Below are 57671 nucleotides of genomic sequence, written 5' to 3'. Positions count from 1 at the left end.
TGGCCAGAAGGATGAAGGTGCGATAATGATCTCTTTGGGTTCTTCCAATGGCATCTCAAACCAGGCGCTGGCCTCCTTATTGAAGGTGGCTCAGTGAATAATGAATTTGGGAATGCTGTTTCCGGTGCGGGTGACATAAATGGGGATGGGTTTGAAGAATGCGGTTGTTGGCGCTGATCGCTTTGAAAATGCCTTTGCTACCGTTGACGAAGGAGCAGCTTACGTTTATTATGGTTCAAAAATTGGCATTCAAGCAAATCGAAATACTGTTTTAGAATTAAATCATGCTGGATCCCTATTTGGCTCCGCGGTCTCAAAAGCAGGAGATGTGAATGCCGACGGATTTGATGACATTATTGTTGGGGCCAACCATTTCTCAAATGGTCAGGCTAACGAGGGAGCCGCAGTAACTTTTTATGGATCAGCTGAGGGCATTAATGCAAGTGGTTTTACACTTTTGGAAGGTAATTATGATAATGCATTGTTTGGCAATTCAGTTTCTGGCGGTGATTTCAATGGTGATGGTTATAGCGACATCATCATCGGGTCTCCATTCTTTACATACAATATTGTAGCCTCTGGAGCTGCACTTGTATATTACGGGTCAGAGTCGGGTATCGTAACTCAGGATCCTGTCATATTACTGGGGGACCAGCAGAACTGTCAGATGGGTATCTCTGTTTCGTATGCAGGTGATGTTAACGGAGATGGATATAGTGACGTAATTATTGGAGAAACTAAGTTTGATTTTTCTGGACAAATAAATGGAGCAGCCTCAATTTATGAAGGGAATGGTAGTAACCAACTAGTAAAAGAGAAATCTCGAAACAGGATTCGTTTATATGAAAACAGCCTGACTACAAGTCTGCTACAAAGCAATATTAATGAAATAACTTTTGGCATTGGTCTGAACGGTCATTCATTCTTAGGGAGAAACCGGGCTAAGCTTGTTTGGGAAACGCGGAAAGCCGGGCAGAGCTTTTCTAAGTCAAGTCCAATCACAAACAGCACGCAATCCACTGGTGAGGGCGCATTTACGTCAACGCAATTATCCGAGACAGAGTTAAAGAGCAGCATTGACAAAATAGGGTTCAGCACAAAAGTTCGCGCGAGGATTAAATACGATCCTGCTTTGGCGATAACCGGACAAGTCTACAGGTCCTTGGAAATATGTTGATAGGAGAATGGTTGCAAGCGAGGCGGCATTGCCTGTAACATTGATCAGCTTCAACGCGAAAGCAAACGAAAATCATGCTGTTCTGGAATGGAAAACTTCGATGGAAGTGAATAGTGATTACTTTGAAATTCAGCGCAGCACGGATGGCAAGCGCTGGGTGGCGATTGGGAAAATAATGGCTTCAGAGAACAGCAAGGATCAGCAGAATTATGGTTTTACAGACTATAATCCGAACACCGGCTCAAATCTTTATCGGTTGAAGATGGTTGACCAGGACGCAACTTTCGCTTACAGCAGCGTGGAATCTGTGAATTTTGACGAAGGCGCAACTGCGGACTTTACTTTCTTCCCAAATCCAGTCCAAACCTCAATCAGTATCGATTCAAAGCTGATCGTTACCGAACTTCATATTTACAACACTTCCGGTGCAAAAGTCTTATCCGTCACAGATGCGCTCGGGATTAAAAGCGTTGATATGAGCAGTCTGCCTTCGGCTTCATATTTGATAAAAGCCAATGGCAAGTCCTATCATGTGATTAAGAAATAAAATTTCAACACCCACATTCCAAGGATAAAGAATCAGGCTGGCGAAAACCAGCCTGATTCTTTATATGAATTTCCTTACCTTTGCGGCCTGTTTTATAGAGCATAAGGACCAAAATTTATACAATGACCTCGCATCAAATACGTAAGGCTTTTCTTGATTTTTTTCGCAGTAAAGAGCATTTAATCGTCCCTTCCGCACCTTTGGTTGCGAAGAATGACCCTACCCTGATGTTCAATAATTCAGGGATGGCACAGTTTAAGGACTTCTTTTTGGGCAATGGCAACCCGCCTTCCCGCAGGATTGCGGACACACAAAAATGCCTGCGTGTTTCAGGAAAACACAATGACTTAGAGGACGTTGGCTTTGATACTTATCACCATACCATGTTCGAAATGCTGGGAAACTGGTCTTTCGGGGATTACTTCAAAAAAGAGGCGATTACGTGGGCATGGGAGTTACTCACAGAGGTTTATAAGCTGCCAAAAGACAGGCTTTATGTCTCTGTTTTTGAGGGGGATTCCAAGGATGGCGTTCCTTTTGACCAGGAAGCATGGGACCTTTGGAAACCGATCGTTGGTGAAGACCGCATCATTCTCGGGAACAAAAAAGATAACTTTTGGGAAATGGGCGACACGGGTCCTTGCGGCCCTTGCTCGGAAATTCATATTGATCTACGTCCGGCTTCGGAAGTTGCTGAAATTTCCGGAAAATCGCTGGTTAACAATGATCATCCGCAAGTTGTTGAGATCTGGAACCTCGTTTTCATGCAGTTTGAGCGGAAGGCTGATAGTTCATTGATTCCGCTTCCTTCCACGCATGTGGACACGGGGATGGGCTTTGAGCGCTTGTGTATGGCTGTGCAAAACAAGACTTCCAACTACGACACAGACGTTTTCCAAAATACAATACAAGTTCTTGAAAAGCTATCCGGCAAAACGTACGGTGCTGGCATTGAACCCTTTGCAGATATTGCAATGCGCGTGATTGCTGACCATATCAGGGCTGTTGCCTTTGCCATAACGGATGGCCAGTTGCCGTCTAACGTAAAAGCGGGTTATGTGATCCGTCGCATTTTGCGCCGCGCGGTGCGTTACGGTTATTCTTATCTGGGTTTCCAGGAGCCGTTTTTTTACAAATTGGTCGCTGTGCTGGCGGATCAGTTCCAGGATGTTTTTACAGAATTGAAAACGCAGGAAGAATTTGTTACCCGCGTTATATTAGAAGAAGAAAAGAGCTTTTTGAGAACGCTCGAATCGGGTTTGAAGAGGCTTGACGTGATCATTTCCGCACTGAAAGAAAGAGGCGTTAATGTCATCGCAGGTCAGGAAGTTTTTGAATTGAGCGACACATTTGGTTTCCCAGTCGACCTTACGGCGCTTATTGCGCGTGAAAAAGGTTTTCAGATCGATGAAACCGGTTTTCAGGATGCACTGGCGGAACAGAAAAAACGCTCACGCCAGGATGCTGCTAAGGAAGCGACGGATTGGATTGAAGTTCGCGAGGCGGATGGCGTTGAATTCCTGGGTTATGATTTTGAAGAAACACATAGCCAGATCGTAAAATACCGAAAAGTGAAAACCAAGGCCGGTGAAGAATATCACATTGTGCTCGACCGCACGCCTTTCTATGCTGAAATGGGTGGCCAGGTGGGAGACACGGGTGTTCTGATCATTGACAACGGATTGGAAAACGGCAAAAAGACCATCCGGATCGTTGATACCAAGAAGGAAAACGATCTTTTTGTTCACATTTCCCGGGATAAGGACCTCGATGAAGCATTGCAGCGGGCTGGAATTATCGTGGCTAAAATTGATGAAACGCGACGCAACCGGATCAAGGCCAACCACTCCGCGACGCATTTAATGTTGTCTGCAATGCGAGAGGTTTTGGGAACGCATATCGGGCAGAAAGGCTCATTTTTGAATGATGAAGTGCTTCGTTTTGACTTCTCACACTTTTCAAAAGTGACGGATGAGGAGCTGATAAAAATCGAAGATCGCGTCAACGAGAAAATCCGCGAGGACATTGCATTGGACGAAAGACGAAATGTGCCCATTAAGCAGGCGTTGGATCAAGGTGCGACGGCGACTTTTGGCGAAAAATATGGCGACTTTGTTCGTCTGATCATTTTTGATCCAAAATACTCATTTGAACTGTGCGGTGGAACGCACGTGCCTTCGACCGGAAAAATCGGAGTTTTCAAATTCATATCAGAAGGTTCCGTTTCCGCTGGTGTTCGTCGTGTGGAAGCAGTGACTGGTGAAAAGGCGCTGGAAATTATGCGTCAGCAGGAAGAGACTTTGAACAAAATAAAAGACCTTCTGAAAAACCCGACGGACTTGGTTAAGGCGGTTGAAAGTTTGCTGGATGAACGTACAAACCTGCAAAAGAGAATTGTATCCCTCGAAAATGAGAAAATTCAGACGCTGAAATCTGCATTGATTGACAATATGGAAAAACACAGCACATTCAACCTGATCGTTGAAAAAGTGGATGTGCCGAGCGCCGATTCGTTGAAGCAACTTTCTTATGAACTGCGTGACCAAATCGAAAATCTCATCGCTGTTTTCGGAACAGAAATCGCTGGGAAGCCTCAGCTTTCGGTGTTTATAGCAGAAAATATTGTGCAAGAAACAGGACTCAATGCGGGTAAGATCGTGAAAGATCTTGCAAAGGAAATTCGTGGCGGCGGCGGTGGACAGCCTTTCTTTGCCACAGCGGGCGGTTCAGATGCAAGCGGATTGGATTCAGCACTGGAAAAAGCGAAAGGCCTTTTCTAAGCATTACCAAAATATAGAAGTTGTAAATTTCAGGAGCGACGCAATGTGCGTCGCTCCTTTTCATTGTACGTTGAGTATTGCTAACGTTGAGTGTTGCGTGTCTTTGCAGCCTTGGCTTGTTTGCCTTCACAGTAAAAAATCCGCTCCTCCATTAGACAAGTCCTCCAAGCGATTGATTATGAAAAGATTACTATTTTTCCAGGTGAGCAATACATTGTAGACAATTTCGACCCTTTGCGGAATTATACAACGTTTTCGACCTCTGGAAGTGTTTTAGATGTGGAAAGTCCAAACTTCCACCTGTTATGTGACCAAAGCCAGAGCTCTGGTTGACTTCGAATGCTATTTTCCAACGCGGCATAATACAATTTCATCAACTCCATTTCGGATACATTTGCGGCTTCTTCTGCCAGCAATTCAAATCTGAACCGATATTTGTTCCTGTCGCTTTTTATCACGTTCAAATAAACCACAGCAGCATTTAGCCTGTTCGCAATGCGAGCTGCACCCGGCTGGATATACGTTTTATGACCAAAAAATTTCACTGCACATTTGCCTGCCCTGGCCGGCCTTTGATCGGCCACATTTATGAAAATTGCTGGCTTCCCTCCCGCCCTGCTCAATGCGAACTTGTACCAATCGGATTTCGGAACAAGTTTCACACCATATTTCCCCCTAAGCTTCTTCAATTGCGCATCTAAAATGCGATTCGATAATGGCGAATAGGCTGCCAGGACTTCGTAATCCGAGATTAATGGCAGTGAAAACAAATATTCCCAATTTCCATAATGCGAAACCATGAGCACAATGTCCTTCCCTTCTTTAAGCAGCTGCTGAATCAGCAATGTGTTTTCGTAAGCGACAAATTGTTCCAACTTGTCCGGCTTTAATGTGCTTACCAGAAACGGCTCCACGATAAGATCAGCCAGATGACGGTAATATGCGGTTGCTAACTTCTCAATTTCGGCAGCATTATGGGCAGGGAAACAGATTCGAAGGTTTTTCAAAACAATTCCCCTGCGATATGGCCATATATATCTGAATATCAAAAACATCAGATCCGACAGAGCACGAATTAGGCGCATCAAAGGATGAACTGAATGCCCGTATTGAAGCCGAGATGGACTCCCTGGAAATCTTTCGAGCTGTCATTTTTCCAGATGAATTTGTCCACGGAATCGTAACCATTATCCCGTTTGTAACTAACATAATTGATTGTCGGACCGGCGAAGATTTCAAGCTTGTTGCCAACTTTATAGGCGGGAATAATGCGAAGCGAGCTTTTGAAATAATTGCCTTTTTTGAAATTAGACAAAGATTGACTGACCACTTCGAGGTTGAGGCGTAGATGGTTAGCAAGTGGAATGTGGGCGCCTAAACCTGCCTCAATGGCATATAAATCACGTTTATCATCTTTGAAATTATAACCAACGCCTGCTATTCCATACAAAACACGTCCGCCGGAACGGAATGAGACGATTGTCGTCATGCTCTCGTCGAGCGTCAGGGCGAAGGATTTTTCACCGCTTTTGATAAAATTAAAAATGGCGATCGGGTAGTCACTTGTGTCCGCAATGTTGATAAAACCAGCCAGTTGAATGCCTTTGACTTTTTGAGCCACATTGGCAAATCCGCCGATCTGCGCATTGACTGTTTTGCCTTTGTTAAAAAAGCCTGCGACCTGTAACCCTTTGGCGTCTCCGCGGGAAATGTTGGTAAAACCGGCAATCTGGGCCGAGCCGGAACTTCCGGAAACATTCGCGAAGCCGGCGATCTGCGCGCCGGTTGCTTCATTTTTGATAATGTTGGAAAAACCTGCGATCTGAGCTCCACTGGCATTATTTCCAATCACGTTTGCCGCTCCGGCGATTTGAATCCCTTTTGCATTATTTCCGATCACATTTGCCGCGCCAGCGATTTGAAATCCGGAAGCGTCCTGTTTAATCACATTTGCTGCTCCGGCGATGGTTGCGCCTGTTTCTGCTTTCGACAAGCCTGCAACTGCATGCAGCGAAAAACGATTGGTGTAAGAAGCGGCGTGCTTCCCGTTGGTGCTGAGCGGATAAATTAATCCAAAATGAACGGCAGATGCGCTGTCGCGCTGGGCAAAAGATGCGAAAGAGATTGCGAAAACAAATATGCTGATGAAGGCTAATCTAGCCGTAGAAACTGTGAAATTTTTCATGGGAATGTATTTAAAAGAAATCATTTAAACACACACAGCGGCGGGAGCTCAAAATTGCAGGCCTTCAATCCGGTCCAATTGCTGTATGCAAAGTACCGACAACGTGACCCGGACTTACCCTAAAAAATTGGAGAAAAAAATAAGAGAAATTACAAACCCCTGCCATAGCGCCAGCTCACACCGAACTGCGCGCCGAGCCATGATGAAAGATTTTTACCACCGAAATCAAAGTTTGGATAACCTTTGGGCGGGAGCGATTTGTAGCCGGTCTCAGGTTTAAAACCGTCGCTGTCATAAACTGTGAATGCCGGACCTGCGAAAAGCAAAAAGCGCTTGTTCAGCTTGTAAGTCAGCGCAGTTTGGAGCCGGTAAAGGGATGGAATGCGGTCCCAGCTCGTGGTGTAGACGTTTTGATTTGTGATTTCGGTGAAGAAGCCGAATTTTTTGAAAGGGAAGAATTCAACCCCGAACCCGGCACCGAAAGTGTATGTCCTGTTTTTGCCGCCGGTTGTTGCTCCGCCCATCAGAATGCTGTAAAATTTGTGCGTGCCCATTTTCCAGGCAACATTAACGGGCACAATGTCACTTGTATAAACCGAAATATTTGAAGTGCTTTTTTTGACAATGTTAATCAGCCCAAGGCTCAGGCCTGCTGAGCTGTCAGCAATGTTAATGACACCAATTTGCGTTCCGTGGAGTCTTTTGGCAATGTTAATCATCGACAACTGGAATCCATGCACTTCATTTTTACCGACATTAATCGCACCGCTGATCTGCCCGCCGGAAAAATTCTTGGCAACAACATTTGCTGCACCGCCTATTTGCACACCATTAAAATTCCCCGAGACGTAGTTTACAGCTCCCGATATTTGCGCTCCATCAGAATCTGCACCGATCATATTGACTGCACCCGAAACCTGCGCGCCATGCAATGTCTTGGCCGATCTGCTCAAAAAGCCGCTAATTTGCACGCCCTCCACATTTTGCTTCACATTACCCGTAAACCCGGACACCTGAACGCCGCTTAGTGAATCCAGGATCTGGTTCAAAAAGCCCGCAACCTGCACGCCCTTGACTGTTCCTGAAACAATGTTGAATGCGCCGGCAATTTGTGCATAGCGAACATCCTGCTTTGAAATGTTGAATCCGCCGGCAATTTCGGCACCATTAACGCCGGCCGTGTATCCGCCCAAAAGATTGAGAGAGAATTTGTTAACAACCTGTGCGCTCATTTTCCCATGCGTTCCCAGCCCCGGCGTTAAAGATGCCTGATAAGGAAGCGCAACGAAAAATTTACCAATGTTCCGGCTCTGTGTGCGGAGTCTGGCTGAAAGAAAAAGCCGACCGAGCCACGTCGATTCGCCTTCGGAATAGCGGACAATAAGCGGGTCGAGATCAACGGCTTTTTGTGCGATGCGAATCTGAATGTCTCCGCTTTCCTCATTGATAACAACAGTTGTGTCCCCATAACCTACTTTGCTGATTGTTAAGCTAATAGGCAAAACCCGATCTTTAATACGCAACCTGAAATGCCCATCGTCGCCGGTTAATGTGGAAATCAACAATTGCCTTGAATAAACACTCGCATAGTCGACAGCAACATTCGTTTCTTGATCCAGAATGTGACCTTCAACATAGAAAACCCTTTCCTTCGCCGCTGCCAGAATGATAAGATAATCACCCTTTTCTTTAAACTGATATTTATTATTGAACAATTGTTCCAAAACCTGCTTGACCGATTTTTGAGCTGCATTAACAGTCACCAGACTGTCGCCCGAAATGATGTTGCTATTGTAGGAAAAGTAAAATTTACCTTGCTGGCTCATCATTTTCAAAACTTCTGAAACCGGCTGATTTTGCACGGTTACCGACACGGTTTTACTCAAAATACCCTGCGCGTAGGCTGCGCAGGGCATTAGTAAGCATATTATGACGAATTTGAAAGCGTTAAGCAAGGTAAAAGTCCGATTCATTCCGAAAGATAAGCGCTATTTCAAAATGATCTGCTGTCCGTTATGTTCAACTTTTATAGTTAATGTTTCACTGATAATGGCTAATGTGCTATCCAGGGACGTTTTTTCAAATGTTGTGTTCAAAGGAATTTTCCTGAGCCGATCATTGCCAATCACAATGTTCGCGTCGTAAGTTTCATTCAGAATCTCAACCACTTTCCACAAAGGCGTGTCGTTGCAAACCAGCTTATTGGTCCGGTAATATTTGTACAATTCGTCCTCCGCATTGTCTTTTACAAGCGCCGGTGTCGCTTTGAGCGCAGTTGCTTTTTGTTTCGGGCTAATGCGAACAAATTCATTGTTTTTCGCCACTTCTACCAAGCCCGTTTCGACGATCACCTCCGTTTTCTTTGCATTGTCTTTTACATTAAAGCTGGTGCCCAAGACCTTCACCGTCATATCATTAACTGAAATAACAAATGGCTTGGTGTTGTCTTTTGTAACTTCAAAAAACGCTTCGCCAGTTAATGCCACTTCCCTTTTACCGCCGCTGAATGTGGCCGGATAGGAAATGCTTGACCTTTTATTCAAAGTCACAACAGAACCGTCTGGCAATGTATCTGACACGGTTTGAGATCCTGAGCGAACGGTCAACATTTGCGTTTCGGCGTTCTGGCCTAAAAACATGTAGGCGAGCCAGCCCGCACACAATGTTGTTGCAATTAATGCGGCAACGCGGAGAAAACCGGATGACTTTGTTGACTCGTAAAGTGGAATTATTGGCGTTTCTTCGTCAACATTCCGCGTCCTTTTCAGGAAACGTTCCCACGCTGCATCTTCACTAATCCTGCTTTGCGCAGCCAATTGTTTGCTTTGATTCCAGATCAATTCAAAATGCTCAAAATAGCGCTGGTTATCGTCGCTATCAGACAGCCATTGGTTAATCTCGATCTGTTCTGCGACTGTGGCCTCGTCCAGTAAAGCCTTGACCAGCAGGTCGTCTATGTTGTAATTTAATTCTTTATGCATGACTGATAGCGGTTAGCTGAGGAAAAATATAAGAAAAGAAGCAGGCAGGAAGTCGACCAATTTCAGGCGCAACAAACGCAGCGCTTTTCCCATTTGGTTTTCGATGGTTTTCAATGGCAGTTGGAGGCGGTCGGCGATTTCCTGGTATTTCAATTCTTCGAAGCGGCTCATCTGAAAAATGGTCCTGCATTTTTCGGGTAATTCCTTCAATGCGCTGTCCAGGCGCTGTTCCAGCTCTGCCAGTTCGAGGGGATGAGCCGTGTTATTGCTGTGTTCCATTTGGTTGATTGCGTACGTTTGATAGGCGTCCCTGACTTTCAAATGTTTGATGTAATTGAGGCTTTCGTGGTAAACGGAGCGATACAGATAACCGCTGACAGATTCCCTGATCTCGATATGGTCCGTCTTTTCCCAGAGTCTGCAAAAAACGTTCTGCACCATTTCCTCCGCCATGATATCGTCCCTCAAAATGGTGCAGGCATAAGCGTGAAGGCCTTTAAAATGTGCTTTGAAAACCTTTTCAAATTCCGCTTCCCGATCCCTGCTCAAAAATGTTACGTGATCCGCTATGGCTACGTTCATTGCAATGATAGATTACTGATAAAAAATAAGCGCCCGACTTAGGCTGTTCATTGGAATGACAACCAGTCGGGCGCTTACCCTAAATGTTCAGGAAAATATTTCCTGTATTATTTTGATTTACGGCTTCTTAGCCGCTTTCAGTGAATCTGCTTTGCTGCTTTTATAACGTTTGTCGGGGGTGCCGTCTTTTTTCAGGTTTTTGTTATCAGAATAACGCTTGTCCGGAGTTCCGTCTGCTTTCAATTTTTTGTTCTCTGCATAACGCTTGTCCGGCGTTCCGTCCGCTTTCACCTTAATGGTCGTTTTGTCATTTCCGGTTTGCCTGGTCGAAACCGTCGTTTTGGTTGTCCCTGGTTTTGCAGGAGTTGCAGTTTGAGCAAATACAGGCGCAGTTACAGCCATGAAGGCAAACAGGATCAACGCTTTCAGATTTTTCATTGCTTTCAGATTAATGTGATTGATACGTGATGAACTAATGTACAAGGATTGACCAAATATCATGCCGGTTCTCTTTCGAAAACAAAGTTTAATAGCAATTTAATACAATTGGTAAAGACTAACTGGCTTTTAACAAATCAGTTTTGACAAGAATTTTGATCAGCCTAAATGATAATGTTTAAATTTGCATAAACAAAATCTATACTGATTTCAGATTGAATGAACATTCAACAATTAGAATATATCGTTGCCGTTGATAATCACCGGCATTTTGTACAAGCTGCGGAGCATTGTAATGTGACGCAGCCCACGCTTTCCATGATGATCCGGAAGTTGGAAGAAGAGTTATCTGTTAAAATTTTTGACCGCACCAAGCAGCCCATTGTTCCGACGGGCATAGGACGCGAAATTATTGATCAGGCCAAGACGATCTTGCGTGAAGCTTCGCGTATGAATGAGATTGCGAAGCATTTTAATGGGGATTTATCGGGCGAATTGCGGATCGGGATTATTCCAACCATTGCGCCTTATTTGCTTCCGCATTTTGTAAATCCGTTTATTACGAATTATCCGGATATCAAATTACACGTTTCCGAAATGATCACAGAACGCATCATTACGGAACTGAAACTGGGCAATCTGGATGTTGGGATCATTGCTTCTTTGTCGGAGGAAAGCAGTTTGCAGGAAATTCCTTTGTACAAAGAGCGCTTTTTCGCCTATGTTTCCGAACACACGGATTTATATTCCAAAAAATACATCTTACCCGCTGATATTGAGCCCAATGAACTTTGGCTTTTGGAAGAAGGGCATTGTTTCCGGACGCAGATCCAGCGCTTGTGCGAATTGAGCCGCAGCAGTCAGTTTGGCAGCAGTTTCAGTTACCGGTCGGGCAGCATTGAAACGTTGATCCGGATGGTTGAAAGAAACGGCGGCATCACCATTCTCCCTGAAATGGCGGTTATGGAGCTTTCCGAGGAACGTAAAAAACACATCCGCAGCTTCGAATTCCCCGAACCCGCCCGCGAAGTATGCCTGCTCGTCAACCGCGAACAAATGAAAACCAGACTCATCGACGCACTAAAAACTGGAATCACAGCCTATTTACCGCAGGAAATTTTCGCTGGAAAGAGTGAGATCAGGATTTTGTAATTATTGAGTCCTGACAACCCTACTCTTCAAATAATCCTCCATCCTCCCTAAATCAAACGCATTGAAAGTCATATCCTTTGTCAGGCCGCCCTTTCTGGCGACGGCGACTCCGTAATGCATGTCGAGATAGCCTTCTTTTGAGTGGGCGTCGGGGTTGATGCTTAGGAGGACGCCTTTTTCCATGCAGTAGGAAATCCAGCGCCAGTCGAGGTCGAGGCGCCAGGGCGATGCATTGATTTCTATCACAACCTGATGTTCGGCGCACGCGTCAATGACCACTTTATGATCGATCGGATAACCTTCGCGGGAAAGCAGCAACCGGCCGGTTGGGTGGCCCAAAATGGTTGTATAAGGATTTTCGATGGCTTTCATGAGTCTTGCTGTGGCTTTTTCCTGTGTCATGGTCAAATTGCTATGCACGGAAGCCACAATGTAATCGAAGGAAGCCAGGATTTCAGCCGGATAATCCAGTGAGCCGTCGCCTAATATATCAGACTCGGTTCCTTTGAGAATTTTGAATGGTTTTGCAGGATTCTCCGCAGCGAAACGCTCATTCAACTTCTCAATTTCCTGATGCTGGCGAATGACGTCTTCTATTTTCAAACCCTGTGCATAAGTCGCAGTTTGCGAATGATCGGCGATGCCCAGATATTCGAAACCCAGCTCGCGGCAGTATAGCGCCATTTGCTCCAATGTATGCTGACCATCGGAATAAGTGCTATGGTTGTGCAAAATCCCTTTCAGATCGTCCCAGGTGATGAGTTGATCAGACGAATGTGTTTCTGCCCAGGTAAATTCATTGGCGCCCTCACGCATTTCAGGAACAATGTAAGGCAAGCCAGCTTTTTGGTAAATATCTTCTTCACTCGTCACCTGCTCATAATATGCCTTGCGCCAGATGCTGGTGCCGGATTGTGACGGATATCCCAGGTGAACCGGATTGGAAGTTTCTATAAACAACTCATTAACAACACGCTCTGGCTTGGCAGCAACAATTTCAACCTCCACGGCCACATCCTGCACATTGCCCCGCCACACAAATGGCGACGAGATTTTTTCATCCTGAACCAGAAAATCAATCTCTGTAATGATCGTTTGCAAAAGCGCCGGTGAATCTGTGCCGACCAGAATTTTGATCCGGTCAACAATTTCAGCTTTGCGCCTGATATCGCCAGCAACTTCAACTTGCTCAAAGCTCTTTTTCAACTCACTTACAATCGCGTCGGCTACAACTTCGGCTTTATCCATGCGCAATCTCCCCGCCTGATCTTTGAGGAATGCGAGTGAATCCAGGATCTTTTGCTGAATGCTTCCGCCGAAACCTTTCAGCTTGGCAACGGCACCATTCAGACAAGCCAGTTCCAGTTCATGCAGGTTGTCAATGCCCAGTTCCTGCCACAACATAGCGATTTTCTTGGGCCCGATGCCTTTGATACTAAACATTTCCATTACCCCCAGCGGCGTGTTGCGCAGCAGATCTTCGAGTTCGGGGAATGTTCCTGTTTTGGCAATTTGAACAATTTTGCCCGCTGTGCTTTTGCCGATTCCCTGCAATTTGGTCAACTCCTGCTCGGTCATATGTTGCAGCTCACCATCCTTGTATTTGTCCAGATAAAAAGCCGCGATGGAATATCCCTTGATTTTGAAAGGGTCTGCGCCGTGCAGTTCCATCAGCTTAGCGGTTAATTCAAGGATCTCAACAATTTCAGGATTGCTCATATCAATGCAGGTTAAAGAATAATTTGCGAATTACGAAGTATGTATCACCATTTGCAAATATCGCGCAAGTAGTCCATTTTTTCCTTTAAGTAGTTATACTATCGCCCTGCCTTAAATAGGGAAAAACTAAACAAAAAAGATCCACCCAGACCTTATAATGTCACTAAAATGAACATTGATCAATTAAAAAATTACCGCAGCGAAATCTACAACCATTTGACAACGCAGCTGCTTCCATTTTGGGAAAACCGGTGTGTAGACAAAGAAAACGGCGGCTTCATTACGCACTTTGATAATGCCGGAAACGATTCAGGCGAAGACGAAAAATCACTCATTGCGCAAACCAGGACAGTTTTCACATTCTCATCTGCCCATCGCGCAGGTTATGGCGACGGTCGTTATGCAGCCATTGCGAGCCACGGTGCCGATTTTCTTATTAATAAGATGTGGGATGAGGAAAACGGTGGATTTTACTGGCTAATGGATCGTAAAGGCAATGTGAAGATTGATGAAAAGATCGTTTACGGACACAGTTTCGCCATTTACAGCCTTGCAGAATATACATTGGCAACGGGTGATCCGCGTGGTTTGGAGTATGCTGAAAAGGTTTTTGATCTATTACAAAAACACGGCGCAGACACTTACTATGGCGGTTATTTCGAAATGTTCCACCGCAACTGGGAGCTGAAAGGCCCAGGCCCGGCCGGAGGTGACCGGAAAACGCTCGATGCGCACATGCATTTAATGGAAGCGTTTACAACATTATATGAGGCAAGTCAAAAGCAGGTGCATAAGCGCAAATTGATGGAAATTATTGAGCTGCTCTTACATAAAATCATGCATCCGCAATACAAAACGGGCATTCCGCAGTTTTGGGCGGATTGGTCGGTTGCGCCGCAGATCAAGTTTGACATTATCTGGGGATGGGACAGATTCTCGGAAGATGGCATGAAAAGCTCGGCAGAGGACAACACCAGTTACGGCCATAATGTGGAATTTGCATGGCTCCTCATGCACGCGCTCGACATTGCGGGCGTTCCTTACGATGCTTATCACGACCAGCTTCTGGCTTCTTACGATCACGCTGTTGAGCATGGCATTGATTGGGAATTTGGCGGTGTGTATGTGGAAGGATCGCACGCGGGTGAGGTTTATGACCGGGAAAAAGAATTTTGGCAACAGGCTGAGGTGATTATCGGAATGCTCTGACGCTTACCGCGTTTACGGTGATGAAAAATACCTGAAAGCCTACGACGCAACGCATCGTTTTGTGTTTGATCACATGATCCATGCTGCTGTGGGTGAGTGGCTTCCGTTGCTGACACGCCAGGGCGAGCCTATCTGGAAACACATGAGCCATTCATGGAAAGTGAACTATCATTCGGTGCGTTCTATGGTGCAGGGCATTGTGCGGCTTGACAAGCTTATTGCACAAACTGCGTAAGATTTTCCAAGCAATAATGTCAACAATGTCTGTAAAAATCCTGCTCTGTGCCCTAAAAAGGCGGTTGGAATGATTGTTGCTCTGTTGTTTTTAGTCATGCTTCAAACGAGGCATCTTTAAATCTAAATAGACAAAGTCATGAGTGCTTTCACACAACAAGTAAAAGGAAACTGGAATGAGTTGAAGGGTAAATTCAAGCAGCAATATGCTGATCTAACCGACGACGACCTATTGTATGAAGATGGAAAAGAGGACGAGCTTCTTGGAAAACTTCAGAAAAAATTAGGTAAGACCCGTGAAGAAGTGGAAAGTGAAGTTGACAGCTGGTCAAAATAATTTTAAATAGATAAGACAGAGCCCTGGAATCATGTTCCAGGGCTTTTTTTGTAGTAGGAAGTGCCTTATCCTTACTTTTTAATGCGTATCTAAAATATTTTGCAAAGGATGGATCTGGATAAAATACCGGTTGGAATAGTTGGTTTGGGATTGATGGGATGCAGCATTGTGACCTGTCTGCTGATCGCAGGACATCCCGTGGTCGCCATTGCGCCGATCAGTGCTGACTTGCTGCACGCCGAAAAGCGGATCCGGGAACATCTGGAAAACGCGAAGGAAAAAGGTCTGATCGCCAACGATCCTGAATTTTATCTAAAAAATCTGATCATCTCCGAAGATTACAGCCAATTGAAGCCGTGCAGGATTGTGAATGAATGCACGATTGAGAACATTGACATTAAGGCGACTGTTTATCAAAAAGTGGAAGCGGTTATAGCGCCCGATGCATTGTTATCCAGCAACACTTCTGCTATTCCAATCAGCCAGCTGCAAAAATTAACGCTTCATCCAAAACGCTTTCTTGGCCTGCATTGGACTGAACCAGCGCATACAACACGGTTTTTGGAAGTGATTTGCGGTGACGATACGGACATTGCCAATGCTGAATATTTGTATGAGCTTTCGCATCATTGGGGCAAGGAGCCCATTTTGGTAAGGAAAGACATTGCAGGATTTATCACCAACCGGCTGATGTATGCCATGTATCGGGAAGCGATCAGTCTGGTGGAAAATGGTTATGCAACGATTGAAGATGTGGACCGCTCCTGCCGCAACAATGCAGGCTATTTCATGACATTGGTAGGCGTATTTCGCTGGATGGACCTCACGGGAGTTCCGGCTTATCACACCGTGATGAAAAACCTCCTCCCTACCCTCAACAACAGCACCGAAGTGCCCGAACTCATCGACAAAGTCGTTCGCGAAGGTGGACGCGGCATCGCAAATTCACACGGCTTTTACGACTACGAACCCGGCGAAGCCGAAGTATGGGAAGAAACATTCAAAGAATTCACCTACGAAATCAGGCAGCTCGCCCTGAAATATCCTGCGGATGTGGTTAAGAAGCGGCTGGCGGCGAGGCGGGAGCAGTAAAAGTTACTTAGGAGGAAATTTCTTGTAAATGTCCCGCGGGACTGGATCGTGATGATTGCGACAACCTTAATGATGCCCTCGTGATATTTCAGGCCGATCCGATAACCGCCAACCCGGATGCGATAATATTCTTTGTTTCCCTTTCCGTGAATTAATGAGCAGTCGGGGATTTCCATGATGTTTTGAACGGCCTGGATTGTGTTTAAAACAATCGAAACCTGCTTCTGGATGTAATCGGGACAGCGTTTCAGTTCTTTTACAAACGTCTTCTCGATAACTATTTCCATCCCATTTCTTTTTGGAACTGGTCAAAAGTGATTGTGTCACCTTTATCGCGATCCTTCATGATTTCCAAAAGAAAAAGATCTTCCAACTCTTGATTTTCAATCACCTGCAATACTTTTTCGATCTCTTCCACTGACCAGTTTCCACGTTTCTTTTTTTGGGAAAAATTAGGCGCAGGAATTCCTGTCTTTTCGGCGATATAAGCATTTTTATATCCCGACTTGTCGATCAGCGCACCGAGGTGACTTCGCAAATTTTTGTAATCTTCAATAATACCTAACATATCGAGAACATTGACCGTTGAAATATTAGTAATATTACTAATATTTATTTGTGTAATTGCTAATCTTGACGATAAATTTCAGTTGGCATGACCTGGGCTCCTGCATCGTCTTTCTTTGACATTTCCACATAACATTCTCCATCCTTTTCCTTAAAAAAACTGGTTCTTCAGGTCAGACTTGATTAGTTTTGGATGGTGCTTTTTTTGGGTGCCGGAGGTTTTGAAGACTTCCTATTTTTTCGCAAAAAATTCCACAATGGATGATTTTTTAGCTGCCAGATCTCAAATGGCCCTGTCTCTGGGCTTCCATATCGTATTTTCCTGTATTGGCATGGTGATGCCGTTTTTTATGGCCGTAGCGCATTATTATTGGCTGCGAACCGACAATGTTGTTTACAAAAACGTCACGAAAGCGTGGAGCAAAGGCGTGGCGATATTCTTTGCAACCGGCGCAGTCTCAGGCACGGTGCTATCCTTCGAGCTCGGCCTGTTATGGCCCGAATTCATGAAACATGCAGGCCCTATTTTCGGAATGCCGTTCTCGCTGGAAGGAACGGCATTTTTCATTGAAGCAATTGCGCTGGGATCTTTTTATATGGCTGGGACCGGTTCAATAAGTGGTTTCACTGGTTCACAGGCGTCATTGTTGGCGTCAGCGGACTGGCTTCGGGCATCCTTGTTGTAGCAGCCAATGCCTGGATGAACAGTCCAGCCGGTTTCGACTTTGTAGATGGAAAATATCTGAACATTGACCCGATCGAGGCCATGTTCAACGACGTGTGGTTTTCGCAGGCATTGCATATGACGATTGCCGCATTCGTTGCAACGGGATTTGCAGTTGCAGGCGTGCACGCATTAATGATCCTGAGAGGTCAGAATGTACTTTTTCACACCAAATCCTTTAAAATAGCGGCTATCTTCGGATGCGTCGCTGCGATTTTGCAACCGTTGAGCGGGGATATTTCTGCAAAGGATGTGGCCGTACGACAGCCTGCCAAGCTTGCAGCGATGGAAGCGCATTTTCAAACTGAATCGTCCGCTTCGCTGGTACTCGGCGGCATTCCGGATGAGGAAAATAAAAAGGTTGACTATGCTATCAAACTGCCCGGCTTTCTGAGTTTTCTGGCACACGGAGATTTCAAATCAGAGGTAACCGGACTGGACAAAATCCCGGAGGAAAACCATCCGCCGGTGACCGTCACGCATTTTGCATTTCAGATTATGGTCGGAATGGGCATGACCATGATGCTGATCGCATTGATTTATTTTCTTGCATTATGGAAGAAAAAGCAATGGCTTACGAGCTCCTGGCTTTTGAAATTGTTCGTCGCAGCGACACCGTTGGGTTTCATTGCCGTTGAAGCTGGCTGGACGGTAACCGAAGTGGGCAGGCAGCCATGGATTATTTATAATGTCATGCGTACAGCTGATGCGGTGACGCCCATGCCCGGCATCGCCTATTCATTCTATCTTTTCAGCACGGTTTACGTTTCGCTGGCCGCCATCGTGGCATTCATGCTTTACCGCCAGATAAAAATGGTTGGAACATTGTACGACAAACCTGAATAACAATGCTTTACATAGTCATCACATTTCTCTGGGCCTCGATTCTGCTTTATCTCCTGTTGGGCGGAGCGGATTTCGGTGCGGGCATCATTGAGCTTTTTACTTCGCGCAAAAACAAAGACGTAACCCGAAAGACGCTTTACGGCGCCATCGGGCCGATATGGGAAGCCAATCACATGTGGCTGATCATTGCCATTGTTATTCTGTTCGTCGGCTTTCCGGTTATTTATTCCACCATGTCGATACACCTCCATATCCCGCTCACGATCATGCTTTTGGGCATTATAGCACGCGGGACGGCCTTTACATTCAGGCATTACTGACGCCGTGGTGGATGACATGCAATATCTTTATAACACCATATTCGCCGTTTCAAGCTTCATTACGCCACTTTTTCTGGGCATCATTGCGGGAAGCGCGGTTTCCGGGCACATTGATCCGGCTGCGGACACATTTCTGTCTGCCTACATTTTCAGCTGGCTGCATTGGTTTGCAGTTTCCGTTGGCTTGTTTACCGTTGCGATCTGTGGGTTTCTGGCTTCCGTTTACCTCATCGGCGAGACCAAAAACGACCAGGACCGCCTGCGTTTCGCGCATAAGGCGCAGTTTTTCAACATTGCGGCTGTGCTTTGCGGAATCCTCGTTTTCATTGCCGCTTACGTTGAGCAAATCCCGTTGATCGATTGGGTGTTTGGGAACTGGGTCGGACGCATTGCCATTATCTCGGCCACGCTTTCGCTGGTTTGGATGTGGTCACTGTTGTATCAGGGAAAACTCACCCTACTCCGGCCGCTGGCAGGATTTCAGGTTACTATGATTTTGCTGACGACCACTTACAAGCATTTTCCCAACATTGTCATTCTCAAAGGAGGCGGTTACCTGTCGTTGATGGAGCATAGCGGACAGGAAAAAACCATGGAGGCCCTGGGACTCGCGTTGCTGATCGGAAGCGTTTTTATTCTGCCAGCGCTTTTTTATCTCATTTATAGTTTTCAAAAAAAGCCCTTAGCATATACTGCTAAGCATTGACCTAACAATCAACGACAGCCACCGGTTATACATCGGACAGGAGCATTTCTTCCAAGAACCAATATTTTGGTTTGGGATAAGCGCTGAGGTAAGCGTTAACTAAACGCCCGCCACCTGTTTATGATAAAGGTTTTGATAATTGACGATGAGATGGATGTGCTTGCTAAGCTGCATCACCTGATTATGGAATTGGTTCCTGAAATTTCCGAGATCCGGCTAACAAATTCGGGACTGGATGCACTGCAAATATTGCAATCGTACACGCCGGATATCGTGCTGCTCGACATTGAAATGCCTTTTCAAAACGGATTTGAATTTCTGTTTGCGCTCAGGGATTTCACGTTTGATGTCATTTTCATGACATCGGATAACCAATATGCCATTCAGGCACTTCGTTTTAATGCATTGGATTATTTGCTCAAGCCAATTGAAGCGACCGAGCTGATACAGGCTGTTGAGCGGCACATCAGCAATCGGAACGCAAACAATAGGAAGCGTCCGCTGGTGGAGCAAATTGTTACTCCCTACGAAAACAAAGAAATAAGAGAGTTTCGCTTGCCGGTGCCGTCGACTAATGGCATTTATTTCTTTTCCTTGCGCAAGATTGTCCGTTTGCAGGCCGACCGCAATTACACGGAGATTTATTTGGTCAATAAAAAATTATTCGTTGCCAGCAGGACACTCAAATACTTTCAGGATATACTCGAACCGTATAAATTCATCCGGACACATAAAAAGCATTTGGTTAACGCACTACACATCATTCAGTTGAATAATTCGAATGCATATATTATGATGAGTGATGGCACGCGGATCGGCGTTTCGAGGAGAAAAAGAGAGCGTGTGCTTGAATTGCTGAGCATCCGTAAATGCTCGGGGTCGTGACCGATAAATCGGGCCCCTATTAAGTAGATAAGCAGGAAAACGGTGTTAATATAACTTGTACTGAAAATTTAACTCCGGACCTCTATGACAGATCGTAAAACGCGGCTGGCTATCATTCTGATCACTTCTCTGTTTTTTCTCTGGGGCTTTGCCCTGAATCTGAACCCAATTTTAATTCCACATCTGAAAAAAGCCTGTCAGCTTAGCGACTTCCAATCCGCATTGATTGACTCGGCTTCATACATTGCCTATTTCCTGATTGCCTTGCCGGCAGGCCTGTTCATGAAAAGGTTTGGTTACAAAGCGGGCATCACGCTTGGATTGCTGCTTTTCGCCTTTGGAACATTTCTGTTTTATCCGGCTGCTGAATTGAGGCATTTCGGCTTCTTTTTATTCGCATTATTTGTGATCGCCAGCGGACTGACTTTACTCGAAACGGCCGCCAATCCATACATTACTGTGCTCGGAGACAGCGAGTCAGCAACCCAGCGCCTCAACTTTGCTCAATCATTCAATGGGCTGGCTGCATTTCTGGCGCCGTTAATGGGCGGAACATTCATTCTTTCAGGAAAAACGCTTTCCGAACAAGAGCTGCAAGCCATGTCACCCGAACAGCTCGATAGTTATCTGAATGCAGAAGCTTCTTCGGTTCAAATGCCTTTTATCGTGATTGGCATTGTCGTTTTGCTTGTCGCAGTGATGATCTGGCGCACTTCCCTTCCTGAAATCAAGGACGAGGTTGATTCACCAGATAAGGTTAGCGGCTCAATTTGGGAAGAAAAAAACCTAATTTTGGGCGTCTTAGCACAGTTTTTCTATGTTGGCGCACAGGTTTGTATCAGCAGCTTTTTCATCCGTTTCTCCGACAAAGTGGCTGGAATTGATGAAAAAACAGCCGCCTATGTCCTCTCCGGCGCATTTCTGAGCTTTATGATCGGTCGTTTCATCGGAACTTATCTCATGCGTTTTGTGGCTCCACCGCGGTTACTTGCATTATACAGCATTATTAATGTCGGCTTGCTCATTTTAGCTGTGTTAACCGAGGGCATGATCGCGGTTTATGCATTAGTAGGCGTCCAGTTCTTTATGTCGATCATGTTCCCGACGATTTTTGCGCTGAGCATCCGTGGATTAGGAGAAAAAACAAAGATCGGATCTTCATTGGTCATCATGTCTATTGTCGGCGGAGCAGTGTTTCCGGTGATTATGGGACAGGTTTCTGATATTTCATCCATTCAAACAGCTTATATCGTTCCGGCTGTTTGTTTCCTTGTCGTGCTTTATTTTGCAATAAAAAATAACTCAATCAAAAATGTGACGCTGGGTGCTTCGCATTAAATTGCGTCGCAATGTCAGCTATAATTTCTCTCATATGGATTTACAATTAAAAGATAAGGTCGTTATCGTAACGGGTGGCGCAAAAGGAATAGGCGAAGGAATTGTGCATGTTTTGGCAGCAGAAGGTGCTATCCCCGTGATCGTTGGCCGCAATGCTGAGGACAATCAAAAAGTAGTCGACGAACTTTCCGGCAAGGGCTTTTCGTCTTTCCAGGTTGTTGCTGAGCTTACAGAGCCGGCAGCTTGCGAACAAGCGGTGAACGGTGTTTTGGAAAAATACGGCCGCATAGACGGACTGGTGAACAATGCTGGCGTAAATGACGGTGTAGGCTTGGAAAGCGGTGATTATGAGCGCTTCATGGCTTCATTGCACAAGAATGTTGTCCATTATTATTTGATGGCACACCATGCATTGCCTGCTTTGAAAGCTTCAAAAGGCGCGATTGTAAACATTACCTCAAAAACTGCCGATACGGGCCAGGGAGGCACTTCTGCCTACGCCGCAGCCAATGGTGGCCGAAATGGGCTTACCCGTGAATGGGCTGTGGAACTGCTGAAATACGGCATTCGTGTAAATGCTGTCGTTGTAGCTGAATGCTGGACGCCACTTTATGAAAGATGGATTGAAACTTTGCCGAACCCAAAGGAAAAACTGGCATCGATCACTGCTAACATTCCGTTGGAAAACCGGATGACGACGGCGGAAGAAATCGCTAATATGACGGTGTTCCTGCTGTCGCAGCGTTCGAGCCACACAACGGGTCAGCTTGTTTATGTGGATGGCGGTTATGTTCATCTGGATCGCGCATTGGCCAATTCCTGATATTCTCAACAAAAATTAAGTTCAGTCCATTTATGGAAGTTTTAGTTTGCACAACACCTGGTGAATTTGCTTACGAGCAGGCCGAAAAACCGGCGCTTTCAACGGGCAACACCATTTTAAAAATAAAACGGATCGGAATTTGCGGAACAGATCTGCATGCATTCGAAGGAACGCAGCCCTTCTTTAACTACCCAAGAATTCTCGGCCATGAACTGGCGGGAGAAATCGTTGAAACGGACGGAGCAGAAGGTTTTGCAATCGCGGAAGCCGTAACATTTATTCCTTATTTTAATTGTGGAAAATGCATTGCCTGCCGCAATAACAAACCCAATTGCTGCACAAGCATTCGCGTTTCGGGCGTACACATTGACGGCGGCATGTCAGAATATTTGTCTGTTCCCTCCTACTCACTCGTGCATGGCAACGGTTTGAGCTTTGATGAACTGGCGCTGGTAGAAATGCTTTCGATAGGTGCACACGGGATTCGCCGGGCTAATGTTGAGGCAGGAGAAACCGTTTTGGTTGTCGGCGCAGGTCCGATTGGACTAGGGACGATGGAATTTGCCAAAATCGCTGGCGCCAATGTCATTGCGCTGGACGTTAATGATTCAAGACTGGCATTTTGCAGAGAAAAATTAGGCGTTTCGCATACAGTCAATGCGTTGACAGATAATGTCCTGGAAAAGCTTACCGAAATCACAAATGGCGACATGCCGACGGTTATTGTGGATGCAACGGGAAATCTGCGGGCTATCAACACGGCTTTCAGTTATCTCGCACATGGCGGGCGTTATGTGCTTGTAGGACTTCAAAAAGGCGAGATCAGTTTCAGCCATCCTGAATTTCACAAACGGGAAGCCACATTAATGAGCAGCCGCAATGCCACGCGCGCCGATTTTGAACATGTGATCAACAGCATGAAAAGCGGCCTCATTGATCCAACGACTTACATTACACACCGCGTGGCTTTCGGGCAGGTTAAGGATGAATTTGAAGGCTGGCTGGATCCGGCCAACGGTGTGATTAAGGCGATGGTTTCTATTGACTAGCCGGTGCAGGGAGCGCATTTCTGTTGGCGTTTTGCTTTAAGTTGCAACTTCGGTGAGAAAAGCTGTTGAAATATTAATTACCCTCGTAATTTTGCAGATGCTTTGCGTCAGACTTTTACGTGCAGGGCGTTGGAACAGTAACTACTTTCATGAAGAAAATCCGTAATTTTTGCATTATTGCCCATATTGACCACGGGAAAAGCACATTAGCAGACCGTTTGCTTGAATTTACAAACACTGTAAGCAAGCGCGAAATGCAGGCCCAGCTGCTGGATAACATGGATTTGGAAAGAGAGCGAGGCATCACGATCAAAAGCCACGCGATCCAGATGACCTATCCATATAAAGGTGAAGAATATACTTTTAACCTCATCGACACGCCGGGTCACGTCGATTTTTCTTACGAAGTTTCCCGCTCCATTGCAGCTTGCGAAGGCGCACTGCTGCTTGTGGACGCATCTCAGGGAACCGAAGCACAGACGATTTCCAACCTTTATCTGGCGATTAACCATGATCTGGTAATCATTCCGGTTCTTAATAAAATAGATTTGCCGGGTGCAATGCCTGAGGAGATCAAAGACGAAATGGTGGATCTGCTCGGCTGCGAGCGCGATGACATTATTCCGGCCAGCGGAAAAGAAGGAATCGGCATTGAGGCAATCCTGAATGCGATCGTCGAAAGGATCCCGCCTCCGGTTGGTGACCCGAAAGCACCTTTACAAGCATTGATTTTTGACTCTGTTTTCAATTCATACAGAGGAATTGAGGTTATTTTCCGTGTTAAGAACGGAAGCATCCGCAAAGGAGACCGCGTCAAATTCATGGCCACCGGAAAAGAATACATTGCGGATGAGATCGGAACGCTTGGTTTAGCACAAATTCCAAAGCAAGTCGTTGAATGTGGGGATGTTGGATATCTTATTTCAGGAATTAAGGTTGCAAAAGAAGTTAAAGTTGGTGACACATTCACCCATATAGACAGGCCTGCGACGGATGCGATCGTTGGTTTTTCAGAGGTTAAGCCCATGGTTTTTGCAGGAATTTACCCTGTTGACACCAGCGAATTTGAAGAGTTGCGCGAGGCAATGGAAAAGTTGCAGCTGAATGATGCGGCCCTCGTTTGGGAGCCGGAAACTTCTGCGGCACTTGGCTTCGGTTTCCGTTGCGGTTTCCTTGGAATGCTGCATATGGAGATCGTTCAGGAGCGTTTGGAGCGCGAATTTGACATGACCGTGATTACGACGGTGCCGTCGGTTCAGTTCCGGGTTATTAACACGAAAGATCAGCTTTTGAACATTAGCGCTCCTTCGGAAATGCCTGAGCCCAACCACATTAAGTGGATTGAAGAGCCTTATATCAATGCACAGATCATTACAAAATCAGATTATATTGGTCCTATTTTGAACCTTTGTATGGATAAAAGGGGAATCCTGAAAAACCAGGTTTACCTTACGTCTGAACGTGTTGAGCTTCAATTCCTTATCCCATTAGCGGAAGTTGTTTTCGACTTTTTTGATAAATTAAAAACCATTTCCCGCGGATATGCTTCCCTCGATTATGAGCTGGCAGGTTATCAGGAATCGGAAATGGTTAAGCTGGACGTCATGCTGAACGGCGAGCCGGTTGACGCACTTTCGGCTATTGTGCACAGGACAAAATCTTACGAATGGGGCAAAAAACTTTGCGAAAAGCTTAGAGAACTGATCCCGCGTCAGATGTTTGAAATTGCAATCCAGGCTGCCATTGGTCAGAAAATCATTGCGCGTGAAACCGTTAAGGCGATGCGTAAAGACGTTTTGGCAAAATGTTACGGTGGTGATATTTCCCGGAAAAGAAAGCTGCTCGAGAAACAGAAAAAGGGTAAAAAACGCATGCGCCAGGTTGGTAATGTGGAAATCCCGCAGGAGGCGTTTATGGCCGTGTTGAAAATCAATTGATTAATTCTCAAAGTTCCAGCCAAGCGCTGTTCTGGTCAATTTTATGAAGTGAAAGGCGACAGCTATTCGCGTTTTATTGTAATTTTGACTGAAATCTAATTTTTAGACCAAGAAACTAAAATACCTTAACAAGCGATATGGCAGAAGTAATTCGTATGCCCAAGATGAGCGACACCATGGAAGAAGGTGTTATCGCAGAATGGCACAAAAAAGTAGGCGATAAAATAAAATCAGGTGAAATAATCGCAGAAGTCGAAACAGATAAAGCGACGATGGATCTTGAATCTTATTATGACGGCACTCTTCTATACATTGGTGTTAACAAGGGCGATGCAGTTCCAATAGACGGCATTATGGCAGTTGTTGGCTCTGAAGGCGAAGACTATAAATCATTGCTTGAAGGTGGAAGCACCAACGGCGCTGCGAAAGCGGAAGAAAGTGCGGCTCCGGCGGCAGCTCCTGCTGTTGAAACCGCCACTCCTGAACCGGCTAAAAAACCTGCCCCTGCAACAGCTGAGAAAATCAATGCTGCTGTGGTAAGGATGCCGAAAATGAGTGACACAATGGAAGAAGGAACATTGGTGTCATGGCAAAAAAAAGTTGGTGATAAAGTAAAATCAGGCGATATATTGGCGGAGGTTGAGACCGACAAAGCCACTATGGAGCTCGAAGCGTACGAAGACGGAACGCTTTTATATGTTGGAATTAAAGAAGGCGAGGCAGTTCCCGTGGACGGAATTATCGCTGTAATCGGTGAAGAAGGCGCTAATGTAGAAGCTTTGCTTGCCCGTGAAAATGGCGAAGGCGGAGCGGAAGTAGAGAACATTGGTGCTGCTGACGAAGGCCAATCTGCTGCGCAGGCATCATCAAATGGAGCCGATAAAACCGTTTCCGTTGCTGATTCTGGCGATCGTATTAAAGCATCTCCTTTGGCAAAACGCCTCGCTGACGAAAAAGGTATTGATCTGAGCCAGGTTGGTGGCAGTGGTGACAACGGTCGCATCGTTAAGCGCGATGTCGACGAATTTAAACCTGCTGCGGCAGCCGCTCCAAAAACAGAAGCTCCTGCTCAGGCAGCATCTGCGCCTGCAAAAGCTGAACAATCGGCTCCTGCTGCAAATGTTCCCGCCACAGGCGACTTTACAGATTCGCCAATCTCGCAAATGCGTAAAACCATTGCCCGCAGATTGAGCGACAGTCTGTTTACAGCGCCGCATTTCTATGTAACAATGGAGATCAACATGGACAAAGCGATGGCATTGCGTCCGCAGTTGAATGAAGTTAGCCCTGCGAAGATCTCATTCAATGATATGGTGATTAAAGCTTGTGCAGTTGCATTGAAACAACATCCGGCTGTTAACTCGGCTTGGCTGGGTGATAAAATCAGAAGATACAATTATGTAAATATTGGTGTTGCCGTCGCAGTGGATGAAGGTCTGCTCGTTCCGGTGATCCGCGATGCTGACAAGAAAACGCTTTCGACGATTTCTGGCGAGGTGAAAGATCTTGCTGGCAAAGCGAAAGACAAGAAATTGCAGCCTAAGGATTGGGAAGGCAACACATTCTCTATCTCTAACTTAGGAATGTTTGGCGTAGACGAATTCACAGCCATCATTAACCCACCAGATTCTTGTATTCTGGCAATCGGCGCGATCAAAAAAGTGGCTGCTTTCAAAGAAGATGGAACGGTTTATCCGCAAAACATCATGAAAGTAACGCTTTCCGCAGATCACCGTGTAGTAGACGGAGCACTAGGCGCTCAATTCCTGCTCACAGTTAAGAAGTTGCTTGAAGAGCCGATGAGCATGTTGGTATAGAAAATCTATTTATCATTTAAACACAAACACACTATGAACGCAGACAAAAGGTTAGATCAGTTAGAGCCTGTGATTTCCGAATTGTTAATTAAGCAGGACAAGACGGATAAGAAGATTGATAATTTGACAGATCTCGTCATGAGAATCAGCGAGACTGTTAACAGGCAGAGCGACAACGTCGCATTTTTGCTTAACAATCAACTTGACATATCCGGACGAATGGACAACGTTGAAATTCGGTTGGATGTAATGGATGTTCGTTTTAAAGATGTGCTTTCAAACCAAGAATCCATGAAAGCGATTCAGAAACTGATCTCCGAAAAACAGGAAGCAATGTTTGACACGCAGGAAACAATGTTTGTCACGCAGGAATCAATGTCGGCTAAGCAGGATTTTTTGTCTAGAATGCAGGAGTCAATGTTGACCGAACAACAGATGATATCTGCTAAACAGGATTTCCTATCGAGAATGCAGGAGTCAGCGCTGACCGAACAAGAGAAAATGTCTGCTAAACAGGATTTTTTATCGAGAATGCAGGAAACTATACTTGCTAAGCAGGATTTGATTATTGACTTGATTAAAAAGTAGTAGATTTTAATTGTAATGATTTAATAAATGTACAAAGTGTCAGGTTTCGCGACCTGGCACTTTTGTTTTGTAAGGGGTTTAACGAATTAGTATAAAATCAATTTATGGAAAAAATACATGCGACCACCGTCCTTGGGGTGCTTCACAACGGAACCGTCTCACTTGGGGCAGATGGGCAGGCTACAATGGGCAATACAGTTGCTAAAAGCAATGTAAAAAAGATCCGGACGCTAATGGGCGGAAAAATCCTGGTTGGTTTTGCGGGCTCGACGGCCGATGCATTTACCCTGCTGGAAAAATTTGAGGAGAAACTGAATGCTTACGGCGGCAACATGAAGCGCGCTGCGATCGAGCTTGCAAAAGACTGGCGCACAGATCGCTATCTGCGCAAATTGGAAGCAATGATGATCACCGCGAATAAAGAAGAAATCCTCGTGATATCAGGAACAGGCGATGTTCTGGAACCGGAAAATGGCATTGCGGCCATTGGCTCAGGTGGAAATTATGCACTATCCGCAGCGCAGGCTTTGAAAAAACATGCAGGCCACCTTACCGCAGAAGAAATGGTGCGCGAAGGATTAACCGTCGCTGCTGACCTTTGTATTTACACGAATCATAATCTGGTGATCGAAAAGGTGCAGTAAGCATCAAAGCTCTGCCATCAGCGCCATAATTTTGACCAACGAGTCGGTGATGATGCGGGTGCTGCCCGGAAGATATTTGTGCGCAATGATCGAAAAGCTCAGCATTGAGCCGGACTTAGACGTTACGTATCCAGCATAAGCGCGGGTCCCTTCGATGGACCCGCTTTTTACATGCATATTTCCAGCCGCTTTCGTCCCTTTTCCGAGGTTACGAACGGTGCCGTTCAAGCCAAGAATGCCAATGCTTTTGTAAAAATCGTTGAAGCTGGCGTCCTTGTTGGCCACATTAAGAATGTCGGTGAGGCTATGCGTGGTGATGGAACCTGATGGTGAAAGTCCGCTGCCGTCTTTGATATAAAATCCCCTCAGATCCGCTCCTCTTCCCGACCAATAACCGGTTACAGCTTTTGCCGCGTCGTCAAATGCTGATTTTCCTGTCAGTCTTTTTCCGGCTTGTTTGAGAAAAGTGTCTGCAAAGAGGTTAATGCTCCAAAAATTAGTCTGCTGGCACAAGTCCCGCAATGGCGGTGACTCATATTTGTCCAAAATAATCTTGGGATTAGCAGTTGCAGCGGGCACGCCAGGCTGCGGAATGACATTATCGCCTACTCCGATTGCCGCGGTAACCAAGCTCTTTTTCAATGCAAAAGCTGCATATTCAGCAGGATTTGGAATAGAACCTTTCACTGAAAAAGTGGCCGAACCGGCTGGAATGGTTCCCGTTAGCACAACTGCATTGCCGAGCGGACTGCTGTAAACAATGGTCTGGTCACCCGAACCCTTTTCACCTGTCGTCACCTGATTGGTAAATGTGAGATAAGGAATCGCTGGTTCAATGCCCAGAAACGATGTAGGATCACCGAAATCCACGCCGGGTTTAAACTTGATTCTGTATAAATTCTCGTTGAAATTCAGCCCTTGCACGCCTGCTCCGTAGTAATTGCCAATGTCGCCCCAGATCCAGGTGCTGGCAATGGTTTCGGTGTCAAAAAAAGATGCGTCAGGAATTACTTTTCCTTTAATGAATAGAATCCCTGCCTTCTTAACCGCTGCTGTCCAGCGCGTAATGAGCTCACTTCCTGTTGGATATCCCTTGAACCGGTCGCTTCCTAATGACGGATCACCAGTGCCATGAATGTATAAATTGCCTACTAATGTGTCATTTCTGATTACGCCGTCGTGTTCGAGAAAAGTTTGAAATTTAAAATCGCCGCCAAAAACAGCAAGGACCGTTGCGGTGGAAACCAACTTCAATGTGGAAGCGGATGGCAGCGAGCGCTCGGCATTTAAAGCGAAAACATTACTTCCTTCTTTAACTTTTTTCACACTGACGGAAAGGGAACCGCTGCGCATCAATTCACTGTTTTCAAGTTCCAACACGGCATCCTGAAAATTATTTAAAGCAACACTGTCAATCGTTTGCGCATTGGCATGAACATAGAAAAAAAGAAAAATCAGGAGCGGACAGAATTTCATATTAATTTAGAAGGGTGACTTTCACCTGCATAAGGATAGATACCAAATCTAAACTAGTAAGTAATCTCCAATTCTCAGCCGCTTTTTTGGTACTTTTGTAAGATACACCCCATTTCCAACGTATGAAATTGACATTTTGGGGAGCTGCGCAGCAGGTTACAGGTAGCATGTTTCTTTTAGAAACAGACGATTACCGAATTTTAATTGACTGCGGCTCTGACTTTGACTTAGATGAGATCGGTAGAAAAACCAGGTATGAAGAGCAAAAAAGTGTATTTCCTTTTGATGCGAGTTTAATCAATACTGTACTTTTAACACACGCTCATATTGACCATTCAGGCAACATTCCTAACCTTTATAAATATGGTTTTGAAGGAAGGGTTGTATGTACCGAACCGACATTGGCGCTTACGTCGTTATTATTAAAAGATGCGGCTAATCTGCATCAAAAGCGCCTGAATGCGCGCGCAAATGCATCTTCCAAAAAAAGAGGCAAGAAGAAACGCGAAGTTCCGATGGACTACTTCGTTGAGAAAAACGTAACCGAAGCGCTGGATAACTTCGTTCCTGTCGCATTTGGGCAGCGTTACCGGATTGCCGATAATGTTACAATCGTTTTTTACGCGGCTGGCCACTTATTGGGTGCTGCGCACATTGTGCTTGAAGTGTATGAAGACGGGCAGAAGAAGAAAATCTGCTTTTCGGGCGACATTGGCCGCAGCAATTATCCGCTTCTGATCGATCCGCAGGAAATCCCGCAGGTCGATTATCTCATTTGCGAATCCACATACGGCAACAGGCTTCATGAAGATCAGGGAACGCCAGTCGACGCTTTGGCTGACGTGATCAAACGCACCTGCATTGACATTCCCGGCAGACTGATCATTCCTTCTTTCAGTGTCGGCAGGACGCAAGCTCTGCTTTATACGCTGAACAAGATTTATATGGATCATTCATTTCCATATCTTAAAGTGTTTTCCGACAGCCCGTTAGCACATAGCAGCACGAAGGTTTATCAGCGTCACGTCCGCTTGCTTAATAAGGAGGCGCGCACATTTCAGGAAGACAATGATATGCTTTTTGACTTCGACAATCTGATCTATCTGGAAAGTTCGGATGCGAGCAAGGCGGTTTCAAATTACAATGAGCCGTGCATTATTATTTCATCGTCCGGAATGGTGCAGGGCGGGCGCGTGGAGCAGCACGTCGAGGCAAATATCGGCAATCCTTACGCTACAATTCTGATGATTGGCTACGCTTCCGAAGGCACGCTTGGATGGCGGCTTCTGAATGGGCAAGATACGATTTCAATTCGCGGAAAGCAGCTGCCGGTCTTGGCTAATATTGAAAAAATTGACGTATTTAGCGGCCACGGAGATCAGAATGATCTGTTGAAATTTATCAAAATACAAGATCCGGAGAAGCTGAAAGGCATTTTTCTGGTGCACGGGGAACAGCAAAGCATGGCTGATTTCCAGAGTAAAATTGAAGAAAACGGCTATAAATCGGTAGAAATACCTTTGCGGGGACGCACTTACGAACTTTGATCTGTCCCAAGCCCAACAAACAAGAACCTAAATATGAGAACATACCTGGATTTTGAAAAGCCTATGGCCGAGCTCGAACGCAAGCTCGAAGAAATGAAAACATTGGCACAGGGGAATAATGTTAATTTTTCCGATGCCATTTCGTTGTTGGAAAACAATATAACAGATCTTCGAAAAGAAATATTTGAAAATCTCACCCGCTGGCAGCGCGTGCAGCTTTCAAGGCATCCGGATCGTCCGTATACGCTCGACTACATTGAGCTGATCTGCGACGAATTTATCGAACTGCACGGCGACCGTCAGGTTCGTGATGATCCGGCCGTTATAGGCGGTCTTGCGAATGTGGGCGGGCAGTCATTTATGCTTATAGGACAGCAGAAAGGCCGGAATACCAAGCAAAGACAGCACCGTAATTTTGGAATGCCTAATCCGGAAGGTTACCGGAAGGCTCTGCGTTTGATGAAGCTGGCTGAAAAATTCAACAAGCCTATTGTTACGCTGATCGACACACCGGGCGCATTTCCGGGGATGGAGGCAGAAGAACGCGGACAAGGCGAGGCGATTGCGCGGAATTTGAAGGAAATGTTTATGCTAAAAGTGCCAGTGATCTGCATTGTGATCGGTGAAGGTGCTTCCGGCGGTGCGCTGGGAATTGCGATCGGCGACCGTGTTTTAATGTTAGAAAACACCTGGTACTCAGTTATTTCCCCTGAAAACTGCTCTGCAATTCTTTGGAGAAGCTGGGATTTTAAGGAGCAGGCAGCAGAAGCGATGAAGATCACTGCCAAGGATATGAAAAAGAATGGACTCATTGATGGCATCATTCCAGAACCGCTTGGTGGCGCGCATTTAGATCATAACTGGATGGCCGAAACATTGAAAACGGTTATCTTGGAAAATATAAATGAGCTTGCTGCAATCGAAAATCAGGACAGAATCGACCAGCGCATTGAGAAATTCTGTGCAATGGGTGTTGTTGTTGAATAAATCCTCGCAATGAAGAATAGCAAAATTAAGAATATCATTTTCGATCTCGGCGACGTAATCCTGAACATTGATGTGCCTGTTGCATCAAAATCTTTTGCCGAGCTCAGCGGCAGGGAACAAGCCGAAATCCTGACAATTTTCAATGAGAATGCACTTTTCAGGCAATTTGAAACGGGTCAGTTAGACGAAATTGGCTTCCGCAATTATGTGCGGAAAATCCTTAATTTTTCTGACCTTTCTGACGAAGCCATTGACACAGCCTGGAACAGCCTGTTATTGGACCTCCCTCCTGAAAGAGTTGAATTGCTCAAAAAGCTTTCTGAAAATTACCGCCTGTTTTTGCTGAGCAACACGAGCTCCATCCACATTACGCAAGTCAACAAAATTTTAGAAGCTTCAACAGGTGTGGAAAAGCTCGACGACCTGTTCGAGACGGTTTTCCTTTCTTATGAAATGGGTTTGATGAAGCCAGATCCTAAAATTTATCAGCAAGTGTTGGAACAAGCAGGCCTTAAAGCAGAAGAAACGCTGTTTTTGGATGATAACCGTGATAACATTGAAGCTGCTGCCAAATTGGGAATTGACACAATCCATGTTCAAAAACCGATAACAATCCTGGAATATCTCAAAGACTATGCAGTCTAACACACGCACCTATTTCATTCAGGCCCTTCTTTTTGTTCTTACGATCATCACGACAACGATGGCTGGGGCGGAATGGATGTATGGCAACATATTTTCATTCGTTTACGACTTCGCATACATGATTGCCGGCGCTGGTGCCGAAAAGCCTGTTAATGATGAAAGTGTGAAACTGCTCGGGTGGCCACAGTTTTTGCAGGGATTTCAGTTTTCGATTCCCTTTCTGGTGATTTTGACCATTCACGAATTCGGGCATTATTTTGTTGCGCGGGCGCATCAGGTGAAAGTTACGCTGCCTTATTACATCCCATTATGGTTTGGCCTTTCCAACAGCATTGGGACTATGGGCGCATTCATTCGCATTAAGTCTGTCGTTCGCTCCCGTCTTAAATTTTTCGATATTGGCATTGCCGGTCCGCTCGCTGGCTTTATTGCTGCACTGGCTGTTCTCTGGTACGGATTCACGCATTTGCCGCCCGCAGAATACATTTTTTCGGTTCACCCGGAATATGCGCGCTTCGGTTTAAGTTATCCGCAATTTGCTTATGAGAATGCTTCCGGCAACATTGCATTAGGCGATAACATTCTTTTCTGGTTGTTCAAAACCTACATCGCCGACCCTGCCAGATTGCCGCATGAGTACGAAATGATTCATTATCCGTACATTTTCGCAGGTTATCTGGCTCTTTTCTTCACTTCTTTAAACCTGATCCCTATCGGCCAGCTGGACGGCGGGCACATTCTTTACGGTTTGATTGGCAAGAAAAAATTTGACGTTGTTGCTCCAATTCTATTCGGTCTGTTTGCCTTTTATGCGGGCTTAGGGCTTTTCACAGCCGAGTCATTTGCAACTGGCAATAATGCTGTGTTTTATGAGCGCTTCTTTTATCTAGCCATTTACATTTACTTTTTGTACATCTGTTTCAAAAGAGCAAGTGATAATCCGGCAACCGGGTTTATGCTGGCGCTTATCGTCGTTGTTGGCCAGTTTGCTGTCTCCTACATTCGCCCCGACTGGCAAGGATCAACAGGCTTTTTACCATTCATTTTCATTCTGGGCCGTTTCTTAGGCATCCGGCATCCGGATACAGACGAAAACGAACCACTCGACGCCCCTCGAATTATCCTTGGAGTCTGCGCATTAATTATCTTCATTATCTCATTCAGCCCTACTCCTTTCGTGATGGTTGAGTGAGAATAAAAACGCACCGCTTCATAAAGAAACATGAAGGCAGCAAACACGCAATCGACAGTTGACACTATATCGCGGAGAATGTTCTTTGCGGCTTTTGCGGGTTTGCCTTTATTGGGAAAACTTCCTTTTGAAGAACCGTTTACATTTTCTGTCAATGGTAAAATAAGCACCACTGACCTTGGCAAGACGCTTATTCATGAGCATATTCTTGTTGATTTTATCGGAGCTGACAAGATTTCAAATGACCGCTGGAATAATGATTCGGTCATTGCAAAAGTGCTTCCTTATCTTCTTGAAATAAAGCAAAGAGGCTTTCAAAGTATTTTCGAATGTACGCCTGCATTTTTAGGTCGTGATGTGGCTTTGCTAAAAAAACTTTCTGACAAGTCGGGCCTGAACATTATTACAAATACAGGCTATTATGGCGCCTCAGACAACAAATATCTGCCAGCATTCGCATTTACTGAAACGGCCGAGCAGCTTGCTAAGCGTTGGATTAGTGAGTTTCAAAACGGCATTGATGGAACCAATATAAAGCCAGGATTTATCAAAACCGGGGTTAATAACGGACCATTGTCGGACATTCACCAAAAGCTGATTAAAGCTGCCGCCATTACTCACTTGCAAACGGGACTAACAATTTGTTCTCACACAGGTCCCGCCCTACCCGCTGAACAGGAAATTGAAATCTTGAAAAAAGCAGGCGTCAGTCCAGCTGCATTTGTATGGGTGCATGCGAGCGGAACCAACGATGAATGTGAGCGCATTGCGAAAAGCGGTTGCTGGATCAGCCTAGACGGCGTCGACGAGGATAATGTTGACAAAATTGCAACGCTCATCCTTTTTCTAAAATCCAAAGGTTTCCTCAAACAAATCCTTCTTTCCCACGACGCAGGGTGGTATAAACCAGGCGAACCCGACGGCGGCGAATTCCGGGGTTACACAGCAATCCCCGATAAATTATTGCCATTGTTAAAATCAAAAGGCATAAGTGACGCCGAGATAACCCAAATGATTGTTGCGAATCCCGCGAATGCATTTGCGATTCAGGTTCGTAGAGTTTGATTCGAGGATTTAATGAGCTGCAATTATCAGTCTCGTTGAGCAAACTAGCGTCAAACCTACATCACAATCGCGAAAACAGTCCAGCAGTCGCCATAAGTTTGTAATGAAAATTCGAAGCCGTGATTGACCAGGATTTCTCTTGTTAGGGTCAGGCCAATGCCTTGGCCGTCGTGTTTCGTGCTGAAAAATGGGTTGAAAAGTTGGGTTGCTACGGAGGGGTCGATGGGTTTGCCGTTGTTTTTAACTGTTAATCCAGTGGTGGTAACTTCGATTTTTATTTGATTGCCGTTGTTGCAGGCTTCAATTGCGTTTTTTACAACATTGACTAACACATGCTCCATCTGGCCCAAATCCAGCATTTTGGTCACGGGGAAGTCGGGAACGGAGGTTTGAATTGAAACGCCGCGCTGAGCCGCTGCTGGCTCCATGAACAATGTGACGTCGTTCGCGAATTTACTGACGTCCGCCACCGCAAGAACCGGCATAGGCAGTCGCACGACATCCGCAAAGTTTCGCATAAATCTCGTTAGCCGCTGGTTTCTTTCGGATGCAATGGTAAGCGCTTCGCGCACATCTATAAAAGACTCATCTGTAAGCAAATGTGTTGTAGTTTGCAAAATAGAATCCGTCGCACCCAGCGTATTATTGACTTCATGCGCCATCATGCGTATCACTTTTCCATACGCGTTTTTCTCCGATTCCAGAATTTCCGTTGTCAGCTCTTCGATCATTAAAAACGAGCGTCTGAAACCCTGATCCATGAAATGTGAGCGCTGCACTTTGAACATTGTAACGCCATTGGTTTTGACAACCCTTGACTCGCCATCTTGCAGCGAAGCCAGTTCTGCAAGGAGGATATGACCGGTTTCAGCCAGCTTTTTTCCCTTCAAATGATCGGCTTCATCCTTAAAATATTCCTGCGCTTTCACATTCAAAGATTCGATTCTATCATCAAAATCGAGGATCACAATCGAGATCGGTGACGCGGCAATGAGCTTTTCGAGGAAGTAATGCTGTTCATGCAAACACGTCCGCTCTTCGCGCAACTGATCGATCATCAGGTTGTAAACTTCAATCAATGTATCAACCTCACCTTTTCCCGTCGGGACAAATTTTATAGAAAAATCTTTGTCCTTTATGGCTTCAATCCCGGATCTCACAAATTCGATAGGTTGCATAAAATTTCGGTAAATCTGAATGGAAACGATAGCAGAAAGCAGCAAAAAAGCCTCAGAACCGATAAAAAGGAGTTTGTCCTGATATAAAATCCGATAGACGAGAAAGATCAGGACAACATGAAGTGCCGTTATGTAGACAATGTATTTGGCCTTCGTCGATAACCTCATGCGTCTTCCGATTCAAACGCAATTCCGTATTTTTCAAGTCTCCGATATAATGCAAAACGTGTGATTCCAAGCGATCGGGCGACTTTACTGACCTTGTTTTGATGAAATTGCATGGCTTTGGTAATCATTTGATATTCCATTTCCTCCAATGTGATCGCTCCCACCTCAGGCAGATTTTTCTGGACGGAAGGCTGTGCGCCGCCAGTCAGATTCTTTTGCAAATCGGCAATGTCCAATGTATCCGAGCCGGAAAGCAAAACCGTCCGTTCTACCAAATTTTTCAACTGACGAATGTTGCCTTGCAATTGAAGCGTTTTCAGCCATTTCATCGCAGCCGCGCTCAGGCGTAAATTGGGCCGTTGATAAATGGTTTTCAGGTTGTTAACAAAAAATTCCGACAACAACGGAATGTCATCCGGTCGCTCGCGCAAGGCTGGCAATTTCACAGTAATGAGGTTGATCCGATAGTAAAGATCCTCTCGGAAAGTGGCCTGCGCCACCATTTCTTCCAGATTTCTGTTCGTTGCGCAAATAACACGAACATCCACCGTGCGGCTTTTGCTGCTTCCCAACGGCTCAAAAGTGCGTTCTTGAAGCACCCGCAGCAATTTCACTTGACTTGAAAGGTCCAGCTCACCGATTTCATCCAAAAAAATAGAACCTTTATGCGCCATTTCGAAGCGGCCTAACCGGTCTGCTTTGGCATCCGTAAAAGCACCGCGAACATGTCCGAACAGCTCACTTTCAAACAATGTCGAAGAAATGCCGCCCAGATTCACCTTCACAAACGGACGCGATTTGCGCTTGCTGTTCAAGTGGATCGCCTCCGCAATAAGCTCTTTTCCCGTCCCGCTTTCGCCGGTAATGAGCACAGCGGCATCGGTAGACGCAACGCGGCCCACGGTTTCGAGAATGTCCAGCAGTTTGGGGTCCTGACCGACGATATTTTCAAACTGATATTGCTTTTCTAACTTTTTACGCGTGCCGGAAAGCGGAACACTTTGGGCTAAATTAAGAATGGTTCGCACCGATTGAACCAGATAATCATTCTGCCAGGGTTTGGTAATAAAATCAATCGCGCCTTCCTTCATCCCCTTGACAGCCAGATCAATGGTGCCCCACCCGGTAATAAGGATCACGGGAATGGCGGGATATTTCCGCTTAATCTGCTGCAACAATTGCATGCCTTCTTTGCCCGAAGTTTCAATGGAAAAATTCAGATCAAGCAAAATCAGCTCCGGCGTCACCGTCCTTAAAGTTTCAAAAGTTTCTTCCGGCGACCCCACGCCTTTCACCTCAAAACCCTCCTTTTTAAGAAGCAGGATTAAAGAAGTCCGTATCGCCAAATCGTCGTCAACTATTAAGAGCATATTTTATCAAGGCAGTCATTCAACATTATTCCTCATGCAGCGCCACAGCCGGATGGATTTGTGAGGCTTGTTTGCTGGGGAGCCAGGCGCAGAGGGTGACAATTAGGTAAATTATGGCAATGGATGCAAATATCGATGTAATGTAAATTTCGCTATCGAGATCAAACACATTCATTAGCGGGAACTGGATGGCAAAAAGCAGACCGATAATAAGGCTGAATGTCGCCAAAACCCATATTTCCCCTAAAAACTGGATCGTTACCCGGCCTTCCGTTGCACCCATGGCGCGCCGCAACCCGATCTCGTTTTTCCTGCGCGAGATATTAAGGTTTAATATCCCAAAAAGTCCCAACGCAACATTAGTAAGCAAGAAAACACTGACGATCAGGAAGATAATCACCGGAACAAGCGTTAGGTTCTGCCGGTTAAGCCGTGATTCTTTTAAATAACTGACTTCGATTCCCCAGCCAGGCAACATCATGGCAATGTCTTTCACAAGCTTGGCTTCAAAATTCGCATCTGTGCCGCGCTTGGTCTTGATCAGCACATTGGAATTCCAGCCGTCGTCGTTCGCAAGCATTTCGAAAACTGCGGGACTGTCCGACATATATTCACCTTTGGCCTTGAAATTATCTACAATGCCTAAAACTTTGTAAGCGCTTTTGTCATCGTTTTTAATGACCTTATTCAATGCTGTCTCGTTCAGAAAAAGCTTGTCTTCCATCGCCTTATTGATGACAATAGGGATAAATTTTGCTACCCGGTCACCATTCTTATACCACCGCCCTTTGATAAGCGGCAAATTGAGTGCTTTGTTGAAATCCGGATCCGTATGGTAGAAATCCGCACCCACAGTAACTTTATTATAAGTGATCGAACTACTCATCTGACTGGCCGAAAATGGTGTATTACTGCTCATTCTCGTTGCCACTTCAACCTCTTTATAGGATCTGATGCGTTCCATCACACCAGCAAGTTTATGAGCCACTTCCACCGTATCCTGATTTTTAGCCAAGTCCAGATTCCAGACCTGTTCATACTCAAAACCAATTGGTTGCAAATAATTTCTCACATTAAAAACGATCAGCGACAGCACGCCGAAAAGCACTAAGAAAGAGGCCAGGATTTCGATAATAAGCAGGGAATGCGTGCCCTTTTTATTCCAGATAAGTTTGAAAAGATGTTGAAGCATGGTAATATTTTTGAATGATTAAACTTTCAGCGCATCTACGATTTTCAACCTTGACATCCTGAATGCGGGTAACACGCCCGAAAGGAGTCCAAAAAACAGGCAGACCGCCAAACTGATCACAAAAACCGGCACATTGATCGTCAGGTCCGCGTAGGCGATCCAGCCGCTGGAATTGATGAAGTAAATGATCAGGTAAGAAAGTGCGAGTGCAAATGCGCCGCCAATGAATGTGATGAAAATATTTTCAATGATGAACTGCCATAGCAATGCGGCCGAAGGAGCACCAAATGCTTTTCTCACACCAATTTCAGATGCCCTTTCCAAAATCCGGCTTACATTGACATTGACCAGATTAATGGCAGGCAAGCCCATAAACATCAGAATCACAAAACTCACCACCGTGTAAAACAGAAAACGCTGCGTGCTGCTCCGGGCAAAAGTATTGACAAAGTGATCGAAATATTTGTCTGCTTTTACTTCCAAAACAGTAAGGTTTTTATCGGTATGGATCTCGGAATACGGAATCCGGGAAATATTGCTGTCGAATTCCGACTGGATTGCCGGCATATCAGATGCATCCTTTGCCGTGACGATGGCAATGAAACTGCCTCTTAGTCCCTTGTTTTCATAATTGCTCTTGGGAGCCGTGTAAGGGAAATAAATGTCGGAATAGGTGTAAAAGCGCGTTGGCGGGCTGCCTTTAACCACACCGATCACACGGTAATTGATATTTTCAATTTCAATGTTCCGCCCTATCACAGACTTGCCGCCAGTTTCAAAATACTGATCCCGCAAAGCATCGGTAATGACTGCCACGTGATCTGAATTCTTAATGTTGTTTTCATTATAAGGCTTCCCTTCTAAAAATTGAAAACCCATCACGTTCCAAAACTCAGCGTCCGTGTATTTGGTGTTCAGCTTGATCCGCTTCCCATTCACATAAGTGTTGGAAAAATTGAAATTAGACATAATTGCCACCTGCTCAGCAGATTTGAGTGACTTAACATGCTTCGTCAAAAATTCAAACGACGCAGGACCGGAAGACATAGAAGTGCGGGCTGAATCGGTCTGGATAACCGTGGCGATATACAATGAGCGATCGCGGTTAACCTCCGGGTAATGTGTCCCGAACAAATGATCCAAAAACGAGGTCAGCACCATCAGCACCGTCAATGTAAGGCTAATGCCGAAAAGCGTGATGAATGTATAGAAAGGATGCCGCAGCAAGACTTTCCAGGCGATTTTAATGTAATTTGAAAGCATAATATTAATGAGCGAATGAGTGAATTAAAGCACCTGCGATCCGTCGAACAGCCGGATCAGACGATGTGTGCGCTTGGCCATGGCGTCATCATGCGTAACCATGACGATGGTCGCGCCTTCTTCATTCAGATTTTGGAGAATGCTCAGAATCTCATTTCCCATTGCGCTGTCCAGGTTTCCCGTTGGTTCATCGGCCAGAATAATTTCCGGTTTGCCAACAATGGCCCTCGCAATGGCTACGCGCTGCTTTTGACCACCTGAAAGTTGTTTTGGAAAATGTTTCATGCGGTTACTCAGCCCCACTTTTTCCAATGCCTGCTGCGCAAGTTCCCGGCGTTCTCTGGACGAACTATTGCGATACAGCAGCGGAATCTCAACATTATCGATCACGGAAAGGTCATTGATCAAATGGAAACTCTGGAAAATGAAGCCCAGCTTTTGATTGCGCAGATGTGCCAGCGACTTATCGGTGTACTTTTCAACTTTGCTGCCATCGATTTCGATATGGCCTTTGCTAGGCTCGTCCAAAAGGCCCATAATGTTCAGCAATGTGCTTTTTCCGCAACCAGAAGGGCCCATTATGGAAACAAATTCGCCTTTTTTTACATCAATGTTAATGTTGTTGAGTGCCAGCGTTTCAATGGCGCTCGTACGGTAAACTTTTTCAACGTTTTGTAATTTGATCATGGCCTAATAAGTGATTTTCGTGTTTTGTTCAAAGTCGTACAATGTCAGGATCCGGAGGCTGTAATAGGACTGCCAGTAATCCCTCAATGCTAAAATATAGTCCCTTCTGGCAATGTCTTTTTCCTGGGTTGCAATGCCGAGGTCCGTTACGCTAAGGTCGCTTAAAATGAATCTTTCCTTTGCAATCTGATAGCGTTCCGCGGCGATATTATCGGCCAGTGTGGTCAGTTTAACCTGTTTTTGCAACATTTGCAAAAGCGTAACCTGCGTAAAAATCTCCTGTTCAAAAGTGAGCTTATCCTGCGCCACGGATTGTTGTGCAAATTCCTGATTGGCCTTCGCCACCTCGGTCCGCGCCTTGTTCCTGCCCCACGTCATAATCGGTAATGTGAACTGCAATTCGACAAACTCGCGGTCCTGCGGATTGGTGTAAACGTCGGACGGCCGGGCGCCCTGATTTGACAATCCAAAAGTGGCATTAAGCGATGCATTTAAGCCATTTTCCCTTCGTGCCAGCTGCACATCCCGTTCTGCTTCCAACAACTTTCTGTTAAAACCCACCGCGGCGGACCGGTTTGCAAAAGCCTGGTCCAATGCGACTTGCGTGTCAATCGGAAATTGGGGTGTTTCGAGTGGAATTTCAAGATCCAATGCGTTGTCCTCGCGCGAACCTATGAAAAGCTTTAATTTTAAAGATGCCACGGCTGCTGCCTGTTGCGCGGAAGCCAGATCTTTCTGAGCGGTCAAAAGGCCCATTTGAAGCTGTAAAAGGTCATTTTGAGAGATCTTTCCCAGTTCCAGTTTGTGCTGAGCGATCTTGTAAAGCGTATCGTTGTTGCTCCGGTTCTTCTCCGCAATCTGTAAATTGACCTGCGCCACAAGCAACTCAAAATAATAACCCGTTGCATCCAAGGCAATCTGTTCCAATGACTGAATGAACTGCTGATTGCCTTCCTGATATTTCAACGGCTCAATTTTGCGGTCCCATTTCAGCGGATTGAAACGGAACAATGGCTGGCTCACACCAATCTCGAACGGAATGCCGTTATAGCGCGTGTTATTTCTTGCAAAATCATCAAAACGCTGCGTTTGCTGCTGCACATAAATCGTCCCGCCGGTGACCGCAATGCTTTGACTCAGAGACAGATTAAGTAGAGAATTGTTGTTTGAAACCTGCTCAAAAGAGATCGTCCCGTCCGGCTGCGTCACTTCAATGTATGACCGCGTGAAACCAGGAATTGTGCCTTTAAGGCTCAGCTGCGGCTTATAATCAGCCTGGAACGAGCGATATTGCCAATAATTCGTTTTCTTGGCAGTAATGGCCTGTTTGGACGCGATTGATTGCTCCTTAGCGACTGCTACAACTTCTCGCAGCGACAATTGCCGAAGTTGTGCAAAAACAGGAAATGCCAGGAATATGCTGATAATGAGCGTAAAAAGATTTTTCATAGCAGTTACTGAATAGAAATTTCTTCTAAATGCTCATAATCGTTCAAATCCGTCAGGATCACCTTTTCCCCAGGCTCAACGCCGCTTTTAATCTCGATGAAATCGAAGTTCGAAAGACCGGTTTCGATCTCCCGGCGATAAGCTTTGTTATCCTTTAAGACATACACAAACTGCTTTTTCTTACCCGTAAAAGCAGGCCCGTTGGCCACGCGAAGGGTGTTAATGCTGCTGCTCGTCACTACATAAACTTCCACTTTCATGTTCGGCCGCAATGATTCGCTTTTGGCATCGTCCAATTGAATGATAAATCCAATAACGCCATCCTTCACAGCTGGCTTCACTTGCGTAATCACCCCACGCAAAATCACCTCATTGAGCTTAATGATCACCGAAAGTCCGGCTTTCACCTGATCCGCATACACGTCCGAGCAACTGCCTTCAATTCTGAAACTGCCCAAATCAGCCACTTTGGCTAGCATTTCACCTTCATTGACCGATGAACCGATATTTTCATTTACCCATGTCAAAACCCCTTTTCGGTCCGCAACAATGTCTGCCATTTTCAACTTATGCTGCAATTCTTTGAGATTTTTACTTTCGATTTGCGCACCCAGTTCAGTTTCTTTCAAGCTGGCACCCATCGACTCGCGGTTGTATTTAAGATCATTTTCTAATTGCTTTTTCTCCAATTCCGAGATCTTCAAAGCATTTTCGGCCCGGGTAATGTCCTCCGCCGTTCCTCCTCCTACTTTTTGCAAGCGTTTGGCGTCTTCGAAATCCGCACGCAGTTTGTTAATGTTCAGCGATTTGATGCGGTCATTAATTTCCGCGTCATACAGATCTTTATTCAGCTTCATCCGCAGCTGCTCAATGCTGTTCTGCTTCAATTTCAGCTGATCTTCATAGCGCTCAAATTCGATTTCAGTGAGTGATTTGTCAAGTTCAACAATTGGCTGTCCCGGCTTTACCGGTGTCCCGGGCGTAAGCATAATGCGCTTGATGCTTGCGCGGATCGGACTGGTGAAAATCTGTTCATAAGCGGGAATCACTTCGCCGGAAGCAGTTAATGTGTTCTCAACATTTCCCTTTTCAACCGTTCCGGTGCGGATCCGCGAACTTTCAATCGTGCTGTTCAGTGACCTGCGAAATAAGAAAAGTGTTGTGGCAAGAAGGGTTATTCCCAATCCAACGAAAAGCCATCGGCGGTTTCTTGTCGTTTTAATGTAGTCCGGCGCAACTTCCCGATCCATTGTAATTTTGTTAGAAGGTTTAATGCTGTTTCATGGCTAATATGCTTATCATTATTACATTATTGTGCCAATTCATAACAAACTAACAATCAACTATTTATGCTATAAATACAACAAAAAAAACCGTGCGATTGCGCACGGTTTGTGTGATTTGGAACAGGTTGAAAGCTGACCTTTACTGTTAGGTTTTCAGCTTCTTCTTCTTGGCTGCGGGAAACAAAATGTTGTTTAATATCAAACGGTAACCTGCTGAATTGGGGTGCAGATTAAGATCCGTCGGCTCCTCTCCTACGCGGTGCTGATAATCTTCCGGATCGTGACCGCCGTAAAAGGTAAAAAATCCTTTTCCATGCGTGCTATGGATGTAGCGCGCCTCTTTTGCAGATTTATTTTCAGCCAGAATAATCACCTCCGGCTTGATAACACGGTTTTTGAAAGCAGTGGTTTGACCCAAAAATCCTTTGATGATCGTCTGATGATTTTGCGTCAGCATACTCGGCACAGGATCCCATTTAGCCGAAAATTGAAACAGAGAAAAGAAGTCATTCGACTCCGTCAGACTGCGTTCTTCTGGCTGGTTATCAATGTCTGAAAATTCGACCTCATAAGGATAAGTTATAGTCTTGAAATCCTTGAAAGCGAATGTGTTATCAAAGTTTAACTTACCATTCGCGGTCGGATCCGCAGGCGTTCCGTCATATATGGCCTCAACAATGTCAAGTCCTTCGGCAGCGAGCGTAATGTCAAATGTATCCGTTGCGTTACACATAGCAAACATATAACCGCCACCCGACACAAACTCCGCAATGCGCTTAGCAACAGCGAGTTTCATCTGCGGAACATTACCAAACTGATATTTATTGGCCGTCTCTTCGGCTTCACGCTTTTGCTCGCGATACCAGGGAAAATCTTTGTATTGATAAAATTTACCAAACTGACCCGTAAAATCTTCGTGGTGCAAATGCAGCCAGTCATATTCAGGAAGCTTGCTGTTTAAAACCTCGTCATCATAAATCACGTCGTAAGGAATCTCCGCATAAGTAAGGACCAGCGTTACTGCGTCATCCCACGGAAGTTTTGATTTTGGCGAATAAACCGCAATTTTAGGCGCTTTTTGAAGCTTAACCGCATCCATATTCACATCCGGCGCACTGATCTGATTTAAGATTTGCCCCGCCTGCCCTTCTGAGATTACTTCAAAACTTACGCCGCGAACCGTCATTTCACTGGCAAATTGCTGGTTATAAGCAATCATAAAACTGCCGCCACGGTAATTGAGCAGCCAGTCCATTTCCATTTCAAAGTTTTTCAGGATCCAATAAGAGATTCCGTAAGCCTTTAAATGGTTTTTCTGGCCCTCATCCATAGGGATTAGCAGCCGGTTTGAAAACCCTTGAATTGATATGGTTAAAAAAATGATAAGCGGGATAAACACGCGTATCACTGGTTTGATTCTTTCACGTTTCATGCGCAGCTTTACAAAAGTATGTATATTAAGTGTTCGGGTTTCCATATCTTAAATCTCAGAAACTCCGAATCAAGCCTTTCAATCGGGTAATTATTAAATATATAAAGAATTTAAAAGTATCCGAAATATAAGCAGCCACCGACCGGTTTAGTTTATCATCGGCAATTGTCTTAACGACAGAATTTGAATTATGGTGCACAATCTTTATACCAATGGATATCCGCGAAAACATTGACGAAGGCCTCCGCTCCATTCAGAGCAATTTGTTAAGAACGGTGCTCACAGCGCTCATTATCGCCATCGGCATCACTTCGCTCGTCGGCATTTTGACGGCAATTGAAGGCATTCAGAGTTCGGTTAACAGCAGTTTCGCGGATCTTGGCGCCAACACATTTACTGTCAAGAATAAGGACGACGACAATTTCAGGAACGGAGGGCGCCGCAGCAAACAATATCCTCCTGTTTCGTATCGGCAGGCACTTACCTTTGCCAACAAATTTAAAGCGTCTTACAATGCAACCGCCTCACTTTCAGCAGACATTGGCGGAGCCGTTCAGGTCAATTATCTTTCCACCAAAACCAATCCGAACAGCAGCGTTGTTGGTTCCGACGAACAATATCTGGGCATTAATGGCTATAAAATCGACTATGGCCGGAACCTGGATAAAAATGACATGGAAAATTCGCTCAACGTTGCCGTGTTGGGCCAGGAAATTGCCAAAAAGCTTTTTGAACGCGTAGATCCTATCAATAAGGAAATTACATTCATGGGCAGCAGATATAAAGTTGTGGGTGTTTTGCAAAAGAAAGGTTCGCTGGGCGGACAAAATGACGCCGACCGGATTATCCTGATTCCGCTCGAAAATGGCCGCGGACTTGCTGCAAATCGAACATTAACTTATAACATTACCGCGTCAGCACCCAACATTTCGGACGGCGATTTCATCGTCGAAGAAGCCCGCGGAATCATGCGCCGGATCAGAAATGATGCTTTAGGCGAAAGAAGATTCGTTCACGATCGACCGTGCCGACGCCATTGCAAAAGACTTTGAAAACGTCACAGGTTATCTGCGGATCGGCGGTTTCGGCATAGGCATTATCACATTACTAGGCGCTTCCATCGCGTTGATGAACATTATGCTCGTTTCGGTAACCGAGCGCACACGCGAAATCGGCATCCGCAAGTCACTGGGCGCAACGCCCAGCGTGATACGTTTCCAGTTTCTGATCGAAGCCATCGTGGTCTGCATTTTAGGCGGAATAGCAGGCCTCATTTTAGGAATAGTCATCGGCAATGTCATTTCCAGTCTCATCAGCTCCGACAGTTCATTTGTAATTCCGTGGATTTGGATGGCGATGGGAATCCTGGTTTGCGTGGTCGTGGGCGTACTTTCGGGAATATATCCCGCGATCAAAGCCTCCCGCCTGGACCCAATCGAAGCATTGCGCTATGAATAAGCGACTTACGCCGAAGACGCAGATTTGAACATTTTTTTCAAATGTTTTTTTCGACATTAAGCTTGCTTAATATATTTTTCTACATACTTTTGCACTCCCAACAAGAGAGATCAATGCCCAGATGGCGGAATTGGTAGACGCGTTGGTCTCAAACACCAATGAGGTTACACTCGTGCCGGTTCGACTCCGGCTCTGGGTACAAAAACACCTGATAATCGATTGATTATCAGGTGTTTGTCATTTTCGGGGGTGGCTAAAAGGGTGGTCAGAATAAGTTCATAATGTTTACTGTTCCATTTTTCCCTTGCTTGTGTGCCGTCTCCTTGCTGCGGCCTGGGGATCTGATTCATTATAAAATTATGCGTCCGAGCAATTTTCCAATCTTCGTCTCACATCAATCTCACCATTAGATCACATTCAACATAAGGCCTGTTATACAACAAAATATTATTTGGTGAACAAGCCAAGAAATAAGCTTGCGAGGTATATTGCATTTGTCAATTATTGGCAGCCGTGTGTGCTAAAGGGTTTGAAATATGGCGGGTGCATTGAGTTAATAGATCAGGCATGTGAGCATTATCGGCAAAGACTTCTGTCCACATACGTCTTATTCCCGTTACTATTTATATAATAACACCCACCACGTGGTCCGGTTATGTAGGATGTTCGAGGAGTGCGGTACGACCTCCTGACTACTGGTACAGCTTCTGACTCACGTTCAGGCAACACATAGTTATCAAGGGAATATTGAGGTGTAGCCATTTTTAAGTCAGCGACTTGATTGGCAAGTATCTCAACCAGTCTTTGTGATTTTTGCATTGCTAACTGTGCGCTTTCCTTTTCTTGGGTCCGTTCTTTTAATTGCATCTCCTTAGAACTCAATTCAATCCGAAGATTCTCTAAGGATTTGTCGAATTCAAGTCTATACTCTTCTCTTTTATTGTCAGCTGCAATCTTACTTTCTTCCAATGTGCTTTTTAATTTGCCGTTTTCAGCTTTCAGCTGTTGAATCTCAACCATCTGCCGACGTACTATCGTTTTCAAGTATTTCCTTGTGTAATCAAGTGTTTGAGAGTAACTAGTTAAGCTAACCAGTAGAAATAACGCGGCAAGAAACGCTTTCATAAAAGAGAAACAATTAAGTACAATTTAGTAAAACTACAAGGGTTAGTCGTAATAGGCATAACCGATTAATCATTTCTTTTCAATTTGGCGAATGCCTGAATTATCTGATAAATAAGTTTGTAGCTTAGGGTCATAGTAACTTTGTTTCGTATACGTGATCGGTTTGCCGAATTCATACATTTAACCATTGAGGACCTCCGTGAAGTGAAATTTGCAGGAGTAAAAACGTGTTTAATCAAACGGCAAATCATTGTGTTGTTGTGCACAACAATTTACTTAGAACGACAAATTCTGGCTGCAATTCGGAATTCGCGTTATTTATCATGGCACTGAAACCGTTACTATCAAAGAAGCAATTCAATGACACTAAAACAAACCGAACGGCAGCAAAAGTGTAAACCAAAACGGAACCACATCAAATAGCCCTATTATGGTCAAAGGTGACAGACAGTTAACTTTCGTTGTCTTACCCCAAAGAGTCAATGACGGGGGCTAAATACTGTTTAAGGTAGAGCCATGCGATATCCTTGGCTTGGACGTAAAACTAAGCCAGATAGCCAAAGTGAAGGGTTGAGAGGTTACAGGTTTTGCGGCTTTGATTAGCCGGTTGATACGGCCAACAGTCTTGCCAACGCGGCGATGGACGACTGTGACGCCAAACCGTTGATCGCTTTCATGGTAAGGGATAAAGGCTTCACGAGGCGTGTATTCAATCTCAACGAGCAATTACTGCCCCTTTCAGGTAAACTCAATCTTTGTACATAGATTTGCTTAAAACTAATGATATGACACCTGTATTATGGGTTATTGTATTTCTCTTTGTCGGCTCATTCATATTGAGCGGAATATCCAAATTAAACAGGAAATACGATAGGGAGCATTTTATCAATGAAAAGGGTATAATTGTAAATGCTGATGATAAATCACTGACATACAATCAACATAGGATAGAATTAAAAAAGGTAAAAAATCACTACGTAGTCAAAGAGGGATATAATGGCGTTCTGATAATTGAAACTGATGATAAGGTTATACCTGAAATAAGGATTGTAGTTTATAATGGAGATTTTGGTGTCAGAGGAGCAGGATATCTCGAGGATAGGTTTAAACAAGCCATTGAGTGGAGTAAAAGCAATACTCCAAAATACAAGATTGATGATTATTTGAAAAAGAGGTATGGTTAAGTAATATAATTCCTAAGTATCTCAAACACCTGACCCCACCCCATCAGCTGGCGACTTGGCTTTCACCACATATACATTAAGTAAAATGTTAAGAGAAGATACTCCAAATGGCTTTCCAGAAAGCCTTAAAAGGTATAATCCAAACGACCCTACAATTATATATCATGGTCAAATCGTCCTTGAAAAAGAGGATTATGAAGTTTTTATTGATGGGAAAATTTCATTTGACTGGTTACCAGAGATACGTCTCACGTTTGAGGGAGCCATCCCTGATACGGATATTTACCATGATTTTTTAGGGTTCAACTTTAAGCAAGCAGCCGTTGCGAGTCCGAGCTGATAATATAGACTTTGGTAAGGGTGAGATTACACAATTTGTAAACGGTAAATATTCCGGGCGTATTATTGGGGAAAAAGCAATTGGCGATCTGAACGCGCAAGTTGAAAAAATTACTTTTGTCATTCCAAACCTGAAAAGCATTTCCGGAGAAGCTGTCTCTTGGGACGGAAATTATTATTCAAACAAGAGACTCACACTCGACAATATGGATTATTCAATCATCTTAGAGGAAAATGTAGCTTATAAGGAATCAAAAGACCAGCTTCAAAATACCGGAGGGTATTGCATACAGTACTATTGTTAAGCGGTAAAGAAAGCAGGGCTCTTCACCTATTCTGAAGCGACATCCCTAGCCCAGTCCCTTAGTACGTTCTTAAGCTTTATAGTTGGACGGCGCACATCACTTTTATTTTTGACTGGAATGTCTCGGAAGAGCAACGTCTGGAATGACTTCTCTACAAACATCGTTGATAGGTATAAACCTGTCAGTTCTTGGTATCATCGAGATAAACAAATGGACTTAAAAGCGTTATGGAAAACTTTTAGTTTTATCTGGAACGATCAGAAGCAAGTGTCAAATCTAAAAAACGTAATAAGTTTTTATTTAGAATCCAATTGCAATAAGGTCTTTATAGAAAATTGCATTGTTCTCAGCCAAGCGGCGATGGAGTTAATCTATAACTGGGAGTTTGTTGAGAAGGGATTAGGTAAAGAAACCGACTATGCACAGGTGAAATTGGCTAAGCTCGTTGAAAACCTTATGCTTTCAACAGATATCCCACAGTCACTTAATTATCTAAAACAGCTCGAGAATGTAGTTTTTGTTGACAAATTGTTCAGTCCAAGGCCCAAAATTACCTTAGCAGCAGAAGCATTCCTTGAAATACGAAATGCTATTATACACGGTAATACCTGGCGTCGAGAGAACCTTGGCAAAATTAGCACACATGCTCGAATTGATGCGTGGATACTTGGTAACTGGTATATCGAGTTGTCTATTTTAAAGATTCTTGGTTACAACGGCCTTTACAATAATAGAACAGTCTCAATGAAAATTGACTACTCTCAGTATGGAACCTGTACCTTGGGTATAAAGCGCCCGATCCAGGAAGGATCCCGCCTTCGTCAGACAGAATTTTTCACCGACGCATAAAGATCAAGAGATCCGAACTTGATTTATGATACATAGTGATAGGCCCTAATTCAGTGTCTATTATTTGCAAATTTGCCGAAATACTTGCGTGAAATATTGTGTTTTAAAATCAATGTTTAGTTTATTCCTTAAGGCGTAAACAAAATTTTATAACATACGCCCCTTAGTCTCCCAAAAATTCAAAATTTGTTGCGGATGTCGGCGACATAATTAATAGTCACTTCCAGGGCAGAAGCAATCTGTTCGTCCGTTAGCAAAGATTGCTTGATCAGGTTTCGAACAGTGTTTTCAGTCTTTTCTTGCTGCCCTTCGATTTTGCCTTTCAACTCACCTTCTTTACGACCTTTCTCGACAAAAATATCCAATGTACTCATAACTGTTTCTTTGATTTGTGTGGGCAACGATGTTATCAATTCAACGATTTGCTGCTCACTTAGTTCACTGTTTGCGAATGTATAAACAATCAGGCTAGTTTGCAAGTTCTGATCTATCTCGCCTGCCAGCTTCAATATTGTAGGAATTAATGGGTTAAGGCGATCCTTCAAGACGCTGTATTTCATGGCAAGAAGCGAGGCGGCCAGAAACTTGTTATGCAGCGCCTGGATCTGCTCATCAGGAATTTCACCTAGATTATTAAAAACGTATTGGTAATCCGGGACGAACCGTGATAGTTCTGGTTCCAGTTCCTGGAACAATGATGACAGCGTTTTATATTCCCACCGGGCCTTGCCGTGGTATAGCAGGATCGGAATGATCAGGGAAGGCTTCTCCCCTTCTGCAATCTGCTTTAATAAGCCTGAAAAGATGTAGCTGCCGATCTGGATCGGTGTATATTTATCCAAATAGCTTTTGTGCTCAATCAAAAGGGAAATCTTGACTTCCCCACTCCCACCTACTCTTTGGCATGCGTAGACGATATCTGAAATGGATTTTTGCAACTCCTTTGAAACATAAGTGTCAGGAAGTTGCCGGAGAGTACTAAAATCTAATTTTTCAAGAACCTGCTCTGGCAGGCAAGAGCGAAAATAATCCAGCGCAATTTGCTGGTTTCCCATGATAGACCGAAGGAATGTATCGTGCTTTGATGTATGCTCACCCATGAGGCAAAGATATAATATTTGAGCCCCTACTCTACCGTTCCAAGCGACTTGCATCATATCCAGCTTTTAAAATCTCACAAAAAGAGTAGCATTTTGGATATACCAATAACTCAAATGTTGCAGCCTTATGCTTGGATTAGATTAAGAAAGAAGCGTGATATGGCATTTTAAGAACGTCCGTTTGTAAAATGCCATAACGTTCTATCGATTAGTGAACGTATCCTAAATTCGAAAAGTCGCATAAGCCAGCGACTTGACCATGTGCTCGATCAAAAGGGAAATTTTAACCTCTCCTTCCCCACCGGTCCTTTTGCACACATAGACGATATTTGAAATAGACTTTTGAAGCTCTTTCGAAATGTAGGTGTCAGGAAGTTGCCGGAGAGTAGAAAAATCTAATTTTTCAAGAATCTGTCCTGGCAGGCAAGAGCGAAAATAATCCAGCGCAATTTGCTGGTTACCCATGATAGACCGAAGGAATGTGTCGTGCTTTGATGTATGCTCACCCATGAGGCAAAGATATAATATTTGGGACCCTACTTCACCGTCCGAAGCGACTTGCATCAGTATTATGATTGTCAAGTCTATCAATGAGTGTACTTTAAAGAGATACTACTAGCTCAATGGTGCAATATTACGTTTCAGTGACTTAAGGCAAAAGCCCTCTCTGGCATTTTAAGAAAGTCTGTTTGCAAAATGCTTTAAGATTAGATAAGTTGTGAGGCCAAGTCATGAAGTTACAAGCCAAAAGTTAACTGTCCTAACCATGCAAGAGAATAGCATTTAGGCAGATAATATAAATATTGAAGCATACTGCCAAAAGGTAAAAGGTCTCAAAATGACTTACAGCAGGCTTTTATTAAGTTGTTTTGTTCAAAACAAATTCAAAATGTTTATAGATAACCCTGATTATCAGCAACATCCTATTTTTGAAGATCTAGGTAAATACTTTAATTTTTATAAAGATCTCTCTTTCGGTGTATCGCATTTCATAGCAATTGGAACAATAGCGATGGGAAACATTGATACCCAGATATTTGCTGCGATGGGTGGGACGATGGACTCAATGCGGGCACTGTTATTGATAGGTAGGATTAACGACGCCTATAGCCTGCTAAGAAAATTTTATGATACGGCAATTATAAACGTATACTCAACACTCTATTTAAGCGACCATTTATCCACTGAAAATTTTATCGTCACTCAAATAAATGATTGGTTAGAAGGCAAGAGAAAACTTCCAGAATACAAGGAGATGTCAAATTATATCGGAAACCACACACGGTTGAAGACTTTTGAAGGGTTCTTTTATAAAAATGATTTTTACAAACGTTTGCGTAGTCGCTGTAATGACCAGGTGCATTACAATTTGTATAAATACTTACTTTATAATAATAATGAAGTTTACTTACCGCAAAGATTAAATCAACTCAATCAATTGAAAGCAGATGTAAAAAATGTCATTATTATGCATCTGGCTTATCTTTTCTTACTTAATCCACATTACTTAGCATCATCCGACTATGCAGACTATTTGGAATTAAATATAACACCACCAGATGGAATTGAAAATGAGGTTGCTCCGTTCATTCAAAATATTTTTGATGATGTTGTAAAAAAGCATCGGCCAGATATAGCGAAAATAATTTTGGCCAGTACCCCTATGAATTTAATCTAGTATGCTTATGGATAAAGCATAACAAAGAAATCAAACTCATAAGGTTTATGAATTCAGCATCAGATGGCGCGAGTTCTTACTTTCAAGCTTAAATAACTTTACCTTTTAAGGCACTTTGTCGACGTTGATGCGTAGATTGTATGTTAAAACTTTAATATTATTTAAATATTTTATTTGTCAAAAGTTTTATAGGTATTTAGGTGAAACATCCTCAACGACTTAATTTTTTTATTAAAACATTTCTAATAGTAGCGTCCTTTTCGAAAATCAAGTAAAGAGCTTTAATTGATTCGATGATGACCTTTGTAGCTTGTTCTAAAAAATCAACTTGATCTTGTGCCTTTAATCTAAAAATCATGCTATCTAAAACGCTAAAATGGTCCGTTTTAGAATACCAATCGTACAACAAATATACAGGTCTGCATTCGTCACCAACAATTTCGAGAATCCTTGAAGGTTTTACATTTATCTTAGTATTACAAAACATATTACGAAAATTGTTTAAACTGGCTTTTTGCAACTCAGATAGCCTCCAATATTTATTTCTCTCTAAGTTTTGAAAGGAATCTGCAAGCAGTTCTTTTATAAAATTCCTATCCTTGTCCCAAGCCATAATATACAAGCAATCCAACAAACTTGCTCTATTTAAAATTGCAATACTATGATGGTATAAGGACCAATTATCTTGTCAACCACTCTAGCAACGAAAGTACACCAAACGTGTTAGCGCGAAGTCTTAGAATAAAGGTGGCATATCCTAGCTTCGTAAACTGTACAATTGACGGTATCTTATAACAGTGTTGGAAATGTTTCGACTGGCCGCGTGTCGAAAAAAAAATCGGTAGAATCAATTATCCTCGCGAGATCCGCTTTAATTTTATCTATATCTAATTGATTCATTGAGCTATTTATATTTCAATTGGAAAAGTAAATAAGTTCCAAAAAATATCGCTATTAACTTAAAGCTTCTTCAAGCGATGGTTTCCAGTGATTGAAGCCCAGTGCCTGCCTCAAATCGCTACAAGTCTCAACGGTGGTTGTTACAAGGCTAGCTCGGCTTCTTCCACCCGAAATTTCATTCCCCATCCTCGTTTGAAATTCCGATAGGTGGGAGATCGCAGCATTGCGCATTCGTACGAGTAAATTGAGACGTTCAAAATGACGCTGAATCCTTCGCCAATTGTCAGCCTCGATTCCAAATAAATTGTTTAAGTAGAACGTAAAGTCAATCTCGCCGAAATCGTCTAAATAAATGTCGACATATAGAAATTGGGAATTCGGTAACTGATCTAAATAAGGATTAATAATAGATCGAACTCCGTCAGCATGCACCCAAAAATCTCCCTTCTTTGAATTGCATTTTGAACATGATGGCACAAGATTTTTGGCATGAATGCTTAATTCTGGAAAGTCGGCTTGTGGAACAAAGTGATCCATAGTGTCATTTGATCCCAATGTACAATACTGACAGGTATATCGAATAGCCTTGGCCGATGAGTCTGATATGGTCTTACGAACGGCTCGAATGGCAGCGTTGTCATAGCTGTAAAGAGCCAGTAGTTGCATCCTTATATCATCGTACATTCTATCGCGACTTAAAATCTCAAGCCGGCTACGCTCGAACAAGTCATTATAAAGATTAAACCTGGCCTCGATAGCCCCAAAGTATAAGGAAATAGCATGACGAGCATCTGCGCCGGTCATTCTTCGAACTGCCAGCTATAAATTCTGGATATCCATCACTTGGGTAAGGGATTAATTGCTTCATTCTTTACCAAAATAAGATTTTAACAGCAATCGTGTACTCAGATTCACAGGTAGTCCGTTTTGTTCTTCAAACATGTCTAATATTTCTTGGTATCCTAATCCTCTCGATACTAACTGTTTAAGTATATCAAGGTATGCTTTGTCAACGTCACGATTGCCAAAGACATCTTCTGTGATTACAGTTAGGTTTTCTGCAAAGGTTTCCCGTTCAAGAGTACGAAGTTGAATGTCACTGTCATTCCGATTAATTATTAAGACGTTTCTCGATTGAAAACACTGCACAATCAGCGGGCTATGGGTGGCTATAATACAAAATGACTTAAATCGTTTAACTAGCCACAAGATACTATTCATCAATTCTGCGATTGCATTTGGGTGAAGATGAGTTTCTGGCTCATCATATAAAATTAGACTATCGTTTCTGATTTGCGCGAACATCTCGGTCAGTACATAGATTAAAATGTGCTGACCCGAACTGAGTAGTTCAAATGAAGTCGCTAAATTGTTACGCCGAAAATTATAAACACCGCTTTGGAAGGTAAAGAATTCACTTAAGACATCTGAGCTGATAAAATTTTCTAATATTTCCCTCCAATCAGAAATAAGTTGCCTGCGCTCTATTAACGTAACGGCTTCAACAAAGCGTGTTCGGAGTTCCCGCTCAGAGAGGTGTTCATTACGGTCTTTCTTTAATCCGCAATAGACATAGTTAAATCCTCCATGAGCCTGTTGAATATCGAATCGATCAAATATGCTATATGACAATGTGAAAATTTTACTAAAAAGAGGTTTTAACGGACCTATCTTATCAGGTATTGGCATTGAAAGCTGATCTGCAATTCCAGACAAAATTCTTGTCTTTCCTGTGCCATTTTTGCCTATCAACACATATACCCTATGCTCAATATTATTTTCCCCGTCATAAACAAAATCAAAATCAAGGTCAATGCTTGTATTTGAGTAAGGAGGCTTAAAGTCATAGCGGAATTTAAAACCACGATCATGGCTCATGTCAGCCAGTTTAAATCTAATAGTGCGCCATAAGGCCTCGTCTGAATTATATCTGATCAAAGATTGCTTGAAAATTGCTGAATCTTCAAATTGCTCACTGATTCTTGGAAAAATACCTGCGTCTCGCAATGCATATAGAATGCTATTAAAAGCATTAGGAAACAATTGCTTTAAGGTCGCATAATATGTTTCGTCGCCACAAAATGAACAGAATTCAGTTGAAAGCTGTAAAAAGTTATCCGGTAGATAGTCCAAGATATGCGCCTCCATATCACTTTTCATTACTTTCAACACGCCAATTTTAATAGGTAGTGTTGTATCAGCATGATATGTTAGAATGACAGAGGTTTTGAATCCAAAATCGTTCCAATTGTCCCTTCCCAATTTGAAATATGGGGTAGCTGGTTGTTGTTCATTCGACTTATAAAAACGAATGTTGTTTCTTAGAAATATGAATTGGCAATCCCAAATCATCAGCTGTCTCTGCTTGGATTTCATAAACAGGAAGGCCCTCAAAATAATTGGTAACTCTTAAAACATATCCCGTCCCTCGCAGTTGATTGTTAATCTTGGAGACGTCAGAAATCCTAATTTCTTCATCTTTTTGAAACTGCCGGATCAACAATCGCTGCTAGAAATTTAAAAAATCTATCATCCTCATCATCATCAAATAATCTAAGCCGCTCGTCGAATATGCTACTAAATCCCAGTCACTATTATTTATAATGTGCTGTCTAAAGTCTGCATATGCATCCTTGTACCGTGGGTCGGCAGATGGCATATCACGTAGCGGCCATACTTTATTGATTATTGCTAAAACCTCAGGGCGATCTAGAAATTGACTAGGGCTTATAACAGCGTCAAATATTTGTCGCTTTTTCGTCTTTGCTAGCATTTAAAAGGGTTCTATTGTGAAAACGATCCTTGATCTAAGTGTTCAATATTTAAGCATCACTTCACTTCCGCGTTGGTTGAGCAATTTCCCTCTACTATCCAGCAACTAATTCCTTTATAAATTACTTGTTTTGACATTACGCCAGCGTGCCAAAATCAGCCGTGTAGTATGAAAAAATTTGTGTACTGCACTGCACAGTCGTTTTATTTAGTTACACGAATCCAGCCCTCTATTTCTATCCCTTCGTGTCGTAAATAGTTATATAGAGTAGCCTTGCTTCCGATTTTTAGCTGTTCGCAAATCTGCATTGTTGTATACTTCTTACTTTGATATAAAGTTGCAGCCA

The 57671-nt window shown here is 44.1% G+C and carries 52 protein-coding genes, 1 tRNA gene and 4 pseudogenes (2 of these 57 running past the window's edge); 31 read left to right on the top strand and 26 right to left on the bottom strand.

Features of this window, described 5'->3' with window-relative positions:
- From AC0IYG_RS07790 to alaS, 4 genes are all read left to right on the top strand, one after another.
- A protein-coding gene (locus AC0IYG_RS07790) for a hypothetical protein (RefSeq protein WP_471710533.1) crosses the window boundary here: on the top strand, nucleotides 1-97 show its 3' portion. The gene continues 29 nt to the left of window position 1, outside the view; only the last 97 of its 126 coding nucleotides appear in the window; the start codon falls outside the window, past its left edge; its stop codon occupies nucleotides 95-97.
- Between the two features lie 48 nt (nucleotides 98-145).
- Nucleotides 146-1177 carry an integrin alpha gene (locus AC0IYG_RS07785; RefSeq protein WP_471710532.1) on the top strand — a complete coding sequence of 344 codons (1032 nt, stop codon included), beginning with the start codon at nucleotides 146-148 and terminating at the stop codon, nucleotides 1175-1177.
- Between the two features lie 7 nt (nucleotides 1178-1184).
- Complete coding sequence (locus AC0IYG_RS07780; RefSeq protein ID WP_471710531.1) at nucleotides 1185-1724, top strand: T9SS type A sorting domain-containing protein; 540 nt, start codon at nucleotides 1185-1187, stop codon at nucleotides 1722-1724.
- Nucleotides 1725-1846: 122 nt separating this feature from the next.
- On the top strand, nucleotides 1847-4504 hold the full coding sequence (alaS, locus tag AC0IYG_RS07775) for an alanine--tRNA ligase (RefSeq protein WP_471710530.1): 2658 nt from the start codon (nucleotides 1847-1849) through the stop codon (nucleotides 4502-4504).
- Nucleotides 4505-4746: 242 nt separating this feature from the next.
- On the opposite strand, the gene AC0IYG_RS07770 is transcribed toward alaS, so the two are convergent.
- The 6 genes from AC0IYG_RS07770 to AC0IYG_RS07745 form a co-directional block, all read right to left on the bottom strand.
- Nucleotides 4747-5559, bottom strand: coding sequence for a lysophospholipid acyltransferase family protein (locus AC0IYG_RS07770; protein WP_471710880.1), 813 nt, complete (start codon nucleotides 5557-5559; stop codon nucleotides 4747-4749).
- A gap of 29 nt (nucleotides 5560-5588) precedes the next feature.
- On the bottom strand, nucleotides 5589-6689 hold the full coding sequence (locus tag AC0IYG_RS07765; RefSeq protein ID WP_471710529.1) for a hypothetical protein: 1101 nt from the start codon (nucleotides 6687-6689) through the stop codon (nucleotides 5589-5591).
- Between the two features lie 149 nt (nucleotides 6690-6838).
- Entirely contained in the window at nucleotides 6839-8605 is a 1767-nt protein-coding gene (locus tag AC0IYG_RS07760) for an STN and carboxypeptidase regulatory-like domain-containing protein (protein WP_471710528.1), read from the bottom strand.
- A gap of 72 nt (nucleotides 8606-8677) precedes the next feature.
- Entirely contained in the window at nucleotides 8678-9670 is a 993-nt protein-coding gene (locus tag AC0IYG_RS07755; RefSeq protein ID WP_471710527.1) for a FecR family protein, read from the bottom strand.
- A 12-nt stretch (nucleotides 9671-9682) separates the two neighbouring features.
- Complete coding sequence (locus AC0IYG_RS07750; RefSeq protein WP_471710526.1) at nucleotides 9683-10252, bottom strand: RNA polymerase sigma-70 factor; 570 nt, start codon at nucleotides 10250-10252, stop codon at nucleotides 9683-9685.
- Nucleotides 10253-10369: 117 nt separating this feature from the next.
- Nucleotides 10370-10690 (bottom strand): hypothetical protein, encoded by a 321-nt coding sequence (locus tag AC0IYG_RS07745; RefSeq protein ID WP_471710525.1) that lies wholly within the window; start codon nucleotides 10688-10690, stop codon nucleotides 10370-10372.
- A 219-nt stretch (nucleotides 10691-10909) separates the two neighbouring features.
- Here AC0IYG_RS07745 and AC0IYG_RS07740 point away from each other — a divergent pair, with 219 nt between their 5' ends.
- A complete protein-coding gene (locus AC0IYG_RS07740) occupies nucleotides 10910-11842 on the top strand; it encodes a LysR substrate-binding domain-containing protein (protein WP_471710524.1) in 933 nt (310 codons plus the stop codon).
- On the opposite strand, the gene AC0IYG_RS07735 is transcribed toward AC0IYG_RS07740, so the two are convergent.
- Complete coding sequence (locus AC0IYG_RS07735) at nucleotides 11843-13561, bottom strand: PHP domain-containing protein (RefSeq protein ID WP_471710523.1); 1719 nt, start codon at nucleotides 13559-13561, stop codon at nucleotides 11843-11845.
- 168 nt (nucleotides 13562-13729) lie between these two features.
- Here AC0IYG_RS07735 and AC0IYG_RS07730 point away from each other — a divergent pair.
- From AC0IYG_RS07730 to AC0IYG_RS07720, 3 genes and pseudogenes are all read left to right on the top strand, one after another.
- Nucleotides 13730-15005 (top strand): annotated as a pseudogene (locus AC0IYG_RS07730) (AGE family epimerase/isomerase).
- A gap of 138 nt (nucleotides 15006-15143) precedes the next feature.
- Complete coding sequence (locus AC0IYG_RS07725) at nucleotides 15144-15341, top strand: CsbD family protein (protein WP_471710522.1); 198 nt, start codon at nucleotides 15144-15146, stop codon at nucleotides 15339-15341.
- 108 nt (nucleotides 15342-15449) lie between these two features.
- On the top strand, nucleotides 15450-16433 hold the full coding sequence (locus AC0IYG_RS07720) for a 3-hydroxyacyl-CoA dehydrogenase family protein (protein ID WP_471710521.1): 984 nt from the start codon (nucleotides 15450-15452) through the stop codon (nucleotides 16431-16433).
- Here the strand turns inward: AC0IYG_RS07720 and AC0IYG_RS07715 are convergent.
- Nucleotides 16355-16720 (bottom strand): type II toxin-antitoxin system RelE family toxin, encoded by a 366-nt coding sequence (locus AC0IYG_RS07715; RefSeq protein ID WP_471710520.1) that lies wholly within the window; start codon nucleotides 16718-16720, stop codon nucleotides 16355-16357. The two genes, AC0IYG_RS07720 and AC0IYG_RS07715, sit on opposite strands and share 79 nt — an antisense overlap.
- Nucleotides 16711-17001 carry a hypothetical protein gene (locus AC0IYG_RS07710; RefSeq protein ID WP_471710519.1) on the bottom strand — a complete coding sequence of 97 codons (291 nt, stop codon included), beginning with the start codon at nucleotides 16999-17001 and terminating at the stop codon, nucleotides 16711-16713. Before AC0IYG_RS07710 ends, AC0IYG_RS07715 begins: the two co-directional genes overlap by 10 nt.
- Before the next feature lie 256 nt (nucleotides 17002-17257).
- Here AC0IYG_RS07710 and AC0IYG_RS07705 point away from each other — a divergent pair.
- From AC0IYG_RS07705 to hslV, 11 genes and pseudogenes are all read left to right on the top strand, one after another.
- Nucleotides 17258-18570: pseudogene (locus tag AC0IYG_RS07705) on the top strand (cytochrome ubiquinol oxidase subunit I).
- 2 nt (nucleotides 18571-18572) lie between these two features.
- The gene (locus AC0IYG_RS07700; RefSeq protein ID WP_471710518.1) at nucleotides 18573-18890 is read left to right on the top strand and encodes a cytochrome d ubiquinol oxidase subunit II; all 318 of its coding nucleotides are present in this window, start codon (nucleotides 18573-18575) and stop codon (nucleotides 18888-18890) included.
- Between the two features lie 4 nt (nucleotides 18891-18894).
- A complete protein-coding gene (locus AC0IYG_RS07695; RefSeq protein ID WP_471710517.1) occupies nucleotides 18895-19596 on the top strand; it encodes a cytochrome d ubiquinol oxidase subunit II in 702 nt (233 codons plus the stop codon).
- A 120-nt stretch (nucleotides 19597-19716) separates the two neighbouring features.
- Nucleotides 19717-20481, top strand: a complete 765-nt coding sequence (locus AC0IYG_RS07690; RefSeq protein WP_471710516.1) for a LytR/AlgR family response regulator transcription factor — start codon at nucleotides 19717-19719, stop codon at nucleotides 20479-20481.
- A gap of 84 nt (nucleotides 20482-20565) precedes the next feature.
- On the top strand, nucleotides 20566-21819 hold the full coding sequence (fucP, locus tag AC0IYG_RS07685; protein WP_471710515.1) for an L-fucose:H+ symporter permease: 1254 nt from the start codon (nucleotides 20566-20568) through the stop codon (nucleotides 21817-21819).
- A gap of 34 nt (nucleotides 21820-21853) precedes the next feature.
- Nucleotides 21854-22642 carry an SDR family oxidoreductase gene (locus AC0IYG_RS07680; RefSeq protein WP_471710514.1) on the top strand — a complete coding sequence of 263 codons (789 nt, stop codon included), beginning with the start codon at nucleotides 21854-21856 and terminating at the stop codon, nucleotides 22640-22642.
- Nucleotides 22643-22674: 32 nt separating this feature from the next.
- A complete protein-coding gene (locus tag AC0IYG_RS07675; protein WP_471710513.1) occupies nucleotides 22675-23691 on the top strand; it encodes a zinc-binding alcohol dehydrogenase family protein in 1017 nt (338 codons plus the stop codon).
- A gap of 149 nt (nucleotides 23692-23840) precedes the next feature.
- A complete protein-coding gene (lepA, locus tag AC0IYG_RS07670; RefSeq protein WP_471710512.1) occupies nucleotides 23841-25628 on the top strand; it encodes a translation elongation factor 4 in 1788 nt (595 codons plus the stop codon).
- Between the two features lie 137 nt (nucleotides 25629-25765).
- A complete protein-coding gene (locus AC0IYG_RS07665; RefSeq protein WP_471710511.1) occupies nucleotides 25766-27445 on the top strand; it encodes a pyruvate dehydrogenase complex dihydrolipoamide acetyltransferase in 1680 nt (559 codons plus the stop codon).
- 33 nt (nucleotides 27446-27478) lie between these two features.
- Nucleotides 27479-28033 carry a hypothetical protein gene (locus tag AC0IYG_RS07660; protein ID WP_471710510.1) on the top strand — a complete coding sequence of 185 codons (555 nt, stop codon included), beginning with the start codon at nucleotides 27479-27481 and terminating at the stop codon, nucleotides 28031-28033.
- Between the two features lie 104 nt (nucleotides 28034-28137).
- Nucleotides 28138-28677, top strand: a complete 540-nt coding sequence (hslV, locus tag AC0IYG_RS07655) for an ATP-dependent protease subunit HslV (protein ID WP_026630438.1) — start codon at nucleotides 28138-28140, stop codon at nucleotides 28675-28677.
- A gap of 3 nt (nucleotides 28678-28680) precedes the next feature.
- Here hslV and dacB read toward each other — a convergent pair whose 3' ends face one another.
- Nucleotides 28681-30153: a D-alanyl-D-alanine carboxypeptidase/D-alanyl-D-alanine endopeptidase gene (dacB, locus tag AC0IYG_RS07650; protein ID WP_471710509.1), complete on the bottom strand. Its 1473-nt coding sequence runs from the start codon at nucleotides 30151-30153 to the stop codon at nucleotides 28681-28683.
- 122 nt (nucleotides 30154-30275) lie between these two features.
- Between dacB and AC0IYG_RS07645 the strand changes: the two genes are divergently transcribed.
- Genes AC0IYG_RS07645 through AC0IYG_RS07625 form a run of 5 tightly spaced genes read left to right on the top strand, consistent with a single transcriptional unit; the run spans nucleotide 30276 to nucleotide 35589 of the window.
- A complete protein-coding gene (locus AC0IYG_RS07645; RefSeq protein ID WP_471710508.1) occupies nucleotides 30276-31700 on the top strand; it encodes an MBL fold metallo-hydrolase RNA specificity domain-containing protein in 1425 nt (474 codons plus the stop codon).
- A gap of 33 nt (nucleotides 31701-31733) precedes the next feature.
- A complete protein-coding gene (locus AC0IYG_RS07640) occupies nucleotides 31734-32687 on the top strand; it encodes an acetyl-CoA carboxylase carboxyltransferase subunit alpha (protein ID WP_471710507.1) in 954 nt (317 codons plus the stop codon).
- 9 nt (nucleotides 32688-32696) lie between these two features.
- Nucleotides 32697-33332, top strand: a complete 636-nt coding sequence (locus tag AC0IYG_RS07635) for an HAD family hydrolase (protein ID WP_471710506.1) — start codon at nucleotides 32697-32699, stop codon at nucleotides 33330-33332.
- Nucleotides 33322-34524 carry a site-2 protease family protein gene (locus AC0IYG_RS07630; RefSeq protein WP_471710505.1) on the top strand — a complete coding sequence of 401 codons (1203 nt, stop codon included), beginning with the start codon at nucleotides 33322-33324 and terminating at the stop codon, nucleotides 34522-34524. Before AC0IYG_RS07635 ends, AC0IYG_RS07630 begins: the two co-directional genes overlap by 11 nt.
- Before the next feature lie 30 nt (nucleotides 34525-34554).
- Nucleotides 34555-35589: a phosphotriesterase family protein gene (locus AC0IYG_RS07625; RefSeq protein WP_471710504.1), complete on the top strand. Its 1035-nt coding sequence runs from the start codon at nucleotides 34555-34557 to the stop codon at nucleotides 35587-35589.
- A 56-nt stretch (nucleotides 35590-35645) separates the two neighbouring features.
- Here the strand turns inward: AC0IYG_RS07625 and AC0IYG_RS07620 are convergent, their stop codons facing one another.
- The 8 genes from AC0IYG_RS07620 to AC0IYG_RS07585 form a co-directional block, all read right to left on the bottom strand.
- Entirely contained in the window at nucleotides 35646-36935 is a 1290-nt protein-coding gene (locus tag AC0IYG_RS07620) for a sensor histidine kinase (RefSeq protein WP_471710503.1), read from the bottom strand.
- Nucleotides 36932-38305: a sigma-54-dependent transcriptional regulator gene (locus AC0IYG_RS07615; protein ID WP_471710502.1), complete on the bottom strand. Its 1374-nt coding sequence runs from the start codon at nucleotides 38303-38305 to the stop codon at nucleotides 36932-36934. The genes AC0IYG_RS07620 and AC0IYG_RS07615 overlap by 4 nt, the downstream gene beginning before the upstream one ends.
- A gap of 25 nt (nucleotides 38306-38330) precedes the next feature.
- Nucleotides 38331-39497 (bottom strand): ABC transporter permease, encoded by a 1167-nt coding sequence (locus AC0IYG_RS07610; protein WP_471710501.1) that lies wholly within the window; start codon nucleotides 39495-39497, stop codon nucleotides 38331-38333.
- Nucleotides 39498-39515: 18 nt separating this feature from the next.
- Entirely contained in the window at nucleotides 39516-40760 is a 1245-nt protein-coding gene (locus AC0IYG_RS07605) for an ABC transporter permease (RefSeq protein ID WP_471710500.1), read from the bottom strand.
- Between the two features lie 24 nt (nucleotides 40761-40784).
- Complete coding sequence (locus AC0IYG_RS07600; RefSeq protein ID WP_471710499.1) at nucleotides 40785-41447, bottom strand: ABC transporter ATP-binding protein; 663 nt, start codon at nucleotides 41445-41447, stop codon at nucleotides 40785-40787.
- Nucleotides 41448-41450: 3 nt separating this feature from the next.
- Nucleotides 41451-42896 carry a TolC family protein gene (locus tag AC0IYG_RS07595; protein WP_471710498.1) on the bottom strand — a complete coding sequence of 482 codons (1446 nt, stop codon included), beginning with the start codon at nucleotides 42894-42896 and terminating at the stop codon, nucleotides 41451-41453.
- A gap of 5 nt (nucleotides 42897-42901) precedes the next feature.
- A complete protein-coding gene (locus AC0IYG_RS07590) occupies nucleotides 42902-44146 on the bottom strand; it encodes an efflux RND transporter periplasmic adaptor subunit (protein WP_471710497.1) in 1245 nt (414 codons plus the stop codon).
- Nucleotides 44147-44327: 181 nt separating this feature from the next.
- Entirely contained in the window at nucleotides 44328-45614 is a 1287-nt protein-coding gene (locus AC0IYG_RS07585) for an asparagine synthetase B (RefSeq protein WP_471710496.1), read from the bottom strand.
- 212 nt (nucleotides 45615-45826) lie between these two features.
- On the opposite strand from AC0IYG_RS07585, the pseudogene AC0IYG_RS07580 reads away from it, so the two are divergent.
- Both AC0IYG_RS07580 and AC0IYG_RS07575 read left to right on the top strand, forming a co-directional pair.
- Nucleotides 45827-47072: pseudogene (locus tag AC0IYG_RS07580) on the top strand (ABC transporter permease).
- 115 nt (nucleotides 47073-47187) lie between these two features.
- A tRNA-Leu gene (locus AC0IYG_RS07575) sits at nucleotides 47188-47271 on the top strand.
- Nucleotides 47272-47648: 377 nt separating this feature from the next.
- On the opposite strand, the gene AC0IYG_RS07570 is transcribed toward AC0IYG_RS07575, so the two are convergent.
- Nucleotides 47649-48197 (bottom strand): hypothetical protein, encoded by a 549-nt coding sequence (locus tag AC0IYG_RS07570; protein WP_439559253.1) that lies wholly within the window; start codon nucleotides 48195-48197, stop codon nucleotides 47649-47651.
- Nucleotides 48198-48982: 785 nt separating this feature from the next.
- On the opposite strand from AC0IYG_RS07570, the gene AC0IYG_RS07565 reads away from it, so the two are divergent.
- From AC0IYG_RS07565 to AC0IYG_RS07550, 4 genes and pseudogenes are all read left to right on the top strand, one after another.
- Complete coding sequence (locus tag AC0IYG_RS07565) at nucleotides 48983-49381, top strand: hypothetical protein (protein WP_439559252.1); 399 nt, start codon at nucleotides 48983-48985, stop codon at nucleotides 49379-49381.
- Between the two features lie 55 nt (nucleotides 49382-49436).
- Nucleotides 49437-49721 carry a hypothetical protein gene (locus tag AC0IYG_RS07560; protein WP_471710495.1) on the top strand — a complete coding sequence of 95 codons (285 nt, stop codon included), beginning with the start codon at nucleotides 49437-49439 and terminating at the stop codon, nucleotides 49719-49721.
- Nucleotides 49705-50193 (top strand): annotated as a pseudogene (locus tag AC0IYG_RS07555) (hypothetical protein); the annotation flags it as partial. The gene AC0IYG_RS07560 and the pseudogene AC0IYG_RS07555, both read left to right, overlap by 17 nt.
- A 42-nt stretch (nucleotides 50194-50235) precedes the next feature.
- The gene (locus AC0IYG_RS07550; protein ID WP_471710893.1) at nucleotides 50236-50874 is read left to right on the top strand and encodes a hypothetical protein; all 639 of its coding nucleotides are present in this window, start codon (nucleotides 50236-50238) and stop codon (nucleotides 50872-50874) included.
- 179 nt (nucleotides 50875-51053) lie between these two features.
- Here AC0IYG_RS07550 and AC0IYG_RS07545 read toward each other — a convergent pair whose 3' ends face one another.
- Together AC0IYG_RS07545 and AC0IYG_RS07540 are read right to left on the bottom strand one after the other, a co-directional pair.
- Entirely contained in the window at nucleotides 51054-51974 is a 921-nt protein-coding gene (locus tag AC0IYG_RS07545) for an Rpn family recombination-promoting nuclease/putative transposase (RefSeq protein WP_471710493.1), read from the bottom strand.
- A 222-nt stretch (nucleotides 51975-52196) separates the two neighbouring features.
- Complete coding sequence (locus AC0IYG_RS07540; protein ID WP_471710491.1) at nucleotides 52197-52556, bottom strand: Rpn family recombination-promoting nuclease/putative transposase; 360 nt, start codon at nucleotides 52554-52556, stop codon at nucleotides 52197-52199.
- A gap of 307 nt (nucleotides 52557-52863) precedes the next feature.
- On the opposite strand from AC0IYG_RS07540, the gene AC0IYG_RS07535 reads away from it, so the two are divergent.
- Nucleotides 52864-53652: a hypothetical protein gene (locus AC0IYG_RS07535; protein ID WP_471710489.1), complete on the top strand. Its 789-nt coding sequence runs from the start codon at nucleotides 52864-52866 to the stop codon at nucleotides 53650-53652.
- Between the two features lie 211 nt (nucleotides 53653-53863).
- Here AC0IYG_RS07535 and AC0IYG_RS07530 read toward each other — a convergent pair whose 3' ends face one another.
- The 5 genes from AC0IYG_RS07530 to AC0IYG_RS07510 form a co-directional block, all read right to left on the bottom strand.
- Nucleotides 53864-54265 carry a hypothetical protein gene (locus AC0IYG_RS07530; RefSeq protein WP_471710488.1) on the bottom strand — a complete coding sequence of 134 codons (402 nt, stop codon included), beginning with the start codon at nucleotides 54263-54265 and terminating at the stop codon, nucleotides 53864-53866.
- 341 nt (nucleotides 54266-54606) lie between these two features.
- Nucleotides 54607-55356 carry an HNH endonuclease gene (locus AC0IYG_RS07525; protein ID WP_471710486.1) on the bottom strand — a complete coding sequence of 250 codons (750 nt, stop codon included), beginning with the start codon at nucleotides 55354-55356 and terminating at the stop codon, nucleotides 54607-54609.
- Between the two features lie 60 nt (nucleotides 55357-55416).
- Complete coding sequence (locus AC0IYG_RS07520) at nucleotides 55417-56928, bottom strand: AAA family ATPase (RefSeq protein WP_471710484.1); 1512 nt, start codon at nucleotides 56926-56928, stop codon at nucleotides 55417-55419.
- A gap of 133 nt (nucleotides 56929-57061) precedes the next feature.
- The gene (locus tag AC0IYG_RS07515) at nucleotides 57062-57325 is read right to left on the bottom strand and encodes an AbiJ-related protein (RefSeq protein ID WP_471710482.1); all 264 of its coding nucleotides are present in this window, start codon (nucleotides 57323-57325) and stop codon (nucleotides 57062-57064) included.
- 203 nt (nucleotides 57326-57528) lie between these two features.
- Nucleotides 57529-57671, bottom strand: the 3' portion of a protein-coding gene (locus tag AC0IYG_RS07510) for a recombinase family protein (RefSeq protein WP_471710480.1). It continues 451 nt past the right edge of the window; the window shows 143 of its 594 coding nt (coding positions 452-594); its start codon lies beyond the right edge, outside the window; its stop codon occupies nucleotides 57529-57531.

This window comes from Dyadobacter sp. AC419 (genome assembly GCF_979253085.1).
The sequence above is the reverse complement of the archived record's forward strand: the minus strand, read 5'-3'. Positions and strand labels throughout refer to the sequence as shown.

Bases quoted from the DNA above. Each gene is read 5' to 3' on its own strand.
- AC0IYG_RS07715 (WP_471710520.1), bottom strand. From the start codon at position 16,720: ATGGAAATAGTTATCGAGAAGACGTTTGTAAAAGAACTGAAACGCTGT.
- AC0IYG_RS07630 (WP_471710505.1), top strand. From the start codon at position 33,322: ATGCAGTCTAACACACGCACCTATTTCATTCAGGCCCTTCTTTTTGTT.
- AC0IYG_RS07680 (WP_471710514.1), top strand. From the start codon at position 21,854: ATGGATTTACAATTAAAAGATAAGGTCGTTATCGTAACGGGTGGCGCA.
- AC0IYG_RS07535 (WP_471710489.1), top strand. From the start codon at position 52,864: ATGTTTATAGATAACCCTGATTATCAGCAACATCCTATTTTTGAAGAT.
- AC0IYG_RS07520 (WP_471710484.1), bottom strand. From the start codon at position 56,928: ATGAAATCCAAGCAGAGACAGCTGATGATTTGGGATTGCCAATTCATA.
- AC0IYG_RS07720 (WP_471710521.1), top strand. From the start codon at position 15,450: ATGGATCTGGATAAAATACCGGTTGGAATAGTTGGTTTGGGATTGATG.
- AC0IYG_RS07690 (WP_471710516.1), top strand. From the start codon at position 19,717: ATGATAAAGGTTTTGATAATTGACGATGAGATGGATGTGCTTGCTAAG.
- AC0IYG_RS07750 (WP_471710526.1), bottom strand. From the start codon at position 10,252: ATGAACGTAGCCATAGCGGATCACGTAACATTTTTGAGCAGGGATCGG.
- AC0IYG_RS07785 (WP_471710532.1), top strand. From the start codon at position 146: ATGGGTTTGAAGAATGCGGTTGTTGGCGCTGATCGCTTTGAAAATGCC.
- AC0IYG_RS07660 (WP_471710510.1), top strand. From the start codon at position 27,479: ATGAACGCAGACAAAAGGTTAGATCAGTTAGAGCCTGTGATTTCCGAA.
- alaS (WP_471710530.1), top strand. From the start codon at position 1,847: ATGACCTCGCATCAAATACGTAAGGCTTTTCTTGATTTTTTTCGCAGT.
- AC0IYG_RS07515 (WP_471710482.1), bottom strand. From the start codon at position 57,325: ATGCTAGCAAAGACGAAAAAGCGACAAATATTTGACGCTGTTATAAGC.
- AC0IYG_RS07525 (WP_471710486.1), bottom strand. From the start codon at position 55,356: ATGACCGGCGCAGATGCTCGTCATGCTATTTCCTTATACTTTGGGGCT.
- AC0IYG_RS07625 (WP_471710504.1), top strand. From the start codon at position 34,555: ATGAAGGCAGCAAACACGCAATCGACAGTTGACACTATATCGCGGAGA.
- AC0IYG_RS07735 (WP_471710523.1), bottom strand. From the start codon at position 13,561: ATGAGCAATCCTGAAATTGTTGAGATCCTTGAATTAACCGCTAAGCTG.
- hslV (WP_026630438.1), top strand. From the start codon at position 28,138: ATGGAAAAAATACATGCGACCACCGTCCTTGGGGTGCTTCACAACGGA.
- AC0IYG_RS07550 (WP_471710893.1), top strand. From the start codon at position 50,236: ATGGACTTAAAAGCGTTATGGAAAACTTTTAGTTTTATCTGGAACGAT.
- AC0IYG_RS07700 (WP_471710518.1), top strand. From the start codon at position 18,573: ATGCTTTACATAGTCATCACATTTCTCTGGGCCTCGATTCTGCTTTAT.
- AC0IYG_RS07565 (WP_439559252.1), top strand. From the start codon at position 48,983: ATGACACCTGTATTATGGGTTATTGTATTTCTCTTTGTCGGCTCATTC.
- AC0IYG_RS07640 (WP_471710507.1), top strand. From the start codon at position 31,734: ATGAGAACATACCTGGATTTTGAAAAGCCTATGGCCGAGCTCGAACGC.
- AC0IYG_RS07590 (WP_471710497.1), bottom strand. From the start codon at position 44,146: ATGGATCGGGAAGTTGCGCCGGACTACATTAAAACGACAAGAAACCGC.
- AC0IYG_RS07615 (WP_471710502.1), bottom strand. From the start codon at position 38,305: ATGCTCTTAATAGTTGACGACGATTTGGCGATACGGACTTCTTTAATC.
- AC0IYG_RS07600 (WP_471710499.1), bottom strand. From the start codon at position 41,447: ATGATCAAATTACAAAACGTTGAAAAAGTTTACCGTACGAGCGCCATT.
- AC0IYG_RS07635 (WP_471710506.1), top strand. From the start codon at position 32,697: ATGAAGAATAGCAAAATTAAGAATATCATTTTCGATCTCGGCGACGTA.
- AC0IYG_RS07620 (WP_471710503.1), bottom strand. From the start codon at position 36,935: ATGAGGTTATCGACGAAGGCCAAATACATTGTCTACATAACGGCACTT.
- fucP (WP_471710515.1), top strand. From the start codon at position 20,566: ATGACAGATCGTAAAACGCGGCTGGCTATCATTCTGATCACTTCTCTG.
- dacB (WP_471710509.1), bottom strand. From the start codon at position 30,153: ATGAAATTCTGTCCGCTCCTGATTTTTCTTTTTTTCTATGTTCATGCC.
- AC0IYG_RS07745 (WP_471710525.1), bottom strand. From the start codon at position 10,690: ATGAAAAATCTGAAAGCGTTGATCCTGTTTGCCTTCATGGCTGTAACT.
- AC0IYG_RS07725 (WP_471710522.1), top strand. From the start codon at position 15,144: ATGAGTGCTTTCACACAACAAGTAAAAGGAAACTGGAATGAGTTGAAG.
- AC0IYG_RS07755 (WP_471710527.1), bottom strand. From the start codon at position 9,670: ATGCATAAAGAATTAAATTACAACATAGACGACCTGCTGGTCAAGGCT.
- AC0IYG_RS07665 (WP_471710511.1), top strand. From the start codon at position 25,766: ATGGCAGAAGTAATTCGTATGCCCAAGATGAGCGACACCATGGAAGAA.
- lepA (WP_471710512.1), top strand. From the start codon at position 23,841: ATGAAGAAAATCCGTAATTTTTGCATTATTGCCCATATTGACCACGGG.
- AC0IYG_RS07610 (WP_471710501.1), bottom strand. From the start codon at position 39,497: ATGCTTCAACATCTTTTCAAACTTATCTGGAATAAAAAGGGCACGCAT.
- AC0IYG_RS07585 (WP_471710496.1), bottom strand. From the start codon at position 45,614: ATGAAACGTGAAAGAATCAAACCAGTGATACGCGTGTTTATCCCGCTT.
- AC0IYG_RS07765 (WP_471710529.1), bottom strand. From the start codon at position 6,689: ATGAAAAATTTCACAGTTTCTACGGCTAGATTAGCCTTCATCAGCATA.
- AC0IYG_RS07595 (WP_471710498.1), bottom strand. From the start codon at position 42,896: ATGAAAAATCTTTTTACGCTCATTATCAGCATATTCCTGGCATTTCCT.
- AC0IYG_RS07545 (WP_471710493.1), bottom strand. From the start codon at position 51,974: ATGGGTGAGCATACATCAAAGCACGATACATTCCTTCGGTCTATCATG.
- AC0IYG_RS07675 (WP_471710513.1), top strand. From the start codon at position 22,675: ATGGAAGTTTTAGTTTGCACAACACCTGGTGAATTTGCTTACGAGCAG.
- AC0IYG_RS07760 (WP_471710528.1), bottom strand. From the start codon at position 8,605: ATGCCCTGCGCAGCCTACGCGCAGGGTATTTTGAGTAAAACCGTGTCG.
- AC0IYG_RS07710 (WP_471710519.1), bottom strand. From the start codon at position 17,001: ATGTTAGGTATTATTGAAGATTACAAAAATTTGCGAAGTCACCTCGGT.
- AC0IYG_RS07780 (WP_471710531.1), top strand. From the start codon at position 1,185: ATGGTTGCAAGCGAGGCGGCATTGCCTGTAACATTGATCAGCTTCAAC.
- AC0IYG_RS07530 (WP_471710488.1), bottom strand. From the start codon at position 54,265: ATGGCTTGGGACAAGGATAGGAATTTTATAAAAGAACTGCTTGCAGAT.
- AC0IYG_RS07645 (WP_471710508.1), top strand. From the start codon at position 30,276: ATGAAATTGACATTTTGGGGAGCTGCGCAGCAGGTTACAGGTAGCATG.
- AC0IYG_RS07605 (WP_471710500.1), bottom strand. From the start codon at position 40,760: ATGCTTTCAAATTACATTAAAATCGCCTGGAAAGTCTTGCTGCGGCAT.
- AC0IYG_RS07740 (WP_471710524.1), top strand. From the start codon at position 10,910: ATGAACATTCAACAATTAGAATATATCGTTGCCGTTGATAATCACCGG.
- AC0IYG_RS07570 (WP_439559253.1), bottom strand. From the start codon at position 48,197: ATGAAAGCGTTTCTTGCCGCGTTATTTCTACTGGTTAGCTTAACTAGT.
- AC0IYG_RS07770 (WP_471710880.1), bottom strand. From the start codon at position 5,559: ATGTTTTTGATATTCAGATATATATGGCCATATCGCAGGGGAATTGTT.